51 protein-coding genes, 3 tRNA genes and 1 other RNA gene (1 of these 55 running past the window's edge) are annotated in these 57,671 nt (G+C 51.5%); 21 read left to right on the top strand and 34 right to left on the bottom strand.

Annotated features, from left to right (window positions below; translation table 11 throughout):
• Positions 1-1,034, bottom strand: a 1,034-nt coding sequence (locus BUA24_RS05625) for an IS1634 family transposase (protein ID WP_143146414.1), incomplete at its 3' end; no start/stop codon positions are given.
• A gap of 1,150 nt (positions 1,035-2,184) precedes the next feature.
• Here BUA24_RS05625 and ccrA point away from each other — a divergent pair.
• Together ccrA and mce are read left to right on the top strand one after the other, a co-directional pair.
• Positions 2,185-3,561: a crotonyl-CoA carboxylase/reductase gene (gene ccrA, locus BUA24_RS05635; RefSeq protein WP_072789801.1), complete on the top strand. Its 1,377-nt coding sequence runs from the start codon at positions 2,185-2,187 to the stop codon at positions 3,559-3,561.
• A 12-nt stretch (positions 3,562-3,573) separates the two neighbouring features.
• Entirely contained in the window at positions 3,574-3,999 is a 426-nt protein-coding gene (gene mce, locus BUA24_RS05640) for a methylmalonyl-CoA epimerase (RefSeq protein ID WP_072789804.1), read from the top strand.
• A 244-nt stretch (positions 4,000-4,243) separates the two neighbouring features.
• Here the strand turns inward: mce and recR are convergent, their stop codons facing one another.
• From recR to BUA24_RS05680, 8 genes are all read right to left on the bottom strand, one after another.
• Positions 4,244-4,855 carry a recombination mediator RecR gene (gene recR, locus BUA24_RS05645; RefSeq protein ID WP_072789807.1) on the bottom strand — a complete coding sequence of 204 codons (612 nt, stop codon included), beginning with the start codon at positions 4,853-4,855 and terminating at the stop codon, positions 4,244-4,246.
• Between the two features lie 9 nt (positions 4,856-4,864).
• Positions 4,865-6,766, bottom strand: a complete 1,902-nt coding sequence (dnaX, locus tag BUA24_RS05650) for a DNA polymerase III subunit gamma/tau (protein ID WP_072789810.1) — start codon at positions 6,764-6,766, stop codon at positions 4,865-4,867.
• Between the two features lie 76 nt (positions 6,767-6,842).
• The gene (locus BUA24_RS05655; RefSeq protein ID WP_072789814.1) at positions 6,843-8,000 is read right to left on the bottom strand and encodes an ABC transporter ATP-binding protein; all 1,158 of its coding nucleotides are present in this window, start codon (positions 7,998-8,000) and stop codon (positions 6,843-6,845) included.
• 56 nt (positions 8,001-8,056) lie between these two features.
• A complete protein-coding gene (locus BUA24_RS05660) occupies positions 8,057-9,685 on the bottom strand; it encodes an alpha-amylase family glycosyl hydrolase (RefSeq protein ID WP_143146415.1) in 1,629 nt (542 codons plus the stop codon).
• Positions 9,686-9,710: 25 nt separating this feature from the next.
• Positions 9,711-10,556 carry a carbohydrate ABC transporter permease gene (locus tag BUA24_RS05665; protein ID WP_084660234.1) on the bottom strand — a complete coding sequence of 282 codons (846 nt, stop codon included), beginning with the start codon at positions 10,554-10,556 and terminating at the stop codon, positions 9,711-9,713.
• Positions 10,553-11,506: a carbohydrate ABC transporter permease gene (locus BUA24_RS05670; RefSeq protein ID WP_245790315.1), complete on the bottom strand. Its 954-nt coding sequence runs from the start codon at positions 11,504-11,506 to the stop codon at positions 10,553-10,555. The genes BUA24_RS05665 and BUA24_RS05670 overlap by 4 nt, the downstream gene beginning before the upstream one ends.
• A gap of 129 nt (positions 11,507-11,635) precedes the next feature.
• Entirely contained in the window at positions 11,636-12,994 is a 1,359-nt protein-coding gene (locus BUA24_RS05675) for an ABC transporter substrate-binding protein (protein WP_072789819.1), read from the bottom strand.
• 43 nt (positions 12,995-13,037) lie between these two features.
• Positions 13,038-14,117, bottom strand: a complete 1,080-nt coding sequence (locus BUA24_RS05680) for a LacI family DNA-binding transcriptional regulator (protein WP_143146416.1) — start codon at positions 14,115-14,117, stop codon at positions 13,038-13,040.
• A 310-nt stretch (positions 14,118-14,427) separates the two neighbouring features.
• Here BUA24_RS05680 and BUA24_RS05685 point away from each other — a divergent pair, with 310 nt between their 5' ends.
• The 3 genes from BUA24_RS05685 to BUA24_RS05695 are packed head-to-tail and all read left to right on the top strand — an operon-like array spanning position 14,428 to position 15,629.
• A complete protein-coding gene (locus BUA24_RS05685) occupies positions 14,428-14,904 on the top strand; it encodes a fluoride efflux transporter FluC (protein WP_072789825.1) in 477 nt (158 codons plus the stop codon).
• The gene (locus BUA24_RS05690; RefSeq protein ID WP_072789827.1) at positions 14,905-15,243 is read left to right on the top strand and encodes a DUF190 domain-containing protein; all 339 of its coding nucleotides are present in this window, start codon (positions 14,905-14,907) and stop codon (positions 15,241-15,243) included. It abuts the gene before it with no gap.
• A 2-nt stretch (positions 15,244-15,245) separates the two neighbouring features.
• Positions 15,246-15,629: a fluoride efflux transporter FluC gene (locus BUA24_RS05695; protein ID WP_072789830.1), complete on the top strand. Its 384-nt coding sequence runs from the start codon at positions 15,246-15,248 to the stop codon at positions 15,627-15,629.
• A 34-nt stretch (positions 15,630-15,663) separates the two neighbouring features.
• Here BUA24_RS05695 and BUA24_RS05700 read toward each other — a convergent pair.
• Positions 15,664-15,748 (bottom strand) — tRNA-Ser (locus tag BUA24_RS05700).
• A 47-nt stretch (positions 15,749-15,795) separates the two neighbouring features.
• Here BUA24_RS05700 and ffs point away from each other — a divergent pair.
• The 4 genes from ffs (at position 15,796) to BUA24_RS12465 (ending at position 17,335) form a co-directional block, all read left to right on the top strand.
• Positions 15,796-15,894, top strand: an RNA gene (ffs, locus tag BUA24_RS05705) — signal recognition particle sRNA small type.
• Positions 15,895-16,036: 142 nt separating this feature from the next.
• A complete protein-coding gene (locus BUA24_RS05710; protein ID WP_072789833.1) occupies positions 16,037-16,675 on the top strand; it encodes a TetR/AcrR family transcriptional regulator in 639 nt (212 codons plus the stop codon).
• Positions 16,676-16,784: 109 nt separating this feature from the next.
• Positions 16,785-17,243, top strand: a complete 459-nt coding sequence (locus tag BUA24_RS05715; protein ID WP_143146417.1) for a nucleoside deaminase — start codon at positions 16,785-16,787, stop codon at positions 17,241-17,243.
• 5 nt (positions 17,244-17,248) lie between these two features.
• Positions 17,249-17,335: transfer RNA gene (locus BUA24_RS12465), tRNA-Ser, on the top strand.
• 126 nt (positions 17,336-17,461) lie between these two features.
• Here the strand turns inward: BUA24_RS12465 and BUA24_RS05720 are convergent.
• Positions 17,462-18,412 carry an MBL fold metallo-hydrolase gene (locus BUA24_RS05720; protein WP_072789836.1) on the bottom strand — a complete coding sequence of 317 codons (951 nt, stop codon included), beginning with the start codon at positions 18,410-18,412 and terminating at the stop codon, positions 17,462-17,464.
• 440 nt (positions 18,413-18,852) lie between these two features.
• Entirely contained in the window at positions 18,853-20,052 is a 1,200-nt protein-coding gene (locus BUA24_RS05725) for a MarP family serine protease (RefSeq protein WP_072789838.1), read from the bottom strand.
• A 262-nt stretch (positions 20,053-20,314) separates the two neighbouring features.
• Between BUA24_RS05725 and BUA24_RS05730 the strand changes: the two genes are divergently transcribed.
• From BUA24_RS05730 to BUA24_RS05775, 10 genes are all read left to right on the top strand, one after another.
• The gene (locus tag BUA24_RS05730; RefSeq protein ID WP_178138721.1) at positions 20,315-21,103 is read left to right on the top strand and encodes an SCO4651 family lipoprotein; all 789 of its coding nucleotides are present in this window, start codon (positions 20,315-20,317) and stop codon (positions 21,101-21,103) included.
• Positions 21,104-21,322: 219 nt separating this feature from the next.
• On the top strand, positions 21,323-22,618 hold the full coding sequence (locus tag BUA24_RS05735; protein WP_072789844.1) for a metallophosphoesterase family protein: 1,296 nt from the start codon (positions 21,323-21,325) through the stop codon (positions 22,616-22,618).
• Complete coding sequence (locus tag BUA24_RS05740) at positions 22,615-25,548, top strand: AAA family ATPase (protein WP_072789847.1); 2,934 nt, start codon at positions 22,615-22,617, stop codon at positions 25,546-25,548. The genes BUA24_RS05735 and BUA24_RS05740 overlap by 4 nt, the downstream gene beginning before the upstream one ends.
• A gap of 94 nt (positions 25,549-25,642) precedes the next feature.
• The gene (locus BUA24_RS05745) at positions 25,643-26,602 is read left to right on the top strand and encodes a pirin family protein (RefSeq protein ID WP_072789850.1); all 960 of its coding nucleotides are present in this window, start codon (positions 25,643-25,645) and stop codon (positions 26,600-26,602) included.
• A 230-nt stretch (positions 26,603-26,832) separates the two neighbouring features.
• Positions 26,833-27,237 carry a hypothetical protein gene (locus BUA24_RS05750; RefSeq protein ID WP_072789853.1) on the top strand — a complete coding sequence of 135 codons (405 nt, stop codon included), beginning with the start codon at positions 26,833-26,835 and terminating at the stop codon, positions 27,235-27,237.
• A 146-nt stretch (positions 27,238-27,383) separates the two neighbouring features.
• Complete coding sequence (gltB, locus tag BUA24_RS05755) at positions 27,384-31,877, top strand: glutamate synthase large subunit (RefSeq protein WP_072789856.1); 4,494 nt, start codon at positions 27,384-27,386, stop codon at positions 31,875-31,877.
• Positions 31,877-33,334 (top strand): glutamate synthase subunit beta, encoded by a 1,458-nt coding sequence (locus BUA24_RS05760; RefSeq protein WP_072789859.1) that lies wholly within the window; start codon positions 31,877-31,879, stop codon positions 33,332-33,334. The genes gltB and BUA24_RS05760 overlap by 1 nt, the downstream gene beginning before the upstream one ends.
• 29 nt (positions 33,335-33,363) lie before the next feature.
• Positions 33,364-34,800 (top strand): GuaB1 family IMP dehydrogenase-related protein, encoded by a 1,437-nt coding sequence (locus tag BUA24_RS05765; protein WP_072789862.1) that lies wholly within the window; start codon positions 33,364-33,366, stop codon positions 34,798-34,800.
• Positions 34,801-34,847: 47 nt separating this feature from the next.
• Positions 34,848-34,920 (top strand) — tRNA-Arg (locus tag BUA24_RS05770).
• Between the two features lie 659 nt (positions 34,921-35,579).
• Positions 35,580-35,828: a DUF2892 domain-containing protein gene (locus BUA24_RS05775; protein WP_084660237.1), complete on the top strand. Its 249-nt coding sequence runs from the start codon at positions 35,580-35,582 to the stop codon at positions 35,826-35,828.
• A 79-nt stretch (positions 35,829-35,907) separates the two neighbouring features.
• Here the strand turns inward: BUA24_RS05775 and BUA24_RS05780 are convergent, their stop codons facing one another.
• Genes BUA24_RS05780 through BUA24_RS05790 form a run of 3 tightly spaced genes read right to left on the bottom strand, consistent with a single transcriptional unit; the run spans position 35,908 to position 39,672 of the window.
• Positions 35,908-37,521 carry an FAD-dependent monooxygenase gene (locus tag BUA24_RS05780; RefSeq protein WP_084660238.1) on the bottom strand — a complete coding sequence of 538 codons (1,614 nt, stop codon included), beginning with the start codon at positions 37,519-37,521 and terminating at the stop codon, positions 35,908-35,910.
• Entirely contained in the window at positions 37,500-38,462 is a 963-nt protein-coding gene (locus BUA24_RS05785; protein ID WP_072789865.1) for an MBL fold metallo-hydrolase, read from the bottom strand. Before BUA24_RS05785 ends, BUA24_RS05780 begins: the two co-directional genes overlap by 22 nt.
• Positions 38,463-38,487: 25 nt before the next feature.
• Positions 38,488-39,672: a homogentisate 1,2-dioxygenase gene (locus BUA24_RS05790; RefSeq protein ID WP_072789868.1), complete on the bottom strand. Its 1,185-nt coding sequence runs from the start codon at positions 39,670-39,672 to the stop codon at positions 38,488-38,490.
• A 139-nt stretch (positions 39,673-39,811) separates the two neighbouring features.
• Between BUA24_RS05790 and BUA24_RS05795 the strand changes: the two genes are divergently transcribed.
• Positions 39,812-40,999, top strand: a complete 1,188-nt coding sequence (locus BUA24_RS05795; RefSeq protein WP_072789870.1) for a fumarylacetoacetate hydrolase family protein — start codon at positions 39,812-39,814, stop codon at positions 40,997-40,999.
• 162 nt (positions 41,000-41,161) lie between these two features.
• Here BUA24_RS05795 and BUA24_RS05800 read toward each other — a convergent pair whose 3' ends face one another.
• The 18 genes from BUA24_RS05800 to BUA24_RS05880 form a co-directional block, all read right to left on the bottom strand.
• Positions 41,162-41,683, bottom strand: coding sequence for an alpha/beta fold hydrolase (locus BUA24_RS05800; protein WP_084660239.1), 522 nt, complete (start codon positions 41,681-41,683; stop codon positions 41,162-41,164).
• Between the two features lie 9 nt (positions 41,684-41,692).
• Positions 41,693-41,824 carry a hypothetical protein gene (locus BUA24_RS13160; protein ID WP_272867289.1) on the bottom strand — a complete coding sequence of 44 codons (132 nt, stop codon included), beginning with the start codon at positions 41,822-41,824 and terminating at the stop codon, positions 41,693-41,695.
• A 33-nt stretch (positions 41,825-41,857) separates the two neighbouring features.
• Positions 41,858-42,304, bottom strand: a complete 447-nt coding sequence (locus BUA24_RS05805) for a GlcG/HbpS family heme-binding protein (RefSeq protein WP_072789876.1) — start codon at positions 42,302-42,304, stop codon at positions 41,858-41,860.
• A complete protein-coding gene (locus tag BUA24_RS05810) occupies positions 42,305-42,475 on the bottom strand; it encodes a tautomerase family protein (protein ID WP_218587415.1) in 171 nt (56 codons plus the stop codon).
• Between the two features lies 1 nt (position 42,476).
• Positions 42,477-43,514: a 4-hydroxy-2-oxovalerate aldolase gene (gene dmpG / locus BUA24_RS05815; protein WP_072789882.1), complete on the bottom strand. Its 1,038-nt coding sequence runs from the start codon at positions 43,512-43,514 to the stop codon at positions 42,477-42,479.
• An 8-nt stretch (positions 43,515-43,522) separates the two neighbouring features.
• Positions 43,523-44,383 (bottom strand): acetaldehyde dehydrogenase (acetylating), encoded by an 861-nt coding sequence (locus tag BUA24_RS05820; protein WP_072789885.1) that lies wholly within the window; start codon positions 44,381-44,383, stop codon positions 43,523-43,525.
• 1 nt (position 44,384) lies between these two features.
• Complete coding sequence (locus BUA24_RS05825; RefSeq protein WP_072789888.1) at positions 44,385-45,143, bottom strand: 2-keto-4-pentenoate hydratase; 759 nt, start codon at positions 45,141-45,143, stop codon at positions 44,385-44,387.
• The gene (locus tag BUA24_RS05830; protein ID WP_072789891.1) at positions 45,140-45,925 is read right to left on the bottom strand and encodes a 2-keto-4-pentenoate hydratase; all 786 of its coding nucleotides are present in this window, start codon (positions 45,923-45,925) and stop codon (positions 45,140-45,142) included. Before BUA24_RS05830 ends, BUA24_RS05825 begins: the two co-directional genes overlap by 4 nt.
• A 9-nt stretch (positions 45,926-45,934) precedes the next feature.
• Positions 45,935-47,374, bottom strand: coding sequence for an aldehyde dehydrogenase (locus BUA24_RS05835; protein WP_218587416.1), 1,440 nt, complete (start codon positions 47,372-47,374; stop codon positions 45,935-45,937).
• A gap of 41 nt (positions 47,375-47,415) precedes the next feature.
• Positions 47,416-48,474 carry a 2Fe-2S iron-sulfur cluster binding domain-containing protein gene (locus tag BUA24_RS05840; RefSeq protein ID WP_072789894.1) on the bottom strand — a complete coding sequence of 353 codons (1,059 nt, stop codon included), beginning with the start codon at positions 48,472-48,474 and terminating at the stop codon, positions 47,416-47,418.
• A gap of 33 nt (positions 48,475-48,507) precedes the next feature.
• Positions 48,508-49,419: a catechol 2,3-dioxygenase gene (locus BUA24_RS05845; protein ID WP_072789896.1), complete on the bottom strand. Its 912-nt coding sequence runs from the start codon at positions 49,417-49,419 to the stop codon at positions 48,508-48,510.
• Positions 49,420-49,466: 47 nt separating this feature from the next.
• On the bottom strand, positions 49,467-49,796 hold the full coding sequence (locus tag BUA24_RS05850; RefSeq protein ID WP_072789899.1) for a 2Fe-2S iron-sulfur cluster-binding protein: 330 nt from the start codon (positions 49,794-49,796) through the stop codon (positions 49,467-49,469).
• A gap of 1 nt (position 49,797) precedes the next feature.
• On the bottom strand, positions 49,798-50,130 hold the full coding sequence (locus BUA24_RS05855; RefSeq protein ID WP_072789902.1) for a phenol hydroxylase subunit P4: 333 nt from the start codon (positions 50,128-50,130) through the stop codon (positions 49,798-49,800).
• The gene (locus tag BUA24_RS05860) at positions 50,127-51,635 is read right to left on the bottom strand and encodes a YHS domain-containing protein (RefSeq protein WP_072789905.1); all 1,509 of its coding nucleotides are present in this window, start codon (positions 51,633-51,635) and stop codon (positions 50,127-50,129) included. The genes BUA24_RS05855 and BUA24_RS05860 overlap by 4 nt, the downstream gene beginning before the upstream one ends.
• 15 nt (positions 51,636-51,650) lie before the next feature.
• Positions 51,651-51,938 carry an MmoB/DmpM family protein gene (locus BUA24_RS05865; protein WP_072789906.1) on the bottom strand — a complete coding sequence of 96 codons (288 nt, stop codon included), beginning with the start codon at positions 51,936-51,938 and terminating at the stop codon, positions 51,651-51,653.
• A 2-nt stretch (positions 51,939-51,940) separates the two neighbouring features.
• The gene (locus BUA24_RS05870; protein ID WP_072789908.1) at positions 51,941-52,936 is read right to left on the bottom strand and encodes a ferritin family protein; all 996 of its coding nucleotides are present in this window, start codon (positions 52,934-52,936) and stop codon (positions 51,941-51,943) included.
• Between the two features lie 100 nt (positions 52,937-53,036).
• Positions 53,037-53,717: a response regulator transcription factor gene (locus BUA24_RS05875; protein WP_072789910.1), complete on the bottom strand. Its 681-nt coding sequence runs from the start codon at positions 53,715-53,717 to the stop codon at positions 53,037-53,039.
• A gap of 3 nt (positions 53,718-53,720) precedes the next feature.
• Positions 53,721-55,169 (bottom strand): sensor histidine kinase, encoded by a 1,449-nt coding sequence (locus tag BUA24_RS05880; protein ID WP_072789913.1) that lies wholly within the window; start codon positions 55,167-55,169, stop codon positions 53,721-53,723.
• A 668-nt stretch (positions 55,170-55,837) separates the two neighbouring features.
• Between BUA24_RS05880 and BUA24_RS05885 the strand changes: the two genes are divergently transcribed.
• Positions 55,838-57,286 (top strand): amino acid permease, encoded by a 1,449-nt coding sequence (locus BUA24_RS05885; RefSeq protein WP_084660242.1) that lies wholly within the window; start codon positions 55,838-55,840, stop codon positions 57,284-57,286.
• 152 nt (positions 57,287-57,438) lie between these two features.
• Here the strand turns inward: BUA24_RS05885 and katG are convergent, their stop codons facing one another.
• Positions 57,439-57,671: the final stretch of a catalase/peroxidase HPI gene (gene katG / locus BUA24_RS05890; protein WP_072789915.1), read on the bottom strand. Its footprint extends 1,954 nt past the window's final position; only the last 233 of its 2,187 coding nucleotides appear in the window; its start codon lies off the right edge, out of view — the gene reads right to left on this strand; it ends in the stop codon at positions 57,439-57,441.

Below are 57,671 nucleotides of genomic sequence, written 5' to 3' on the forward strand. Positions count from 1 at the left end.
CGTTGTTTGTCAAAGAAGGTCTCAGAGTGGGTGAGGATCACTCGGTACTCACCTCCAAGGGCAGTAGTCCTGCTTTCATACGCAGTGATTCCCAAGAAGCGCTCTTCGTCAACGCTTATGTAGTCGCTTCTTGGTATGGCGAGAAGGTCTTTGTGCTGTGTTGGGGGAAGAGAGCCCACAAAGTGCAGTGGACTCTCGTGGATGAGGGACTGATTTGACAATGAGTCCTGACCAGCGTCATAGACCATAGTGAGATCATGAGAGTTGCCAGCCACCTTCCCAAAGCCCACAAGGAGGTCTTTCACCATGATGGGGAACTGACTCACGTCAGAAGGGTTGCCGGGATAGGCATGACAGAGCAGCGGGATCCCTCCGTCGGTACTCACAATGAGCCCAAGTCCAATCAACCTCAGGTCGACACGCTTTTGCTTGGCGTGTCCACGTTGAGCAATGGGTGCTTTGGTGTTGGCGGAATCAATGTACGTAGCGAAGTTCGTCATATCTAACACGAGACCCAAGAGATCGACCCCAAAACTCTCAATGATGACTCCGGTGACCCGCTCTTCAATCTCTTTCATCTGCTTCGGTGTGAGCTGATCCATTGCATCCCAGAACCGACGGTGATCAAGGGCCTTCGCCTTGACAGTACAGAGTCGATCAACAACCGTTCGCTCTGCCCACTGTGCAAAGCCCAACTTCGACGTTGGAGCTACAACACGATTGAGCACTGCCAGGGAAATATAGGTACCCACCGATGCACCAGCATCGCTTCGTCGAGCACCGACGACCTCATCGACAATGTCAGCAATACCGAGTTTCTCAATCACACTGCAGGTAGTGGCAACATCTCCAAAGCCAAGGTGACGAGAGTGCTTGGGATCTCCAGCTGATCCACCTTCAACTAAAGCTGTAACCTCGTCGGCACTACCGAGATAGCGTTGTGAAACAATACGGGGTTTTTCATCGACACGGGCTGACTCGGTGAGGTAGTAATAGGTCTTTTTGCCTTGCTTCTTGCCAACCAAAGATGCCATATATAGGTACCACCACAGATGGACAAACTTCGCGAATCTGTGACCAGCACAAACGCGCTGGTCACAGCGTTATTTAGAAATACTTTTGTAACACTGCAGATTTCCAAAATGTAGCTAGCCAGGAAACTCCCGCTAGACGGCAGCGCGTGCGCTCCGGTGCCCGGCGAATGTTCTACCGTGAACCAGAGTGATATCGTTCTTCCTATATCAGGTGAACTCTTCAAATGATCCCGTACTCAAAGAGGTGGTCCACGAAGGCAACTTAGGCTATCAAAAGCTTACGTCTGCAGTACCGACTGCATCAATGGCAGAGAGTAAGCTGCAGCCTTGGGTTGGACTATTCACTTGGCACGGACTCACCACCAAGACGCCTTAATCGCGGGCAGTCAGTGGTCTAAGCCTGAGTGGAAACGTACTGACCATCTACGGGAAAACGGTCCCACGCAACGCCAGTTCCCCTCTCCCTTACGCAAGCGGTAAAGGACTCGTAACCACGCAATATGTCTTTCGATGGGACAGCAACGTCTTTCGTTTCGTAAAAAGTACCGCTGGACTTACAACCACTAGCCTTTATCCCTAGCTCCTTAGAAGTATCCTCAACACTCCGTACCCTTGCAGTCGGAGTTGTTGCTCGCCGAACCGCTTCTCCCTATCCTGACACCTCGGTCAAACACCAAGGTAGGGAGAAAGGTTCAACGGACGGTGCCAGCACTCAACTGAACCTCTCCAAGACTACAGTCTAACACTTTACATAAATAAGTGAAAGAGAACCCTGATAGGCTACCTCATCGACTGCACTAAAAGGGAGCGCCGTGGTTTTTACGTAAAGACGCTCCCCAACATGGGACGTGACTACGACCTTCTCTTTGGAGCTGTCAACCTTGGCTATTGTACAAAGATCGCTAGTGATCCATCAATACCTACCAACGAAGTATCCTCGGGATCATCCCTGGTCGATGGGGATAGCTCGAGGGACCGATTTGAGTCTTTTGACAGTAAGGTCGTGGTCAGAGCGACTAAAGGAGACGATGGTTTCCCTTATCAGAGCTTGAAGTAGAACTCACACATCTGCTCCTCGTGAGATCGACACTTTGACATCCAATAGTCGGCGTCAAAACATACAGCCTTGATTGGTATATCCTATACTCATATGATCACCTTCCGAGAAGCGATTGAGTCCGGCGCATCACCCGATGAGCTTAGGTCGATACCCGTTCCTGAGACCTATAGAGCCGCCTTTGTGCGCAAGGACGAGGTGCACATGTTTGACGGTCTTTCGACATACGAGAAAGACCCGACCAAGTCGCTGCACGTGGAGGAGGTTCCCGTACCCGAGATGGCGCCTGATGAGGTCCTCGTAGCGGTCATGGCATCGTCCATCAACTACAACACGGTCTGGACCTCTATCTTTGAGCCACTCCCCACGTTTTCGTTCCTAGAGAGACTCGGTAAGAGCAGTTCCTATTGGAATCGTCGTCACGATCTGCCATATCACGTGCTCGGATCTGATGGTTCTGGTGTAATCGTGAGAGTAGGTTCCGCTGTTCGCAACTGGAAGATCGGAGATAAGGTCGTCATTCACTGCAACTACGTTGACGATCAAGATCCAACGGGTCACGACGACTCGATGCTCTCTTACGACCAAAAGATTTGGGGATTCGAGTCCAACTTTGGAGGGTTGGCAGACCTTACGTTGGTAAAAGCAAACCAGCTGATGCCTAAACCGGCTCACCTCAGCTGGGAGGAGGCTGCATGTAACGCTTTGTGCAACTCGACCTCCTACCGCATGCTGGTATCAAAAAATGGTGCCGCTATGAAACAAGGGCAAAGGGTACTGATCTGGGGAGCAACTGGGGGTATCGGCGGTTACGCCGTCCAGTACGCTCTAAATGGCGGCGCAATCCCCGTGGGTGTCGTTTCGTCTGAGGACAAGGTAGAACTGCTTCACGAGCTGGGATGTCAAGCAGTGATCAACCGACGCGAAAAGAACTACCGTTTCTGGAAGGATGAGCACACCCAAGACGAGGCCGAGTGGAGGCGACTCGGCAAGGACATACGCTCTCTAATCGGCGATGATCCAGACATCGTCTTTGAACATCCCGGGCGCCAGACCTTTGGTGCGTCAGTCTTTGTGGCCAAGAGAGGGGGACTCATCATGACCTGTGCAGCCACGACCGGGTACATGATCGAGTACGACAATCGACACCTTTGGATGAAACTCAAGACAATCAAGTCCTCGCATTTTGCAAACTACCGAGAAGCCTGGGACGCCAACAAGCTCATATGCGAGGGCAAGATCCAGCCAATACTTTCGGCTACATACACCTTAGAACAGGTCGGAGAAGCTACCAAGCTCGTCCATCAGAACAAACATGAAGGAAAAGTGGGCATACTCTGTTTAGCTTCTGCTCCCAACTTAGGCATCGACGATCCAGAGTTCCGGGAGAAGATCGGCGAAGATAAGGTAACTCTTTTTGCTCGCCATGGTCAAAAGATCGCCTCACCGAGTGTGAATAAAACTAAGTAGGAGAAACGAGTTATGAAACCACAAGAGATCGATCATATCGCAATTGCGGTGAGGGATCTAGACTCCGCCCTAGAGCTCTACACCAAGATCCTTGGTGGCGAGATTGAACACAGAGAGTTTGTGCAGTCAGACGGCATCGAAGAGGTGCTGTTAAGGGTCTCCGACACCTACATACAGCTTCTCTGCCCTACCACCACCACATCGCCGGTAGCGAAATACATCGATAAGCACGGAGAAGGTCTACACCATATAGGTCTGCGAGTCGATGACTGCGCTCAGGCTCTCGCAGATTCCCTTGAGGCTGGCGCAACGGGCATCGACGCAAAGCCTCGGCCAGGGTCACGCAACACGCTGGTGGCCTTCTTACATCCAAAGTCAACCCATGGAGTGCTCATCGAGCTTGTACAGCCTCCCAACTCTGACATCGCCTCAGATTAACACTTAGACGGCGTCTCCAATAAGGTCGGTTCGATCTTCTTTTCGCCAAGACCCAGTCAAGGATGAGATTTATGGGAGAGCATATATCGGTCACTTGGAGGCTTGAGAGATGACGGTGACTACCCATGCCCTTTCTCTAGATAATCAGCCGGTCTTGACTAAACAGCCACCAAGCAAAGTGGGGCACAACTTAGGAGTCGTGAAGCTGGACGTAAGAGATAGCTAACCGATGGACGGATAAAACTTATCTCTCGCCACCAATAAGTACCCGCCTTCCTACTAAAGCCCTTCCCAAGGTGAGTTCATCGGCGTACTCGAGATCGCCCCCGACGGGTAGACCGCTGGCCAGACGTGACACAGTGATTCCGCTATCCGCTAGGAGTCTTGCAAGGTACAAAGCAGTCGCTTCACCTTCTAAGTTAGGGTTAGTGCACACTATCACTTCGTTAATCCCAGAGTTCCCTGAAAGCCTTTTCAGGAGTTCCCTAACCCTAATCTTGTCAGGACCAATGCCGTCGATAGGGTTCAACACGCCTCCAAGTACGTGGTAAAGTCCTCTATACTCCTTGGTCTTTTCAATCGCAATAACATCTCTGGGTTCCTCTACTAAACAGATCACCGAACGGTCTCGATCTTTATCACTACAGATGCCGCACAGTCGGCTTTCCGAGAGGTTGAAGCAGCTCTCACAGAAGCTAACCTTCTCCTTGCACTCAACAATTGCGTCTGCGAGTCGCAGCGCACGTTCTTTATCGGACTTCAATATATAAAAGGCTATTCTTTGGGCTGACTTAGGACCTATGCCAGGCAGTCGTGCTAACTCATCGATTAGCGTCTGCACAGAGGGGGTATACATCTATATCGGTTACTCCTGCTCTGATCTCGTTTCAAGATGTGAATTGGGAAACACCTTCAAGACGTTGGCTACGGCGGGATCGGTTATCTCAGCCTCCCTTGCGGAACGGAACTCCTCGTACATCTCTGAATCCTCAGGAACCGACTCCAAGTCTTCATCATCTACCCCTTTGGATCCGCTTTGGTCTATCGCCATAGAGAGTTCCAACGTTTTGAGTCCATAGAAGTCAGCGATCACTGTTTGAATCTCTGCTTTTACCTCTAGCGCCCTTTTGAGATACATGTCATTGGGAAACAGAACCCTAACCTTCCCGTCGATGACGTCCGCAAAACGTGCAGTTTGAAATCGAGTCTTCAGTCGGGCAGGGAGCTTATCGTTTATCGAGTTGCCCCAGTCAAATACAAGGCGATCTTTGGACGGGAAATTTGGAGACTTAGAAGCTTCGTCCGAGTTCGGCTCTGTCTTGTCAACACCGTCTTTCGATGAAGATCCAGCTGCGGCAACTATCTCTACTGACCTACCACCACCTTCGATCTCAGGATCTCTCTTGGATGCTCCGGTAAGACCCTTTTTGACCCCGGCGATGGAGTCGCTGCGAGAGGGAACCTTAGGTCCAGCCCATGATGTATCGGTCGTTACAGACGATGGCCTCTCTGTCTTTGAGGACTCTATCTGTACACGCACATCTCTTTCAACGGATCTAGCGTTGGAGGGATCTTTGGAGGCCGATACCGCCCCAGAGACAAGGCCCCTAAGGCTCGCAACCTCTCGTTCAAGGTCAGCTACCTTGTTGGCCAGATCCGTTAGAGTCCTCTTCAGATCTGGGTCGTTAGATCTTTGTGCATTTGAACCATCTCCAACAGAAGCTAACGAAGGGTCTGCAACGCTTAGCACGGCAACCTCTAACACAGCCAAAGGGTCGATACCGTCTTTCATCGTGAGCATTGTTCTGCCTAAGTGTTCCATCACCTTTGTGATAAGAGACATCGGAGGCGGTTCCCCATCTAACTCAGCAAGAAGTTTGGACCCTCCCAGAGCTCCCAGACGATCTAAGAAGGCTTCTCGAAACAGCGACACGACCCCCTGCGCGATCTCTATGGGCTCCATTCCTCCTTGAGATAAACGCTCTACACCTAGAACAGCCGCTTGGCTATCTGCTACACAGATGCGCTTAGACAGCTCAACTAGCTCTTCTTCCTCGTTATCTCTGGGTACTCCGCCAAGAGCTAGAGCTTGGTCAAGGTAGGAGAGAGTATCGCGAGCCGACCCCCGACCTTTTTTCCTTGCCCATTCGAGCATCTCAGGTGTTGCCGCCAACTCCCCTTTGGAAGCGATCTCGTTTAGGAGTCTCTCAGTGTTGTCAGTCTCAAGGAGGTGAAACTCAAAGTGCTGAGTTCGGGATCTAATAGTCTGAAGAACCTTGTTTGCCGAGGTCGTGGCCAATACAAACACCACATGGAAAGGGGGTTCCTCCAGTGTCTTCAAAAGAGCGTTGGAGGCTGCGGTGGAGAGCATGTGGACCTCGTCGATTATATAGACCTTCCAGTTCCCATAGCTTGCTGTAGCTACCGTACCTATCAGAGACCTAATAGCATCAACACCAGAGTTGGATGCGGCGTCAAGCTCTTCGACGTCATAAGATCTCCCCTCTCGAATGAGAACGCACGACTGACACTCATCGCATGGTTCGCCATCTAGGGGACTTGAACAGTTGAGAGCTTTTGCCAAGATACGTGCCGTAGACGTCTTACCTGTTCCCCTGGGTCCGGAGAACAGATAGGCATGCGCCACCTTCTGCGTGGCAACCGCATTTCTTAGGGCCTTGGTGATGTGATCTTGCCCTAACACCTCCGCAAAACGTTGCGGACGATACTTTCTATAAAGAGACTGATACTCGTCGAGGGAGGTCACATATAAAGGATAGTTTGTAGCGGTCAGCCCTCTATCGGAGAAACAGGTTGATCATTTAGGCATGATTTCTACAAGATCAGTAGATTCCTACGCCGGTTGTGGGGTCGAAAAAGTGGAGATGCTCGAGATCCACCTCAAGTCTTAGCCTGTCGCCTGTCTTTACCGACACCGACGGCTCGATTCGCGCAACCCCTTCTCCACCTTGGGTCAAGATCTCCTCCTCGTCGTCCTGAACGTCTTCAAGCCTTACTACGGTGGCGTCCAATCCAAAGTGAACCATAAGCTCTGACCCTAGGGCCTCCACAAGGCTAACCTGTACGTCCAGAGCACGAGAACGGGGTACGTCTGATGACACCGCCTTTAGTCCCTCTGGGCGAATACCAACGGTCACCTCTTTGTTGGCGTAGCTAGCAAGCGAGGGGTGGGCGATGTGGACGTTGTCACTAAGTTCTAGAGTCTGAGATCCTATCTTTAGATTCCGCCCTCCCTCCATGAGTTGGCCCTTGTAAAGGTTCATCGCCGGAGAACCTATGAAAGCTCCCACAAACTGATTGACCGGAAAGTCGTATAGGTTTTGAGGAGTATCGCACTGCTGCAGACGTCCGTCTTTTAGAACTGCAACTCTATCCCCCATCGTCATGGCCTCGATCTGATCGTGAGTAACGTAGATCGTCGCAACTCCAAGGCGTTGCTGGATGCGCCGCACCTCAGCGCGCATCTTCACACGTAGCTTTGCGTCTAAGTTGGACAACGGCTCATCCATTAAAAACACCGAGGGCTCTCGCACAATCGCTCTTCCCATCGCCACCCGCTGTCTTTGTCCACCTGAGAGCTGCTTGGGCTTTCGATCAAGCCACTCTGTTAGGCCGAGGATCTCCGCAGCCTCTTCAACCTTTTTTCGTATCTCCGCCTTGGGCATCTTGCGTAGCTTAAGTGCAAATCCAATGTTTTCCGCAACGGTCATATGGGGGTATAGCGCATAGTTCTGAAAGACCATCGCAATGTCTCGGTCCTTGGGCTCAACATCGTTGACGACGCGCTCTCCTATACGAAGCTCTCCGTCGGATATGTCCTCCAAACCCGCCACCATCCTAAGCACTGTCGTCTTACCGCATCCCGACGGACCCACCAGAACCATAAACTCACCCTCTTGAATATTGAGAGTGAGGTCGTGGACGGCGTGGTAGCCGTTCGGATATACCTTGTTTATGCCATTGAGCCCTACAGTAGCCATGTCCCTTGACCTTTCACCTTTACCCCCCAACTCTCACAAGCAACCACTCATCGCCATCACCGGCGAAAGACAACGGCCTCCTTCGGCCCCACCTCAAAGAGGTCTGAATCGCCTAAGGACCCAACGGCGCCATACCTTGAGGAGACTGCCTCCTTGTACGGTGGTAGCGGAGCTTCATAGGATTCGTCCTCAGCAAAGTTAGCCACAACGTAGAGATCGCCACATCTGTATCTCCAGAGCTTTTCGGTAACCTCAAGGCTCTCGAACCTCGAAAGAGTATCTCTAACTGAACATCTCAGACGAATCAGCCGCTTAGTAAGGGTCAGGGCTGAAGATTCATCGAGACTTTGAGACTGAACGTCCCTTCCGTCATCTGGACCAAAAGGAAGCCAAGGTGTCGTCCCGGGATCACAAAATCCCCTACCGTCCCCAGATCTCCAGGGCATTGGAGTCCTGGCTCGGTCTCGCTGGAATCGTGCCATAGGTATGAGCTTTGTCATTGGATCTCGTTGCAGCTCAATTGGAACGTCTACGTCTCTCATCCCTATCTCGTCTCCATAGTACAAAAACACCGTTCCTGGAAGCGTCAATAGGATTGTCAGTGCAACCTTGGTCTTATCGTCATCGTCATGAGCCCATCTAGTTGGAAAACGAGAGATATCGTGGTTTGAACCTGTCCACACCGGGCTTGCAGTATCGGGAAGCACCGACAAGGTACTTTGAACGATCTCCGACAGCGACTTGGGATCAAACTCCGTAAATACAAACATGAAGTTAAAGGCAAGATTCAGTTCGTCACCGTCCCCATAAAACCTTGCTAACCTGCCGATATCACCGACCCAGGTCTCTCCCACAAGTAGACGATTTGGTCGATACGCATCGGCTATCTTTCGCCATCTCTTGTAGAGGGGATGAACCTCATCTCGATTCTTGGAGTAAGTCTCGACAAGTCCAAAGTGAGAAAACTGCCTTGACATCTCCGGGGCAGGTGGGTCATCTCTTAGCAGTTTGTCTTTAAATATCCCATGAGCCACATCAATTCGAAATCCAGCCACCCCCCGGTCGAACCAAAAGCGTAAGATGTGCTCAAACTCCCGTTGAACATCCTCATTCCACCAGTTCAAATCGGGTTGAGAGGGAAGAAAGTTATGGAGGTAGTACTCTCCAGATCGTTCATCCAAGGTCCAAGCCGACGCACCGGTAGCGTCTTTCCAGTTGTTTGGCGGCGACCCGTCTTGTTTGCCCTTGGCAAAGACGTAGTACCTGCGAAACGGGGACTCCGGCTTCTCGATAGCCTTGATAAACCATGGATGGCTAGAGGAGGTGTGGTTTGGAACGAGATCGAGGAGCACTCTAACTCCTTTTTCTGAGCATCGCTCGATGAACTCATCTAGATCATCAATGGTTCCGTAGTCAGGATGGACACCGAGGTAGTCCGCTACGTCGTATCCCCAATCATCATTTGGGGAAGGCATGGTCGGAGACAACCATACTCCGTCGACTCCCAGATCTGAAAGGTAGTCGATCTTTCCCATCGCACCTTTGAGATCTCCAAAACCATCTCCGTTGCTATCCACAAATGACCTTAGATATATGTGGTATAGAACCCCATTTTCCCACCACGGCCTGATCCTATCGACGTCTTGCATCATTGTCCTAACTATCTCTTGTCTACTTCTTATCATGTTGCTCACCCACCCAAAACCTAGATCAGCCCTTGACAGCTCCGGAGGTGAGACCCGATACAACAAATCTTCTAAAGACAAACACGAGCACTCCAATTGGCACTACAGCTACCACGCTAGCGGCAAAGATGGTTCCGTAGGGGACGACATTGGGAGAGCCAAACAGCGCAATACCGACCGGAATCGTTCTGTAGCTATTCGAGTTATCCAGGGTTAGAGCCATAAGGAACTCGGTCCAACAAGCTGTGAAGGTAAACACACCAGCTGTAAAGATCCCCGGTAAGGCCTGAGGAAGAATGACCGACCAGAAGGTCCGGACAGGTGATGCACCATCTATCCGACTGGTCTCTTCCATCTCTTTTGGAATCCCAAGAAAGTAGTTGCGCATGATCCAAATTGCAAAGGGGAGATTAAAGGCTATATAGGGTACGATCAAAGCCTGATATGACCCAAGCCAGCCGATCTGATGCATAAGCAGATAGAGCGGAGAGACTACTGCGATCTCCGGGAACACTGAGATTATAAGAAGGGTCACCAAAAGTGGTGACTTCCCTCTCATTGGAAGCCGACCCAAGGCGTATCCTGCAAGAGAACCAATCGCCAACACCAGCATCGTGGACACCACGGTAACGATGACTGAGTTGAGAAAGTACCTGCCGAACCCGTAATGTACAAAGGCCGAGTGGTAGTTCGCAAAACTTATCGGGTTTGGGAAGTACTGAGGTGGCTGTGCTCCCACGTTTACAGGTGTCTTAAAGCTCGATGCGATGAGCCAGTAGATCGGAAGAAGAACAAACAACACGATCACCACTACCGCCACATTGAGCCCATTGACCCACTTCCGCCAGCCAACTCTTCGTTGGTATCTCACTGCACCTCCTCCCTTCCAACTTGAGTTTTGAACACTCTAAGGAACAAGAGACACCCCAAAATCACAAGAAGGGTTGCACTAACGGCAACTGCGGCTCCAGGACCGTAGTCGATATTTTGAAACATCACCTTGTAACTCAAGATGGCGAGGGACGTGGTGGCCGTTCCTGGACCGCCTCCAGTCAGCACAAAGGGAAGGTCGAAAACCCCAAATGCCTGCAGAACACGAAAGAGAACCGCTATAGCAATGGTTGGTCTTAGAAGTGGAAGGGTTATCTTCCAAAATATCGTCCAGTTCGACGCTCCGTCGCAAGAAGCAGCCTCATATACGTCAGATGGAAGCATGACCAGACCTGCTATGACGATAACAGCAACAAAGGGAGTGGTCTTCCAGATATCGGCCACCATCATCGAGATAATCGCAGAGGTTGGACTACCCAAAAAGACCGGTGCACCAAGACCAATGGATTGAAAGATCGCCTGGAGAACACCGTAGGTCCCTTCGTAGATATATTGCCAAAGCTCTGCCGAGATCACCGTAATTATCGACCACGGAAGAAGCAGAAGCGCCATCATCATTCCTCTAGCCTTGGTAAGCCTCTCGAGAACCAGGGCTATCATCGTGCCTAACACCACCTCGACAGCCACGGTTACAACCGTGTAAAAGACAGTAAAGACTAGAGCATACCTCCACGTTGAGGAGTGAATTAATTGGCTGTAGTTCGAGAAGGTGAATCCCTGAAGTGCAAAGCCGTTTCCGGTAACGTTTACGTTCGAGAGGCTAAGAGCCACAGAGAAACCGATCGGAAATATAGTTACAAGTCCGATAAATACAAGTGCCGGAGTGGAAAACATCCACCCGATTCGAGCTTGCCGAAGAGAGTGCACATCTCGATGCCCTCTTTTATCCATGACTTTAACCACAGAGTCAACACCTGTTACCGCCGCCACTTACCCCTCCAACATCAACGGGTCGATCGAATCACCTCTAGAAGTCTCGCACAGATTCAAAGTGGGCGTTTCGCGACGACCGTCCATCGCAAGAGCCGTCGCGAAACAAAACCACTTTAGGAGATGCCCTTACAGTCCGCCAGAAAGCGCTGTCTGAGCCTGGCTCTGTGCTGCCTTTAGAGCTGCACTTACCGACATCGATCCGCTTAGGGCAGCGTTGACGTTTGTGTATATGGCATTACTTAGCTGCGGATAATTTGGCGTTCCAGCAGGACGGGGGACCAGGTTCGTCTCTGCGGCTACTTTGAGAGGCGGCGGCGTTGACGACGAAGACGCCAATTCCTGACGTACCGATTCCACAGTTGGGATCTCCGAGTAGGTCTTACCAAGGATCATCTGAGCCTCGGTCGAAGACATCCACTTAATAAAGGTCAGGTCCGCTGCGATGTTCTTTGAGTGTGGGTTTATGTAAAGGTTCCACCCTCCGATGTTTGAGTAGCCCGGATAGCTCTGTCCTGCAAAGGTTGGCAGCGGAGCCACGCCCACATCGCCAACCACCTTTGAGTTCGCTGGCGTCTGTGAGTTTGCCCAAGCGTAGTCCCAGTTGCGCAGAAATGCAGCGTTGCCTGCGTCAAAGACAGCCATCGCTTGGGGCTCTTGGAACGTGGTGACGGCCTGGGGTGATGCTCCTGAAGTGATCAAGGATCTCATGAAAGAAACCGCTTTGATAGCTTGGGGCGAGTCTAACTCTGCCTTGGTGTAGCCAGAGTTCACAACCTTGCCTCCAGCAGAGGTCAGATACTCCATAAAGTCACATGTAAGACCTTCGTAGGAGTCTCCTTCCCAGACAAAGCCGTATTTGACGTATCCGTCTTTCTCTAAGGTCAGTGACTCACTTTCCAGCTGCTGCCAGGTCTTGGGCACAGGTAGATGCGCCTTTGCTAACAGATCTTTACGATAGTACAAAAAGCCCTGGTCCTCAAAGAGTGGCGATCCATATACCTGACCCTTATAACTTGCACCAGAGACAAGACCAGGAGCGAACTTGGCAAAGTAACTAGAGGGTAGGTACTTAGACAAAGGAACCGCTAGACTATGCGCTCCAAACTGGGCTGGCCATATCACATCACCCATAAAGACATCAGGTGTCGTCGATCCACCCGAGATCTCCGTAACGAGCTGCGATCGGTTCGTATCTGTATTGGTTGGCGCACTCTCCAAGGTGACATGAATCTTGGGGTAAGCCTTCTCGAAGTGGCTTATCAGGTTGGCTCTAATGCCAACCTGTGCGATCGGGCTAGCCCACCACGTAATGTTTCCTGACGTAGCAGAACCCGCAGGCTGGGACGAACCTTGCGACGACGTTCCCTGCGACGATGAAGTAGACCCACAGGCCGCCAGCACCAACGCTGAAGTGGCCACGGCCAAAGTCACAGTTCTCGTTCTTCTCAATGAGAACCTCTTCTTGGATGAATCTATCTTTTTCATTTTTCACTTTCCTTCCTAGCTAACTACCTATCCACGAAACGATCTACACATACGCTGACAGTTGACGCTGCAACCCCGTACCCATCGGCCCAACGGCCGACCGAATCGTCGTAGCACGAGCATGAAGCTCCAATCTGAGCACCTTTTTTACTTGCTCCACCTCCCGTCCCTCTAACTGACACAAAAGACGCTGCGCACCCTCCACTCCGCTTTCAAAAAGGGGTTGTGCGATGGTCGAGAGGTTGAAAATTGACGCAACCTCTAAATTGTCAAAACCAATGACTGCAAGATCATCTGGAACCTTCAGACCATTCGCCTGAGCGGATCTAAGGACCCCTAGGGCCTGAGTATCGGAAGCAGCAAATATAGCCGTTGGAGGGTTTCCAAGACGAAGAAGGTCATCAGCCATCTCTTTAGCGGTAGTTGCGCCGTGTGGCCCAAGACGGATTAGTTCCCTATCAAGCGATCGCCCAAAGCTAACCAGCGCGTCCTCTAGCCCGGTGAGCCGTTTGTAGCTCGAGGCAAAGCCAAGGCCACTTAGATCCTCATCTCCGATGAATCCAATACGTCGATGCCCTAGACCAATTAGGTGCATACCAGCTAATGCACCTCCCACTCGGTCGTCCACGACAACATGCGGTACGTCTTCACCTGCTGTATCAATCAAAGAGAGCTGAACGCCGTTGGCCCTAAAGCTTGCGATGTGCTCACGGGAGAGAGGTATCGAGATCACGATAACGCCGACCGAGGCGTGTCTGTCCATAAGATACTCAAGGTGCCTGTCTCTTTGAGAGAGAGAGGCAACGCTGTATAGGGTGGTTCCATAACCACTTTTATCCAGAACTTCGATGACTCCCTCAAGACGGGACACAACCGACGGCCTAGTGATAAAGGGCACGAGAACTGCGATCATATCCTGTCGACCTTTTGATAGACCACTCGCTAGGCGACTCGGATGGTATCCCAACTCTTCGATTGCAGCCTCTACACGAGCACGCGTAGTCGGGCTGACTCGGGGACTGGAGTTTAGAACCCTTGAAACCGTCGCCACCCCGACGCCGGCAGCCCTTGCGACATCGAAGATGCTAACTCGCTGACGCTCCATCTCCGCCCCTCTTGCCAAACTCGCAAACTAGATGAGTGAGCTGTGGAAGCGCTTCCACAGCTTGAACACAATGTTACAGATGGATGAACTTTCAGTCAAGTACATCTTTTGAAAACTTCATCGAAGTCTAAGTAAAGTCTCAGATTCCAGATCGTTGTCGGTTGGATCACATTCCCTCACCGGCTACGACGAAATCTAGACGCAACTGACCCATCACTATCTATAGTTCGCGCCACTTGGCTGGCGGTTGAAGGGCCGCTTGGAATGATCGAACTAAGAGATACGGAAGATCTTTGATAAGCCGAGACGAACTTCCAGTTCCAAAGGTTTGTTTCTAGAGCCGCTAGTCACAGGTGATAGAGGTTGCCGACATCACCTTGGTGCCGCTAACATTACAGATGTGTGGCGGTCGTTCAACAAGACTTACTCCTTGATCTTCGCTGGTGGAGCTATCGGAACCGTAATCAGATACCTACTTAGCGGGATGCACCCAATAGCTTCCTTGCCGATCGGCATATTATTGGCCAACATGATAGGATCACTGATCCTAGGCGGCGTGGTCACTTACATCGAGGAGTTTAGTCCTTTAGGCGCTCAAAGGATTAGGGCAACACTTGGCACAGGACTCTGCGGCGGACTCACCACCTTCTCTTCACTATGTGCTGGGACTATCGCCTTGGCGCAGAGCCACAGCGACTTTCTGGCACTACTTTATGCAACACTGACCTTGTTTTTTGGTCTGGCTGCCTTTACCTCAAGTGTTGTATCTGTTCGCCTAATAAGCTCGCAGAGGAAAGGATCCTAGGTGCTAGAAGCTTTCAATCTAACCAAAGGGCTCCAATTGGTGATCTATCTCAATCAGTCCGACACCATAAGGAAAAGACCCGCCGCTGAAGCTATCGTCAAGAAGGCTATGGAGCTCTCTTTCATGGGCGCATCTGTCTTCAGGGCTGTTGAAGGATACGGATCTTCCCATCGGCTAGAGATAGGGCATCTTCTGTCGCTCGAGGACGACAGAGGCGAGATGGTCGTCTTGGTAGATGGCGAGCAGTCGAAAACAGATGAGTTTCTAACATGGCTAAGAGACGAACTACCAGGAACTTTCCTAACGATCTCCGAGATCCACCACACAAGACTTTCATAGTGATGACAGACGTGCTACGGGCAGTACTTATCGGAGCCTTCGGTGGCACAGGAGCAGTATCGAGGTACATGCTGGACCGTTTCGTTCAGACGAGAACCTCCTCCTACTTCCCCTTTGGCACCTTGACCGTGAACCTAATTGGGGCAGCAGCCTTAGGAGCTGTGGATGCCTTGGGGTCGATCTCGGAGCTATCAAAACTCATCGCTTCAGTGCTTGGTGTAGGATTTCTCGGAGGATTTACGACCTTTTCGACTCTCATCTACGAGTCCTTTGCGATGCTTACCCAAAGAGGAACACGCCTGTCAGGTTTTGCAAATCTAGCAGGGAGCATAGCTCTAGGACTCACCGCCTACTTAGCCGTATTCGAGCTTGTTCGACGAGCCTAAGAGTCGATGACCCGGACTGTCGGGAATATAAATGCGGAGGAGGTGGGATTCGAACCCACGGTGAGTCTCCCCACACGCGATTTCCAATCGCGCCGATTCGGCCACTCTCGCACCCCTCCGGATTTGAATGACTATCATAGTAGGTAGAAAAGCGTTTTGGCGCAGCAGCTGGACCCTGCGCGGCGCAGCCTCGTGAACCGAGTCAGGGCCGGAAGGCAGCAGCTCTCAGCGAGAAGCTGTGGGTGCCGCAGTAAGTCTGGCTGTTGCGCCAAGACGCAGTGTTTGGTGCAATCTACCTAAGGATCACTTAGCTATGTGAGGTGAAGACGCTCCGTCGTCCTTGGGCAGATACTCCTGTGAGTTATATTACACTTAGTAGTCAATTTCCCTGAGAGAGGTTAGAGTAGGTGGCGAGACCGAAAACTCCCTTGTTGAACAAGGAGAAAATAGCGGAGGCTGCACTCAAGGTAATCGAGGAGCAAGGCGAGCAAGCCTACACCCTTGGGAACGTCGCTAGAGAGCTTAATGTCAAGACATCTTCTCTATACAACCATATTCGCTCAAAGGACGAGCTAACGGAGCTGGTCAGAGCGGTGGTAACAAAGCCGATCGACTCTAGCGTCTTTGACAGCCTCCCGTGGGATCAAGCCCTCATCGAGTGGGCTCGCTCATACATTCAAGCCTTTGCAGCCCATCCAAACACCATAAAGCTCTTAGCCACCAAGCCCGTGTCTGCACCCGTGGCTCTTTACATGTATGAAGGTGTAGTTCGAGGATTTTTAGAGGCAGGCTGGCCTTTAGAGCTTACAGCCACAAGAATAACCGCCGTTGAGTCTTTTCTTTTGGGATCTGCTATTGACATGGTGGCTCCAGAGATCATGATAGACACGAACGGACTAGACGACAACGTTCCGCTACTCAAAAAGTCGATCGAACTCAATCCGACCAAGAGCTTGCGCGCCAAGACGGCCTTTGAGATCGGAATCTCTGCTTTGGCTAACGGCCTGAAGAAGGAGCTGGAAGAGATAAGGGCGAGGTCTTGCTAAGTTCAAAGCACACATCCCACCTCGAGATCACATCCAATGTCAAAGATCTAACGGCTAAAGAACGCCACCATCTCACTGTTAGAAAAGTAAGTTGGTGCGGGGTGAGAATTTGACCGATAAAGACCGCCTCTTTATGGAGGTCGCCCTTGAAGAAGCTGACCTTGCTGTTATCCATGGAGACGTTCCAATCGGAGCGGTATGCGTGTACGAGAACGAAGTGATATCTCGACGCCACAACGAAAAGGAGTTACAAAGAGATCCGCTGGCGCATGCAGAGTATCTTGCTATCTCCGACGCCATAAAGGCTTTGGGTACCATGTATCTAAGTGAAGTGACTCTTTACAGTACTTTAGAGCCATGTCCAATGTGTGCTGGAGCCTTAGTTCTAGCTAGGTGCGATCGTTTAGTTTTTGGAGCATTTGATCCCAAAGCCGGTGCGGCTTCAACTTTGTATAACCTATGCTGTGACCCACGGCTAAACTTTGAAGTTGAGGTGACGTCAGGGGTTCTTGAGCAAAGCTGTGCTGAGAAGCTTTCGACTTTCTTCCTCAAACTCCGTTCGAGCTAGATACTGGAGGGATGCGAGAGTGGCCGAATCGGGCGGTCTCGAAAACCGCTGTACCCGCAAGGGTACCGTGGGTTCAAATCCCACTCCCTCCGCAACGTCCAGCTGTCTGATTCAGGCAGCTGGACACTGAGTCGCCTAGCTCCTTAGGAGAGGGCTAAGAGGTTCTGCTTAGTTGGCTAACCGGTTTTTCTGTACTTGATACCTCAACTAACCGTCAGTTAGGACAGTTCCGTCCTTGCTCCCCCGTCTCCAAGCTTACTGAGCCATCTCCGCAGCCCCTGGGCGTTGGAGTGTACGCCGCTCAGCGTCTCGGCTCTCTCTCTAGCTTTTTGGGGCACGTTAGACAGCATCGCATCAAACTCGATCTGTAACGCATCGTCGATAGACGCCCCTGAACGAAAGGCGGCAGTTGCAACCTCGGCCCACCTTGTGATGATGTCCCGAGACTCAGAGAGAGTCTCATCCGGAGACTCCACAACTCCATAGTGCGCAAATGCGAGACCTTTCGGTTTATAAGCCCTAAAGCGTTCAAGAGAGCCTAAGAAAAGCTCTAGATCGAAGTCAGGCGGAGGTGTTGCTGGCCACAGCACCCCGACGTCAGGCAATTTCACGCCAACCGCATCCCCACTAAAGAGAAGTCCCGACTCTTCGTGAAAGAAACCCAAATGATGTTTGGCGTGACCCGGTGAATCAATCGCCACTATCTTCTCTTCGTGATCCACCGATACCTTTTCCCCGTCGAGCAGAACCTTGATTCGCTCGGAGGGTGTTGGCATCATTCGCCCATATAAAGAGTCGAGCAACTCCCCATATACCATCGACGCGGATGCTACAAGTCGTTGTGGATCAGCCAGGTGCCTGGCGCCTTTTTCGTGAACGTACACCTTTGCGTTAGGAAAAGCTAAAGCTACGTCCCCAACACCGCCTGCGTGATCAAGATGGATATGGGTTACCGCAACCCCAGCTAGATCTGACGACGAAACGTTCAGAGTCTTGAGCGCCTCCAGTAAAACCGGCACAGAACTCTGACTCCCGGTCTCAATTAGCAATGGTTCTCTCTTGCCGATCAGGTACCCTGCGGTCACCTTGTTCCAGCCACCTAGCATCGTATCGATCTGATAGACCGACGGAGCGATCTCAGTTACAAGCGCCTTGTCTTTTGGGTTCATCTCACAATCTTAGAGACAAACTAACTGCAAAGAAAATCATCGATCTGTCAGATCTGAAAATGGACCCAGTTGAGATCTAACGCCTACTTCTTGGTATCAGACTTCATCCGAAGCGGAGATAGCTCCCTTATCCTGCCAAAAAGCCACACCTACGACACACCAACTACGGTTGTAGATACCTATACCACACCACTTCGACCAAGGATACACGCTTAGATGAGGTTCACTCGCTGTCGACACGACCTAGAGCTACTCTAGTTGCCACTAACCGGCGATACGACAAAAACACCAGGTAACGAAGACAAGGTCGACCCACCTAAAACCTATGATAGGTCGCAAGGCCAATGTAGCGTAGTTAAATCTCATTGCCAGAGTTGAAACTACGATGAAGAGACGTCCCTGGAGCTACTTGATCTCAGTCCCTCACAGATCACAGAGCTCTAGTCGACGCAGGCGCCGGTGGATACATAATGATGTGACGCCTCAGCTTGCCTGATCTGATTCAAGACGCCTGGGGACGCTAGAGCAAAGCCAACATGAGGGTTTGTAGTCGAACGAGAAAATACCACCCCGATGACCTCACCGTTTTGAGTGTCTATGAGTGGTCCTCCAGAGTTGCCGGGCCTTACGATCGCCTCCAACTGGTAGACGAGTCTGATGGTAAGGCCCTGATTGTAGATGTCTCGGCCCCTTGCCTCAAATACCGCCATTACTCCAGCAGACCCGATCGTAAGCGGACCGCCTTCTGGATATCCAAGTACAACCGCCTCTGTGCCCCGTGACACCTCTGAGGGGTCGATCTGCAGCGGAGGATCGCTAACGCCTGGGGTAGATAGAACAGCGATGTCGAACTTGGGGTTGAACCAGACAGCTCGAGCAGGATGATCACCCGTTGAATCGATTACAACCGGATTAGCGATCCCAGCCACCACGTGAGCGTTTGTGACCACCAAGCCAGGAGCTATCACAAATCCGGAGCCTTCTAAGATGTTGCCGCATCCCACACCTTCAATCTTGACCGTTGATGCCTCAACCTTCGCAGCAGTACTTTGCACAACCTGTGCTCCCGGCAACGTCACGGGTCCAGCCAGAGCCGGCGGAAGCGATGCAAACACAGAGGGGAAGCCCGCCGAACCAATTAGAGCGTCCAGTCTGGCAAATACAGAAGGAGCAGGGGGCATGACGTTATCGATTAAACCCACAACCCTGGAGTTAGCCACCTCCGAGGACAACGTCATAAAGGGCGAGTTGACCGCTACCGCAGCAAAGATCCAAACGCCTAACATGAGAGCAATAGCGGAGACACCTCCACCCACCGCAGAGTCCACCTTGCCAAGCTTTATGTGTCTAAGCGACCTAGACGCAGAGGTGCCGAGGTGACGCCCAAGTCCTGCAACAATGGAGGCTGTACCGAAGACAATAACCAACGATACAACGGTTCTTGCGAGTCCAGGCGCAAACAGACGCGCAAATACCGGGGCTCCGAAGGCCCCTAGAACTAATCCAACCCAAAAACCGCCGTAAGAACCGAGCTGGATCGCCGCTCCGGTCCTAATACCTCGGACCATGGCATAGGCTATCAGAGCCAGAAGTACCACGTCGACTAGGTCGAAACCAGCAACTTCGCCAAAGATACGCACTACCTAGCTCTTCACTACCACGTTGCGGGCCATTTGGACAGAAAACATCAGTGTCAAGAGTAGTTGGGATTTATTTAGATAAGCATAAAGAGCCCTGAGCAGACGCCGCTTTTCACGATACACTCATCTGAGTTCGACCCAAATCTTGAATTAATTTATTCCTTTACGCTAGCAACGTTCCGTCTAAGCTAAAACCATAACCTCTACCTATAAGATCGGAGTTTCCATGCGCTCATCCAACAGATCAGTGCCTTGGATCTTGGTGGCCGGAAGCTTGACCCTGGCTGCGTGCGGATCCGCGACCTCTGCGGCTCTTACGCCAGCTAACGCTCCCACTAGCGCTGCAACACTGCAAAGTTACGCCAACAAGACCGACAATCTAACCTCCTTTCACTTCTCGCTCTCCGAGGATGTCTCTGCTCAGGGTCAGAACTTGGACATCACTGCCAGGGGAGTAGAACAGATCGCATCATCAGGACCGAACATCGACGTGCAGATCAACTCACCGGCAGTCGGAGGTACCGAGACCACGATTATCTACAACGGCACGCTATATATACACGTACCGCCCACACAGCAAAGTGCGTCTGTATCTAGTGCCAAGTGGTATGCAGTGACCCTCCCAAAGTCCGGACTCTCTGGCGCATCGTCATTCTTAGCCGGACAGAGCGCAGATCCGCTACAGTTTGCTTCCTTGCTAAGGGAGACCTCTGGCAAGGTGACCAAGGTTGGAACAGCAACTGTGCTTGGCAAATCAACCCTTGAGTACAAGGGCCAAGTAAATCTGAAGAAGTCGGCTAACCAGCTTCCATCGAACCTAACCACGGCGATAAAAGGTGCCGGAGGAATCCTGCCATCTGTTTTGAACTTTACGGTTTGGATAAGCCCAAACGGGGTCATACGCCAACTTGCGGTGCCGATCGACACCAAGGTAGGAAACGTTGATTTGACAATGGACTTCTTCCACGACGGAGAGCCTGTATCGATCACCCCTCCCCCGTCTAACGAGACCGCCAAGATACCCTACTCACAGATCTCAGGGCAGGGGTAGAGGATCTTTTATAGAGAGATTGCTTAGGTATTCTTAGCGCAGGCATATAAGTTTTCTTGGGCTAAAGTCTCTCCAAGAGCTCAAAGTCAAAGAGGTCCTTCTTCGTCACCAAAGGCAGCAATGACAGTCGTCTTTGACCACCGAGCGGTTTTGTAACACAGTAACTTTACCTTTAAAGCTTGAAGCCTATTATCGACCAAGTGGAGTAGTCCAACGACAGTGAGTTTTAAATTTATCCACGCATCCGATCTTCACCTGGACACTCCCTTTCAGGGCGTGCAAGATGTAGATGACAAGTTATTTGAGGTCCTTAGAGACGCCTCTGTAACTGCATGGGAGCGCCTCGTAACGACCGCCTTGGATCACAAGGTCGACTTCGTTCTACTTGCAGGAGATATCTACGATGGAAGGGATCGAGGGCTTCGCGCCCGTAAGCGGCTGTTAGAAGGACTCAGACGGCTTAGTGACGCCGGCGTCTCTATCTACATAGTTCAGGGCAACCACGACCCTGTAGATCAGGGCGGACTCATCCCGTCCGATGTCTCACTGGAAAACGTACACGTCTTTGCGCCACGGCAAAGCAACATTTATACCCTTCGCACAGGCTCCGGAGAGGTCGTCGAGATTCAAGGCGTATCATTTGCATCAAGATCAGAGAGCGAAGATCTCTCAGGCTATCTGACTCCTCCTTCAAACGACCGTTACTCTATTGCTGTTCTGCATGCGTCTTTAGGGACCGACAAGAATCACGCTAACTATGCTCCCACCACCGTATCGACCCTTAGATCAAAGGGGTTCGACTACGTAGCACTGGGCCACATCCACAAACGGCAGATCGTAGAGGAGAGTCCTTACATCGTCTACAGCGGAAACACTCAGGGCCTGTCACTAAAACCCACGGAGCAAGGGCCGAAAGGGTGCTACCTGGTCGAGGTCGAAGGAGACTTTCGAACAAATCTCCGCTTCATCCAACTTGGACCGGTTGTCTTCGAACAGATCGAGGTTGAGATAAAAGAGCCTTGTGACACAGATACCATGACAGAGGCCATAGCTCTAAAGGTGGAGAGTCAACTAATACCTAGGTACCAAGGTGATAGCACTAAAGCGGTCGTGGTAAGGGCTACTGTGAGGGCACAATGGAACTTAGCGGTCTTTGACGAGGAAGCTGTTATCGAAGAGCTAAAGGAGTACTTCCTTGGGGCTTCTGTACCTACGGCTGTGTTCGTTACCTCCATCAAACGTAAAGAGAGCCAAGAAGACGACGTAGGATTCCCATCTCTTCGTGGCGCCTCTTTGGAGTCTTACTCCATACTTAGAGAGAGAGATCCTGAGCTTAACGCACGCGCTCTTCGGTCTGCCCTTTTAGAGCTGGAAAAACTTACCCTTCCACAGGTGCAAGAAGAGGTGAAGAGGATCCAAGGCGACGATGAGTTGCTTTTGGATCTGGAGCACTCAGTAACGCAGAATCTTAGAGATCTACTCCTAGCTGTTCGAGGCGACCAGGAGATACAGTGAAGATACTCCAGATTCAAACGACCACCTTTGATCAGCGATCGATCGACCTGTCGCTAACTGGGGGATTAGACCTTATCTATGGACCAAACGAAGCCGGGAAGTCCACCATAAGAGGCTTTTTGATCTCCTCTCTTTGTCAACCGGCTACCGGTGGTGGGCGCCGACGAGCTAAAACCACACAACGGCAGTCACAGGGGAAACTACGAATTGTATTCGCAGAGGGGGAGGTTGAGGTTGTATTTGGGGGACCTACCCCAACTTACGTCCCTTCGCCTGCAGCGCAGGCCTTTGAAAGCGCTCGATCAAGTCTTGATCCGCAACTTTATTCGATGGTCTACTGCATCGACTCCAAAGAGGCTGCAACTATAGCGGAGATGTCTGACGACAGGCTTCAGGAGTTCCTCGGCCAGTTAGCTATCTTTGGAAACTTCGAAGAAGGAGCTGCACTACGACGCTTGATCGATGAACTAAAAGACCGGCGCGAAAAGCTTTTTAGCCCTAAGGCTAATGCCCGGAATCCAGCGATCAACAGACTAGGTCTAGACCTACGATCTCTGGATAAGTCTCTCAGGGAGGACAGACGCAGTGTAGGCGAGTATGAAAAAAAGATCTCTCAACTAAATAGCGTCAAGGATGAAATTCAGCAAAAAAGTGAGCTGCTAAAGGAGGTGGAGGCAAGGATCTACCTCTGCAAAGCGATCACCGACCTCAAAGTCAACGCAATCGAGGCGGAGTCCAAACGTTCAAATATACCCCTCTTACATCTCCCTGAGTCGTTGCCTTCCCTAGACGCAGAGATCTCAAAGATAGAGGCTATATCTCAGTTACAGAGCCAAATGCATATCAAAATGACCAGGCGGCAAGAGTACGCAAAGGACCTTGAGCGCACAGATAGCGAGGTCATAGACGGTGATCGCCTCGAGCTATATAGTCTCTTAGATACGACGCCACTTTATCCATTGAGTCAGGAGATCGCTTCCCTAAAAGATCTCCAAAGTGACACAGTAAAAGAGATCCTCTCCATCTGCCAGCGCCTTGGAATAGATCGTGGTGAAGCATCTAACGTAGGCGATCTGATCCTTACAGCCTCTACAAACATAGAGGTTCAGGAGCTTTACTCCGAGGCCAAGGGTTGCATCGACCAGATCAGCATCCTTGAGAGAGAACTCACCAGCCTGGGCGACACGCAAAATAACTTGGATGCGTGCGCCTCTCTCTCCCAAGATATCGAGAAGGTACAAGAGTCGATAGTTGCACTTGAAACCCTATACACACTAAAGCAGCAGGAGATCGAAGCAGCAAAGGCCCTAAAGCTTCCAACGACTGTCGTGCTTGTTTTGATGGTTCTTCTCGTAGTCTCTCTTATAGTGCAGGTATCTCGACGGGTCATCTACGGCGCCTTGGCCACGATCCTCGAACTGCTACTATCTCTGTATCTCGCCTGGCTAGCGTTCCAAAAAACAAAGCGGGTCGAGTTCAAAGAGGAGCTAAAAGCAGTCCAGGTATACGCAGGTAAGCAGTTGTCTAAGAGTAAGCTCAGCTCCTTTGAGATAGAGAACGAAAGACGAATAAAAAAAGACCAGCTCCAAGAACTTACCGGCCAGCTCGCTAGAGTCTGTGAAAAGGTAAGGCGCCACGAAGAACTTGCGTCGAAGATTACCACCTATGAAGAGCGTTTAAATAAACTGCAGTCCCGCATCGACGAGGTATTTCGGCACTGCGGTTTCAACGCTAAGGTAAACGTCGAGCACGCTCCCCTTTATCTTCAGAACCTCGCAGAGCTGAAAACCTTGGAGGCTAGGTACAACCACAACGATGAACTTCGGGCAAAAAAGGAGGACGAGCTCACAAAGACACTGAGCCTCGCCAGCCAGCTAGGTTTCGATACGACATACCAAGATCCCTCTACATTGTTAGTGATCGATAAAAAGGTAGATGAGATACTCCTAAAACATCACAACGCCTTAGAGAAAAAAGCCGAATACCACAGCTTGATAGCCCAGCTAGATGCAGAGTTTTCTAAAGACCAAAACGAAGTAGCGACCCTGGCCGAACAGGCTGAATCATATTTCAAAGCTCTCGGCGTTGAAGTTCAACTCAACGATGAATACTCAAGCAAGGCCACGGTAGACAGACTGAAGGACATAGCAAGAAACATAGTGGCCTATCAAGAACTCCTAGCGAGATACAAGACAAGCCTAGAGAGACTTAGAAGTACCTACTTGAGCGAAGAGATAGATCTCCTAAACGCACTGACACCAGAGGAGTTAAGCCAAACTGTAAATGAGCTTGAAGGTCAAAGAGATGAGCTGTCATCACGTCTTCTTGAACTTCAGAACGAACAGGGGGGTCTAAACGCAGAGATCAGACTTGCAGAAGAGCTCTCACCTCTAACGAAGGAGATCGGGTACTTTTCGAAGAAAGAGCAGTTGAGCAACGCCGTTGAGGAGTACCTGGTGTTAGAAGCCACCATCAGAGTATTACAAGAGATAAAAGAGTATAGGGAGCGCTCAAGCAGGCCAGAGGTCCTAGACAAAGCCTCACAGATCTTCGAAACCATCACGCAAGGACGCTACCGCACCATTAGAACCGGCGACCCACAGGACGGAACCTTGTTCGTCGAAGCCTACCCTTCCAACAAAAGGCTTACCCTTCGACAGCTATCCACTGGGACCCTAGAAGAGCTTGCTCTAGCCATTCGTCTTGGCTACATTGAGACTCACGGACAGAACAAGTTTAGATACCCTATAGTCCTAGACGACGTCTTCGTAAACTTTGACTACTTGCGAACTCATGCGGCGATGGAAGCGCTCAAAGATATTGCAGCGCAGAACGACAGGCAGATCATCATGCTAAGTTGCCACGAACGAGAAAGAGAGCTCTTTCGCCAAATCACAAAGCGCGAGGCCGCAGTAATCCAGGCTGGCTAAAGTTGTTCAAAGTTGAATAAATTCACTTACAAAGATGTTCAAGATCTACAGCGAGACAAGTAAGTAACCAAAACAATTTAGAGGGAGGCCAAAGATGCCTTCGGTAAGCGTTGACAATCTCTTAGTTCTTCCAAGAGTGAAGGCACCAGATGCTACAAAAAGGTGGCGCAAGGTGTACAAGGTATCGACCGCCCCTCATGGCGTCGAAGGAGCTGGATTTGAGGTGTGGAGGGGGTTCTTTGGCTCTACCATGCAAAGAACCGATCCGTTCATATTTTTAGATCAGATGGGTCCTGTGGTCTATGAACCCAAAGAGGCAAAGGGCGCCCCATGGCATCCTCACAGAGGATTTGAAACCGTAACCTACCTAACCGATGGACAGATGGTACATCGTGACTCGCAAGGGGGAGGCGGCGTCATATCCGAGGGAGACACTCAGTGGATGACGGCAGGCTCAGGCATCCTTCACGACGAACTTCCGTCGGAAAAGATCATTGAAAAAGGCGGACTGTCTCACGGCGTCCAACTCTGGGTAAATCTACCCAGATCAAAGAAGTGGAGTCCTCCTCGATACCAAGCGATAGAGAAGTCCGACCTCGCTCTCCTTACCAACGAAGATGGAAGTTGCCTTATCCGGCTCATAGCCGGAGAGCTCGATGGCCATCGGGGAGCGGGCTCAACTCATACTCCAATCACCTACGCCCATGTGACGATGTACCCCGACTCACAGCTGCGTCTTGAGTGGAACCCCGCCTACAACGCCCTCGCTTATATCTTGGAGGGAGAGGGATGGGCGGGCCATGAGCGAGCACCATTTCGATCACATCAGCTGGTCGACTTCGGAGACGGCGACGCTATCTTGCTGCAAAGCAAGAAGGAACAGAGTTCTAGTACTAAAGCGGTGGAGATCTTGTTGCTCGGCGGTCAGCCGATAAGGGAACCGGTAGTTCACTACGGTCCGTTCGTAATGAACACCAAGGAAGAGATCGTCGAGGCTATTGAAGACTACCAGAGAGGGCGAATGGGCACCGTGCCAGCACAGTGGATAAACTAATGGACCGACAGACAAAAGACCAAGGCAAGTTCGGTCTGGTCTCTAGGTCTAAACTTACCGAAACATGAACTAGGGGAATTGTGCTGTTGGGCCGCTCCGAGACATGAAAGAAAGAACCTTGCCAAGGTCGAGAGTTCAACATAGTCACCTCGTCGTAGCAGGCTCGGAGGGTCTATAACTCGGCAAAAGACAGTAGAATTAGCCCGTCTTGTACAACTCGGAGGAAACCATTGCTGGCTTCATCACTTACCGCACTTAGGCTTACACTACATGTGCTTGCTGCTTCAATCTGGGTCGGCGACCAGTTTACGCTGCTGGGCATGGTCCCAACACTTAGAGGTGCTGGGGAGACGACCACTGCCGCCATCACTAAGGCCTTTAGTCGGCTTGCCTGGCCAGCGTACGTGGTTCTCATCGCCACCGGCCTATGGAACGTAGCAACTTTCAATATGAACACCGTCACCACCGCTTGGAAGATAGTTTTAGGGGTCAAGATAACCGTCGCGCTTTTGGCCGGTCTCGCCGCATATCTGCATCAACGTGCGAAGTCGAAATCGCAGATCGCCTTGTGGGGATCGCTCTCCGGCCTTACCGCCGTAGCCGCTCTGACGCTTGGTGTCTTCTTGGCGGGCTAAACTAACGCCACTTCTTTTTCTGGTGGTACGCGTCGTACTCCAACATTTAACGCTAAAGTAATACTTTCAAAGACGTTCACCGGGCCACCGTCGTCCCGAACCAAAGTCACCCATACACGGATAACTATGGCAAAGGATCAAAGACATTGGCTTTTCACATAGGTCTATACTCTCCCGAGTTCGAACACGACGCTTGCGGGGTAGCCTTCATAGTAAACATAAAAGGTCACAAGTCTCACAAAGTGATCGAGGACGGACTGGCAGCCCTATTAAATATGGAGCATCGAGGGGCAACTGGAAGTGAGCCTGACACAGGTGACGGTGCGGGCATCCTTATACAGATGCCAGATGAGTTTCTAAGGACGAGAGTATCCTTCGAGCTTCCCCCGTTAGGTTCATACCTCTCAGGGATAGCCTTTTGCACCGAAGACGTCACCTCTAGCCTTGAGACTCTGCAGAGGATCTGCAAAGAAGAGTCACTAGAGCTTCTCGGACTCAGAGAAGTGCCGAGGGATAACTCTACACTTGGAAAAACCGCTCTTACAAACGAGCCTGAGATGATTCAGGTCTTCATCTCCTCAGCTAAAGGAGCATCCGATCTAGCGCTAGAGCGCCAGGGCTTTGTCCTTAGAAAGCGGTCGGAGCACGAGATCAAGGGACTTTACTTCCCATCTCTTTCCACCAGAACGCTCATCTATAAAGGCATGCTCACCACGCCTCAAGTTAGGGAGTACTTCTTAGACCTAGACGACCCTGACCTCAAAAGCGCAATCGCCTTGGTACATTCAAGGTTCTCAACCAACACCTTTCCCGCATGGTCGCTGGCGCAACCCTTTCGCCTTAGCGCTCACAACGGCGAGATAAACACTATCAAGGGGAACCGCAACTGGATGAGAGCGCGCCAGAGTTTGCTGGAGAGCGCCGAGATCGGCGGTGATCTATCTCGAATCTTTCCTATCGTCACCCCTGGCGGCTCCGACTCCGCCTCTTTCGATGAAGTTCTTGAACTGCTTCATCTTGGCGGGCGCTCACTACCCCATGCAGTCATGATGATGATCCCCGAGGCTTGGGAGAACAACACCGATATGGATCCGGACAAGCGTGAGTTTTATCGCTTTCACGCATCGCTGATGGAGCCCTGGGACGGTCCCGCCTCCATCGCCTTTACCGATGGAACCCTTATCGGAGCGGTTCTGGACAGAAACGGACTCAGGCCGTCACGCTACTGGGTAACCAGCGATGACGAGGTGATTATGGCTTCTGAGGTCGGCGTTGTCGAAGTTGATCCAGCCAAGGTAATACGCAAAGGACGGTTGCAGCCCGGGCGGATGTTTCTGATCGATACAGCTAAAGGACAGATCGTATCGGATGAGGAGATCAAAAAGACTCTTGCAACACAGCATCCCTATGCCAGTTGGATCGAAGAGAATCTACTCGAGATCGACAAGTTGCCGCCCCGATCCATGCTTACTCCGCAGCACAGCTCCATCGTCACCCATCAGCGACTATTTGGATACAGCGAAGAAGACCTAAGGATACTGCTTGCACCCATGGCTACTACAGGTCAAGAACCAGTAGGTTCTATGGGATCTGACACTCCTCTTGCGGTGCTGTCCGAACGACCCCGGCTACTTTTTGATTACTTCACACAGCTGTTCGCCCAGGTCACCAATCCGCCTTTAGATGCTATAAGGGAAGAGATCGTAACCTCTACCGCTGCGACGATAGGGCCAGAGCGTAACTTGTTGAAGCCAGAGCCGCTATCGGTGCGCCAGATCCAGTTACCGTACCCGATCATCCCTAACGACGATCTAGCCAAGCTCATGTATATCAATGAGAGCGGTGAGACACCGGGATTCTCCTCCTACGTAGTGGACTGTCTCTACGAGGTGAACGGTGGCGGAGCCGCTTTGGAGAGTGCTCTTGAAGCCGTGATCGAATCTGTAATCGAAGCTATTTACGACGGCAAGAATACGATCATCCTCTCCGATCGTCACTCAAATAGGGAGCTAGCTCCGATACCGTCGCTTCTCTTTGTCTCTGCAGTACATCAAAGACTAGTTCAAGAACAGCTTCGCACCAAGATCGCTCTTGTTGCAGAGGTGGGCGACGCACGCGAGGTGCATCACATGGCACTTCTCTTGGCATATGGAGCCGGAGCGATCAACCCATATCTTGCCTTTGAGACGGTCGTTGACCTCATAAGGGATGGGAAGATTACGGGGATCACCCCTCAGAAGGCGATCAAGAACTACATCAAGGCCTGCGGTAAGGGCGTTACAAAGATCATGTCGAAGATGGGCATCTCAACTATCGCCTCTTATCGCGGATCCCAGGTATATGAAGCGATCGGACTGAGCAACGAGGTAGTGGAGCGATACTTTAGCGGAACATCCTCCAAGATTGGGGGTGTGACCCTGTCTGAGATATCAGATGAGGTTCTAAGGCGTCACAGGCTTGCACACCTTGAACGACCTGCGGAGTTTGCCTTTAGAGACCTAGAGGTCGGTGGCGAGTACCAGTGGCGAAGAGAGGGTGAGTATCACCTATTCAACCCTGAGACAGTCTTTAAACTACAGCACTCCACAAGAACCAAACGATTTGACGTCTTTAGGGACTACACACGCCTCGTTGACGACCAGTCGAAGCGGCTAGCCACACTGCGAGGGTTACTTACCTTCAAAGAAGGTGTGAGGGAGCCTGTCCCAATAGATGAGGTAGAGCCCGTTAGCGAGATAGTAAAGCGGTTCTCTACCGGAGCTATGTCGTATGGCTCTATATCGCAAGAAGCACACGAGACTCTGGCGATCGCTATGAATCGTCTGGGTGGCAAATCCAATACCGGTGAGGGTGGTGAGGATCCCGATCGATTCGTGCCTGATGCAAACGGCGACTCTCGACGATCAGCGATCAAGCAGGTCGCCTCGGGTCGTTTCGGAGTGACCTCAGAGTATTTGGTAAACGCCGATGACATCCAGATCAAGATGGCTCAAGGTGCCAAACCAGGAGAAGGCGGACAGCTTCCTGGAGAAAAGGTGTACCCCTGGATCGCTAAGACAAGGTACTCCACTCCCGGCGTTGGGCTCATATCTCCGCCGCCCCATCATGACATCTACTCAATAGAGGATCTTGCGCAACTGATATACGATCTCAAAGCAGCCAACCCCGAGGCAAGAGTGCATGTAAAGCTCGTAGCGGAGGCCGGCGTTGGTACTGTCGCTGCCGGGGTCGCCAAGGCGCACGCTGATGTGATCTTGATCTCGGGGTCCGACGGCGGCACGGGCGCAAGCCCGCTCAACTCGCTCAAGCACGCTGGAGCTCCCTGGGAACTTGGTCTGGCCGAGGTACAGCAGACTCTCTTGCTAAACGGCCTGCGCGACCGAGTCGTAGTACAGACCGACGGTCAACTCAAGACCGGACGGGATGTGGTTATCGCAGCCCTGCTTGGGGCAGAGGAGTTCGGCTTTGCAACCGCTCCGTTGGTGGTATCGGGTTGCATCATGATGAGAGTATGCCACCTAGACACCTGTCCCGTCGGCATCGCAACGCAAAACCCCGAACTCAGAAAGCGTTTCAGCGGAAAGCCTGAGTTCGTAGAGACCTTCTTTGAGTTCCTTGCGGAAGAGGTTCGACAGTACCTAGCCAAGCTCGGCTTTCGTTCCATCCAAGAAGCCGTCGGACACAGCGAGCTTCTGGACGTCTCGACGTTAGCTTCAAACCCCAAGGCTAAAACGCTTGACCTCGCCCCAATGCTCAAGACGATCGATCCATGGCCTGGTCAGGAGCGTAGCTATAAGCCTTCTTCCAGGGAGTTGCCTACGGACACCTTGGACTACAAGATCTTGGAGCTTTGTAGGACATCGATTCGCAAAGGTACGCCCTACAAAGGCAGCTTCAAGGTCAAGAACACCGACAGGACCGTAGGGACAACCATTGGTTACGAGCTAACCAAAACCCATGGAGGTAAAGGTCTGCCTGACGATACGATCTATCTACACCTAGAGGGATCTGCCGGGCAGTCTCTAGGAGCCTTTCTGCCTCGGGGCATCACCATAGATCTCGAAGGTGATGCCAACGACTACGTAGGAAAGGGGCTCTCAGGAGGAAAGATAGTTCTGAAACCCCATCGCAGCTCACCCTTCGTTGCCGAGGACAACATAATCGCAGGAAACGTCTTACTGTACGGTGCCACGAGCGGAGAACTCTATGTGCGCGGTATCGTCGGCGAACGCTTCGCTGTTCGCAACTCTGGAGCTACTGCCGTCGTCGAAGGAGTCGGGGATCATGGCTGTGAGTACATGACTGGAGGCCGGGTGATCGTCTTGGGACCAACAGGAAGGAACTTCGGTGCGGGAATGTCGGGCGGCGAGGCGTATCTGTACGACCCTGACGGTCTGGCCCCTAGAAACGTCAATCCAGAGATGGTGGACCTAGATCCTCTTTCAGAAGAAGATGTAGCGTTTATAAAAGATGCCCTCGAGATACATCACACTCTCACAGGGTCATCTGTTGCGAACGCAATTCTTCAAAACTTTGAAGACTCCCTAGCCAGTTTCGTAAAGGTATTTCCACGAGACTACAAAGCGGTGTTGGCACAGAAAGACCAGACTCTCGAGCTAACAGGGGTTGGAGGTAAGTAGTGGCAGATCCCAGAGGCTTCCTTAAGTTCACCAGAGGTCAAGCGCAGAGAAGGCCAGTTGAACTCCGTCTGAAGGACTGGCGGGAGGTGTATAACCCTATAGCTTCGGACTTTGTAACACAGCAGGCGTCTCGTTGCATGGACTGCGGTATTCCGTTTTGCCATCAAGGATGTCCACTAGGGAATCTCATCCCGGAGTGGAACGACTTGGTATATCGGGAGGAGTTCGACCGAGCGATCGATCGCCTTCATGCGACAAACAACTTTCCGGAGTTCACAGGACGACTTTGCCCTGCTCCCTGTGAGACCGCCTGTGTTCTTGGCATCAACAGCGACCCAGTCTCTATCGAGCTGGTCGAGAAGTCAATAGCTGAACACGCCTTCGAACACGGACTCATACAACCCATAGATCCAGTCGCAGAGACCGGGAGACGTGTTGCTGTCGTTGGATCTGGACCATCAGGACTCGCGGCAGCTCAACAGCTTCGGCGAGCCGGTCATAGTGTTGACGTATATGAACGCTCGGACAAGCCAGGTGGTCTCCTGCGCTACGGCATACCTGAGTTCAAGATGGAGAAGTGGGTACTCGAGCGCAGATTAACACAGCTTAGGGCCGAGGGGATCACCTTTATATGCAACACTGAGATCGGCATCGACATGACACTCTCTGAACTGAGAGGAAGATACGACGCCGTCGTACTCTGTATTGGCGCAGGTGTGCCGAGAGAGATCGAGGTCGAAGGCCGTGAGCTATCGGGGATCTACCAGGCCATGGAGTTTCTTCCGTTGGCAAACCGGGTCGCACTGAAAGAGCTTCCGTTTCATCCCATGAGTGCTAAAGACAAGGCCGTCGTGATAGTTGGAGGTGGAGACACAGGAGCTGACTGCCTCGGAACAGTACATCGTCAAGGCGCACGCTCAGTTGTACAACTTGAGATAATGCCCGAACCACCAAGAGAGAGACCGGCTTCCAACCCTTGGCCTACCTGGCCAACACTATATCGCATATCATCGGCGCATGAAGAGGGCGGAGACCGTATGTTTTCCCTCAGTACAAAGCGCTTCATAGGATCCGATGGAAAGGTACAAGCCCTCGAGGTGGTCGAGGTAGAGATGAAGATGACGGACTCTGGTCTTAGATTTGAAGAGATACCTGGCAGCCAAAGGAGAATCGAGGCTGACCTTGTGCTGATTGCAACAGGGTTTCTTGGTCCTGAAAAGACTGTGCAAAACGGCAGTCCTCTTCCCACGGACCCTCGCTCAAACATTCAGACAGATAGAGATTGGATGGTTGAGGAGGGACTCTTCGCCGCTGGTGACTGCAGACGTGGTCAGTCTCTGATCGTATGGGCTATCGCGGAAGGAAGATCTGTCGCCAAGGCCGTTGACCGTTACCTCATGGGCGAGAGCTTCCTTCCAGCCCCAATTCAGACAGATACTCGAGCCTTGGCTCTATAAGGTGGAACGTCAGCTAGTCTTGATCCTTTGTGAGATTCATTTCCGGTGACAGTCCTCCCTACGAGCTAACCTACGACGATGTCTTTTTGGTACCTTCGAAGTCGTCGATATCATCTCGCCACGACGTAGATCTATCCACCAAAGATGGAAGCGGAACAACCATTCCTTTGGTGATCGCTAACATGACAGCGGTAGCCGGTCGCCGAATGGCTGAGGTGGTGGCACGACGGGGAGGCCTGGTCGTGATTCCCCAAGACATTCCCGTTGATGTGGTTGGAGAGGTAGTGCGCTGGGTAAAGTCGAGACATCTCGTACACGACACCGCTCTAACGCTCTCACCAAGCTCAACGGTTGGGGAAGGTCTTTCACTCATCTCCAAGCGCGCACATGGAGCAGTGATCGTTGTAAGCGGCGGGACACCTGTTGGGATCGTAACCGAGAGCGACCTTGAAGGCGTCGATCGATTCACCCAGCTCAAAGATGTCATGTCAAGTGATCTTCTTACCTTCAAAGAAGACATCAACCCAAAGGAAGCCTTTGAGCGCCTGGAAGAGGATAGACACAAGCTTGCTCCTGTCACCGACTCGCAGAATCGGCTTGTAGGAGTGTTGACTAGGAAGGGAGCCTTACGGGCAACGCTTTACACACCGAACATCGACGCAAAAGGAAGGTTACGTATAGCCGCTGCTATCGGGATAAACGGTGACGTCGCCCGCCTTGCCACAGAACTCGCAGAACTGGAGATCGACACCTTAGTTATAGATACTGCACATGGACACCAGCAAAAGATGTTGGACGCTATTGAGACGGTCGCAGCTTTGGATCTGAAAGTAACCATTGTTGCTGGCAACGTGGTGACGGCGTCGGGCGTCAGAGACATTATAAATGCAGGTGCAAACGTAGTAAAGGTTGGGGTCGGTCCGGGCGCCATGTGTACCACAAGAATGATGACAGGAGTAGGTCGACCACAACTATCCGCCGTTATAGAGTGCGCCACAGAGGCCAAGAGACTCGGCGGGCATGTCTGGGCAGATGGCGGTGTTAAGTACCCAAGAGACGTTGCTCTTGCGCTAGCCGCTGGAGCGTCGAACGTGATGGTGGGGTCCTGGTTTGTCGGTACACTAGAGTCCCCTGGCGATCTCTATCGGGACAGCTCCGGTCGACTGTACAAGGAGAGCTTTGGAATGGCCTCTGCAAGAGCGGTAAAGAACCGCACCACCTCAGACTCTTCATTTGACCGAGCTCGAAAGTCTTTATTTGAAGAGGGGATATCGCAGGGACGTATCTACAACGATCCTGAAAGACCTGGAGCCGAGGATCTTATCGATCACATCGTCGCTGGAGTACGAAGTTCCTTTACATACACAGGAGCTAGGAACATCGCAGAGTTTCAAGAAAAGGCTCTATTGGGCATCCAAAGCCCAGCTGGATTCAAAGAGGGAAAACCTGTACAGCAGGGGTGGTAGGTAAAGCCCTAACTTGCAGTTGCATCAACTATGGTATAACACTAAAGGCGCTCGTAGCTCAACGGATAGAGCATCTGACTTCGGATCAGAGGGTTGGGGGTTCGAATCCCTCCGAGCGCGCTACGCTGATCCAATCCCAAGAAGTTTTTCAGTTATCTCGACCTCATAAGGGTCAGCCCCTCTGCAGCAAGTAGCTCTACTTTGTCAGAATGACCCATGTGTCAAGGTTCTAAGCACATGGGTGGTTTGGGGGCGTAGTAAAAGATGTGTCACATCCCTATCGCACGAATTGCTCTTTTTTCAAGACGGCTTTCATTGCGTTCGCCTCTGCGTATGATTCGTTCCGCCAGTACCCTCGAGCTTGAGGTGGCTTAGCTCAATACTCTAGTTCGGAAAACGTAACCTAACCATCACTGCACTGTGGTCAGTAGTTATAGTCTTTGGCTTCTACGTCCTCATCACTTTGTAGTTACACGGAACGGAACCAAACGACAGGCGTCTGACGGACTGCCTCAGAAGTGATCGTCGACCTACAGACGCGGTCTAAAACCGTAACCATATCGAAAGCTTCTCCAGATGGCGGTGAGGTCGGGAACGTAGAGAACCTAGCATGCACAAGCAAATACCGCTCTATCCCCAAAATGCAGTCATAGTCAGCGCTATGTCGCAGTGGCGTACCGATACGACGACGTCCACTTTTTGTCTGGCACTAAGTCAGGTTAGCAAAATACAAACCCCACTTGACTCCGAATAGATATCGAAGCTTTCAAGGACGAATCATGAAAAAGAATATGGCGGTAGCATGTACAATGACTAAGCCGGCAGGAAGAGTTGCACGGATCGTAATCGGAGCTGCGATTATCGCAGTAGGTCTAATGATGACCTCCACCACAGTACGAGACGTGTTGGTGATCGTAGATCTGGTTCCCATACTCGCTGGAGTCGTAAACATCTGCGCAGTCTCCGCCCTAATAGGCGCTCCTTTATCGGGTGGCAAAGCTCTAAAGATGAGTCAAGGGGTAAGGTAGGAGACATCTCACAGACCCCATCCAGGTTTCAACTAGAAACAGTGATACTGCTTCGGGGTCTGATTGCAGCTGATTGTCGCTACTGCAAAAGACCCATAGCTTGATCTAAAACATCGGAGATCTCGACGGTACTGTCACAGAATCCAGCAATGTGAGCATCGGGTCTCACGACTACTGCCTGGCTATCATCCACACGTAGTGCGTGTCTAAGAGTTTGCGTGGGGTCTACCTCGGACCACAGCAAAAGCTGTACATAAGGGCGATCACAGGCGCTCTTACACATAGAGTTTCCAAAGACGCTAAAGCCATCGTGCAGGAGTTCCCTTACACGTGTTTTGGGAAGAAACTCCTCCCCAAGCGCAACATCTGGGAAGCACACTCCAGGTACCGGTGGTGGAGCGGAACCTCTCCGTGGGCGACCCTTGAAGGTTCTATCCGGTCTCTTCGTCGTCAAAGGAGAGTCCACATACCAAAAGGGTTCATAAAGCCGACCCGAGTCGACCTGTTCTATCGCCTCATCGTCACCAGAGCGTGCTCTTTCTAGAAGTGACACCCGCCTTCTGCGCTCTTCTTCGCCATGGGGAACCAAGAACCGCATCGTCTCGCTCGTAACCTCCAAGTTCTCCAGAGCGGCCGCCCGCCGCTCTGCGTCATAGGAGTCGAGAAGCTTCTCTCCAGCTACCTTCGCCTTGAGGAGACCTAGCTTCCAAGCCAGATTCTCTGCATCGTGAACGCCGCTGTTGAGACCCCGAGCCCCAAAAGGAGCTACTACGTGGGCAGCATCTCCCGCCAGGAAGACCGCTCCGCTACGAAACCTAGAGGCTACTTTGCCGTGAAACCTGTATATAGATCTCCATAGCAGCTCGTAGGGTCGCTCCCCCACGATCTCACGTATACGTCTTTCAACCCCACCTGTCTCTTCCTCAGAGGTTAGATCAAATCCATCTGGGACTTGCCAGTCGATCCTCCAGATTCCGTTAGGTTGCTCATGAATCAACACTTGACGTCCCCTATTCCAGGGTGGATCGAAGTAAAACCGCCGTTCTCCTTTGAACTCATCGAGTTCACATCGGATGTCACATATCAAGAAGAGATCATCAAAGGTTCGTCCCTCAAACTCTACGCCCAACTGCGACCTGAGCCTGTCCGAGTGAACTCCACTGCATAGCACCACCCACCGCGACCGAAGGACCTGGTGGCCGAGGGAACCTTTTATCTCGACAAAGGCACCTTGCTCATCGGTCCCTACGCCAACGGCCTCTACAGCGTATCTAAGGTCGATCAATGGGTTTTTTGATATTAGGTCAAGGAGAACCGACTCGACCTCGGCCTGTGAGATATTTACAAATGGCGGAAGTATGGACCGGTCAGGGTCTTTAAGGTCGACTACAAATAGTTCATGGTCTTGATAGTAAGTCCGGCCCTTAGACCAAGTAAGCCCCATTTCAGCTATGACACCAGCCCCCAACGAAGCCCAGGTATCAAGTACCTCTCGTTGCTGGCAAAGTGACTTCGATCCAGGTGCGCTGCGTTGTTCTAGCTGTTCTAATACCAGCGTTCGAAGACCCCACTTCGCACAAGCTAAAGCGGTGCTCTGACCCACCGGACCCGCTCCTACAACCACTACGTCGAAGAGGGAGTTCGAGACCAGACGGTCTTGATGACCTGCTGTCACCTCTGCAGCTGGTTCCATATCTCCAAGTCACGCTCCTTGGTCCACACAATTGGATCGGCTATACCATTTAGTTCATCGAAAACCCTTGCCACATCGAAGGGAACAGTGTGCTCAAAGATCGGCCATGTTGCGTACTTTGGGGCAAGAGCTTTATAGACTGCGTCAAATGCATCTTTTAGAGTTCCCTTCGCCTCGATCGTCTTCGCAGTCTCACTTATAAGGGTGTTTAGAAAGTCTCTCGACTGTTCGATAGCGTTATCCACAGCTTTTTCGCCGTAGACGACCTTGCCCCTACCTCCAACAAGCACCTCGGCACCGAGGGACTTTACCTTGTCAAGAGTACTCGATGCCCACTCTAGGTGGTAGGCGTCGCCTGTGTATAAAGCCGCCTCAGCCTCCACTAGATCGCCGGCGAAGAGAACTTTCTCCCTTGGAAGCCAAACCACTATGTCACCTTTGGTGTGTCCCTTCCCTAGCCACGACAGGTGAATGGTTCCTCTGTCCCCTCCAAGATCTATCTCCATATGGTCTCTAAAGACCATGGTGGGATAGGTCAAACCAGGAATTGACTCAGGTTCTTTGAAGAGCCGAGGCATTCGTTGAAACTCCGAGTCCCAGTCTTCCTTGCCACGCTCAAGAATCAGGTCTCTAGTATTTGTATGAGCTACGATCTCCTCAGCACCAAAGGCCGATGCTCCCAGCACTCTTACTGCATGATAGTGAGAGAGCACAAGATATCTAATCGGCTTATCTGTCTCCTCTCTAAGCCTCCTAAGCCAGCTCTGCGCTGCCACTGGAGTTGCGCGTGCCTCGATGCATATCAGATAGTCTCTCGCCTCAATAGCTCCTACGTTGGGATCTCCTTCAGCACTCATCGCATATACCCCTGGAGCGATCACTTCAAAGGTCTCTACCTTCTCCGCAAGATCCTCAGAGGATGCAAAGGGTTTTTCACTCACCTATCTCTACCTTCGCTTTCTTTTCTCATCTATCCGATAGACCATGCCGCTTAGACCAACTCCAGGGGTACCCCGAGTCCTCTATGAGATAAGCGGCGTCCCCAATACGTAAGGGATTGAAGGTGTCTATCATGACTGCTACCTCTTCGGTCCCCTTAGCCTCGAGGGACGCTTCTACCGATCCCGGCTGAGGTCCATGAATAAAACCGGCTGGGTGGAGAGAGATCGACCCTTCTTCGATGCCAGACCCCCTCCGGGACATAAAGTCACCTTTATAGTAAAAAAGCACCTCATCTGAGTCTACGTTTGCATGACTATAAGGAGCCGGCACCGCCGTTGGATCAAAGTCATAAGGTCTAGGAAGAAATGAGCATACGACAAAGCCGTTACCCTCGAAAACCTGATGCACAGGTGGCGGAGCGTGAAATCTCTTCACTATGGGTTCAAAGTCATAGATGCTAAAGACGAAGGGGTAGAGACAACCGTCCCAGCCAACCACATCGAAGGGGTGTGAAGAGTAAAAGTAGCGTGTGATGCCTCCGCGATGTTTCACATAAACATCAACATCTTCTCCCTCTAAAACAAGTGGAAGCTCAGGTCCAACAAGGTCTCTCTCACAGAGAGGTGCCGACTCAAGAAACTGACCTCTAGCAGTCAAGTATCGCTTTGGAAACTCGATATGACCTTTCGCCTCAACCGTCAAAAGATCAAGGTACCCAGAACCGGTCGGAACAACCTTGAAGGTGGTTGAGGCTGGAATTAGAACGTAGTCCCCGCTTTTTATCTCCAAAGATCCAAAGACACTTTGAATCTGACCTTCACCCCGAACAACAAATAAACACTCGTCACCAAGCGCGTTCCGATACAATACCGAAGGAGTATCAGAGCTCACAAAGCCAACTTTTATCTCGTCATTACCGAGCAACACGCGTCTGTCCAGGTTCGCATCGCCGCCTTTTCCTGAGAGCAGACCGGTCTTAAAGTGCCTCGGTAGAAGCGGAGCGTTAGTGTGCAGCTGTTCCTCTAGATCTCCAGTTACCGACTCGACCTCCACGATCGCCGTTGGCGGGCGCATGTGGTAGAGAAGCGAAGACTCTGCAGCGAAACCTTCCTTTCCCATTAGCTCTTCAAAGATGAGGTTCCCCTGCTCATCACGGAAAATCTGATGACGTTTTCTTGGAATCTCGCCAACGCGTCTGTAGTAAGGCAAGACACACCCCCTAAGAAGTCTACAACGCCGAAGTCTAGCAAATACGAGCACAAAACTAAAGGTCTAAAGAGTTCAAAGGCTCAGAGATGGCTGCTCTTTGGTAGATACCTGCAGATATCTGCGAGTACAATCCTAAGCAATGAAGGAACACGAGTGGCTTGAGATCGACCAAGACAACGGATACTCTATCGACCATCTTCCCCTTGGCATAGACTTTAGCGGCGTCGTGACCCGGGTAGGAGATACCATCATCCAGCTATCGAAACTGACCGACTCGATAAAAAGCGTAGATCAAAAGGCTCTATCTAGCAACAGCCTAAACCACCTCTTTAGCCTCGGACATAAAGCTATGGAGAACCTACGAGAAGAGATAGTAGAGATAACCAGGGAGGCTACTAAAGAACTTCTATCTGCCAGCTATTCATTTGACCATGCACGCCTGAAGCTACCGGTTCAAGTAGGAAACTTCGTTGACTTCTACTCCTCTTTGCACCACGCAACTAACGTTGGACGGCTCTTTAGACCTAACGCCGACCCCTTGCCAAAGGCTTGGCGTCATCTACCGATCGCCTACCACGGACGAAGCTCGACGGTTCTACCCTCGGGGACGAAAATCGTAAGACCTAAAGGTCTCTTTCAAAAAGGGGGCGATGTTGTCTTCTCTGAGACAGGAGCCCTCGACTTTGAGGCCGAAGTCGGCTTTATAGTAGCCAAGGAGTCCGAGGTTGGAACCCCTCTTTCACCATCGGAGTTCTATGACTACGTTGCCGGCGTGGTACTGGTAAACGACTGGTCGGCGAGGGATATTCAAGCCTTTGAGTACGTTCCACTTGGACCGTTCTTAGGAAAGTCCTTTGCCACCTCGATGTCGTGTCTCGTGACTCCGATCGAAGCCCTTCTTGGGGCTCGGGTACAACCGGTCCGCCAGGACCCCACCCCAAGTTCCTACCTGTTTGATCCTGATCCGTGGGCTTTGGATATCGGGCTTTCGATTAAGATAAATCAAACGACCGTCTCCTCTCCTCCTTTTCGATCAATGTACTGGACTCCTGGACAGCAGCTGGCTCACATGACGATCAACGGCGCGAATGTTACCTGCGGGGATGTATTTGCATCGGGAACGGTTTCAGGGGAAAATGAAGATCAGGTAGGATCCCTTATCGAACTTACCCAAGATGGAAGACGGCCGATAACCTTAGTGGACGGTACTAGCCGCTCGTACCTTGACGACGGAGACGTAGTAACTATATCGGCAACTACCAGGTCTCTAAGCGGCGGGCGACTCTCCTTCGGTGAGGTGATCGGTGAGGTTCTTCCGTCTCTGTAAAGACTTCTTGGATCACTATCGAGACCACCCAGACCAAAAGTTCGACCTTAGAAAGGTGGAGGTTTGCATTGGACAAGACTTCACAGTCGCCTCGAATTACTGCACTTGTATCGTCAAGTCTTGAATCTCAACGCTAGAGAATTCACGCCATCTAAGGCTCCGTCACCAAAGCGACCGCTCTAACATCTCCAACGGCTCGATCATATACGTCGCAGAAACTCGATAGTCAAGTCTCTGCTGATAAGGAGGGAGGAACATCTCTTTAAAGCTGCGGCTGGTCTCTGGACGCCTAGCGGCTTGATCTCTAGATGCGATCAAGTCTTCCGTGACAATCGATCTGTCGTAGACGAAGAGATCAAGCAGGTCTTTCATGTCGGAAACGTCAGGATCAAATCCCCAAACCGTCTCCAGTTCTCTAGTAATAAGGAAGCTGAGGCCAACTGCACCCATAAGTATCAGATGAGATATCAGACGGGGATTCGCTATGGCAGACGCAATTGCAAGAGCGCCGCCAAATGAGTTTCCCACAAGGGCGAAGTTCTCCAGTTCGAGCGCCTTCGCAAAGCCAAAGAGGTGCCTCACCCATTTATCTAGAGAAAACACAAATCCATCTGGGACCGTTGTATAGCCAAATCCGGGAAGGTCAGGCGCAACGACGCGAAACTCTTGACTAAGGCGGGGCATCACCAACCTCTAGTTTGCATATGCCGTTACACCCGGACCAGAGCCATGTAGCAATATCACATTGGGACCATCACCTACATCTAGGTAGTTGGTGTTGACACCCTCTATGTCTACTCTGCGACCTATCTCACCCAGCTCCAAAACATTTCCTTTCAAAGGCCTTCAGGGAGATCTCTAGGCTTTCAGCGACACAGCAAGTGAGGAGTTGAACGCCGATACTGCAGCCCTTGCACATTGAGTATCTTGGTCCGAGGAGCCTCCAGATACCCCCACTCCACCGATGGTCCGCCCTTCAACCACAAGCGGAAGCCCTCCACCGAAGATGATCAGCCTCTCGGTATGGGTAAGTCCATGCAAAAGTGCAGGCTCTTTCTCGATAAGTGGGTACCACTCATGGGTACCCTTGCCGAACGCCGCCGCACTGTAGGCTTTATTATGGGCGATGTCGATAGATAGGAGAGGCGCGTCGTCCATTCGCATAAACGATAGCAAGTTAGCACCAACGTCTACGACGGCAACACATACTCCGACTCCAAGTCGCAACGCCTCTTCCACTGCTGCATCCATCATCACCTTCGCTGCCTCCAGCGAAAGAGAAAATGTTGAACGAATCATCGCCATCTAACGACCCAATTCCTTAGCTGTGACCCCGCCTATACCCCAGTGGCTCTTGGGGACGTCGACTAATACGACTCGAACAGACTCCCTGTTTACACCCAGAACCGAGACCGTTGTATCTGTAAGTTCCGCTATCAGCTGCTCTTTTATCTCCTCCGAGCGACCTTCTAACATCTCAACGTGAATTAGTGGCACCTTGATCGGCCCTTCCCTGGCTCAGCTCGATAGCGACATCAACGATCATATCCTCTTGTCCCCCAACCATCTTGCGTTGTCCAAGCTCAAGGAGGATCTCAGCTGGATCTACTCCGAATCGCTCCGAGGCTCTATATGCATGGAGCAAGAAACTTGAGTATACGCCTGCGTATCCTAACATCAACGCGCTTCTTGAGATGGTGGTAGAAGAAGGTAAGAGAGGGCGTGCCTTCTCTTCGGCAACTCTCATAAGTTCGAAGATATCCACACCAACTACCTCATGCCCTGCCTTATCGAGCGCCGCAGCAACCACCTCGGTTGCAGTATTTCCAGCTCCAGCACCAAAGCCAGCCATTGCCCCATCGATCCAGGTAGCACCGCTCTCCACCGCAACCAGGCTGTTGCCCACCGCCAGACCTAGGTTGTTGTGACCGTGAAATCCAATTTCGACCGCATCATCGAGTGCGGACCGTAGCGCCCTTACTCTTGCACCAACCATGTCAGGCAACAAAGCTCCAGCAGAATCTGTGACATAGACGACATCTGCCCCATAAGAGGCCATCAGTTGTGCCTGCTTGGCTAGATCATCGGGCTCCAACATGTGAGCCATCATCAAAAACCCCACCGCCAAGGCACCGCGACTTTTTGTCATCTCGATGTGCTGAGCCGAGATATCCGCCTCTGTGCAATGCGTTGCGACACGCACCACCTTAGCACCTAGGTCCAAGGCTCTCTCGAGCTCCACGTGAGTGCCGATCCCTGGGAGAAGAAGCACCGCAACCTTTGAGTCCTGAACCGTGTCTACCCCTATAGAGATCATCTCTTCGTCGCTAAGAAGAGATCTTCCATACTGAAGCGACGACCCACCAAGACCATCACCGTGTGTAATCTCGATAACAGGTATCCCCGCACGATCGAGTCCCGAGGCTAAATCTGCTACGTTTTGTTCGTTGAACTGATGCCTCACTGCGTGACTTCCGTCTCGGAGGGTAGTATCCACTAGAGTGATTTGAGCCATAGCTTCTCCTATCTTTTTGCTGCATAGACTTGAGCCACCCTGGTGGCCGCGGCGGTCATGATATCAAGATTTCCTGCGAATGGAGGTAGATAATCGCCTGATCCTTCCACCTCCAAAAACACGGTAACCTTGTTGCCTTCGAACACTGGATCGGTCTTTAGTCGATATCCAGGTACGTAGCTTCGGACGTCTGCCTCCATCTCTTTCAATGACTCCAAGATCTCGGTCTCTTTCACCTCTTCAACCTCGACGTAGACGGTGTCCCTCATGATGAGATAGGGTTTGGCCGGGTTGAGAACGATGATCGCCTTACCCTTTAGCGCACCACCCACCTTTTCAATACCTTGAGCTGTAGTGTGGGTAAACTCGTCGATATTTGCTCTGGTACCCGGACCGGCCGACCTTGAAGAGATCGTTGCAACGATCTCTGCGTAGTTCACAGTGGTCACCCTTGAGATTGCAGCCACGATGGGGATAGTGGCCTGACCTCCACAGGTTATCATGTTGACGTTGTCTTCATCGACCAGCTGGTCAAGATTGACTACCGGTACAACGTACGGTCCAATCGCAGCGGGCGTAAGGTCGATGGCGGTCTTGCCCCACTGTCGATAAAGCACGGAGTTCTTCAGATGAGCTCCTGCCGAGGTCGCCTCCATAACGAGGTCAAAGTCGTCCAAGAAAGGTTCAAGACCCTCCACACCGGTGTCAAGCACTCGATATCCCTTTGACCGCGCTCGAGCCAGACCGTCTGACTGAGGATCAATCCCAACCATTGCCGCCAAAGAGAGCTCGGGGGTTCGCTCGATCTTGTACATGAGATCTGTTCCTATGTTCCCAGACCCTACAATTGCAACCCGATAGTCTTTCAAATTACTCTCCTTTGAAACAAAGCTCAATAGATGAAAGCTGTTCCACCTTCACCGTCACCACATCACCAAGACTGACCGGCACGGCATCGGTTATCCCGCCGGTCATAACGACATCTCCCTTACGAAGTCGCTCATTGAATGCGGCCAAGAGACCGATCAACTCCATAAGAGAGTCCACAGGAGATCCCATCACAGCTGAAGTAGAGGCAAAGTGGATGCCCTCTCCATTTAGAGATATTTCGACGGCTAGTCTGTCGATCTCCGGTGGCACAGGAACAAATCCTGGGTAGATGCAGTACCCAGCAGCGGAGGTATTATCTGCCACCACCTCCTCGACGTTGAACCGGTAACCTTTGAACCTCGAGTCGAGGATCTCAACGGCTACAGTCGCCCCATATAGCTTGGCAATAACCTCATCTTTTGAGTCCGAGGGGTCGATGTCTTCTCGCACCAAAAGCGCAACCTCGGGTTCACAACGTGGCTGCACAAAGGCAGAGTGTGGCACTGCGCCACTTTGATACATGTCCGCTTCATACAGTCGACCGAATATCGGCTTCGAGATACCCATAGTCACCTGCTTGGGTTTCGAAGTGAGACCCATCTTGTAACCAAGCAGCCGCTGATCTGGGTAGATCGCCTCGCAGTAGGCGTCCTGAAGCTTATATGCCTCTTTTAGAGTCAGATCGTTGTGTATCTTTCCCTCTAAAAGAACGCCTTTCCTTCTGGCCTTGATCAGCTCCGCTAAAAAATCGTTGTTCACGCGACGACCTCCAGCTTCAACGTTCCCAGTCCAAGTAGATCGGCTTCGTAAGAGCAACCACCCTCTAACGGGACCGCTGCCGCCATTGCACCAGAAAGCACTACCTCTCCGGGAATCATCTCTTCACCGAATCGTCCCAAGGCTCGAGCGAGCCAGGCAACTGACTCAAAGGGGTGACCCTGAACAGCTCTGGCCGCTCCGGTGGAGACAATCTCTCCGTTCTTTTTGAGCGACATAGAGATCTTGCCAGCCTCAAGATCCAGTGGGGATCTCTTTAGGTCCCCGAGAACAAAACATCCTCCCGAAGCTCCGTCAGCGACGGTATCGAATATGGTAATTTTCCAGTCCGTGATACGAGAGTCGACGATCTCGTACGCACCGACGAGGTACTCTGTTGCCAGCGCCACGTCCATAGCCGTCACAGACGCACCAGAGAGAGGATACTTTAGAACAAGTGCCACCTCTACCTCCAGACGAGGCGCAATAAAGTCTATAAGAGAGACCGTTGAACCGTTAGGTTTTTGCCATGACCTCCAAAGCGGACCGAAGTCAGGCTCCATAACATTGAACATCGACTGCATAGCTTTAGAGGTGAGTCCGATCTTGTGACCTACAACTTCATCTCCACGCCCCATACGCTCCTTGGACACTAGCCGCTGGATCGCATAGGCTTCATGCATAGACATCTTGATCTCATCGCTCAGAGGGGCGATAGGCTGACGACCGTCATCGGCGTCGATTAGCCTCTTAGCCAAAAGCTGTAAAACAGTTTCCTCTACCATCTCATCTTTCTAGAGTTTGATACAAACATTTGAGAGCTCCGTGTAAAACTCGAAAGAGTGCACCCCACCCTCGCGACCTATCCCGCTTTGCTTCATCCCTCCAAAGGGCGTACGAAGATCCCTGTAGAACCAGGTGTTTATCCAGATGACGCCCGCTTCCAGCTGAGCCGCCATGCGATGAGCTCGTCTGAGATTAGATGTCCAAAAGGTCGCTGCCAAACCGTAACGCGTATCGTTGGCCTTTGCTATGACCTCTTCCTCAGATCTAAAGGGTTCTACCGTAATAACGGGGCCAAAGACCTCTTCCGTTACTATCTCGCAACCACTTTTCACATCGACGATAATCGTTGGCTCAAAGAAGTTTCCTTTGGTAAGGGTCCTTGGGGTACCCCCTCCTGTGACGACCTTAGCTCCGTCTACAACTGCTCTTTCGACAAAGCCTGCCACCCTCTCTTTGTGCTCCTTGGAGATAAGTGCTCCCATCTGAGTCTTTGGATCGAAGGGGTCTCCAACGACCAAAGCTTCGGCTCTCGCCTTAATCGCATCTACAAATTTGTCGAAGATGGGCTCTTCCACGTAGACCCTAGAGCCACAGAGACATACCTCTCCTTGATTGACAAAACTGGAGCGCACCGTCGTCTCGATCATCTCATCAAAGTCACAGTCGGCAAACACTATCAGAGGATTCTTTCCTCCAAGCTCAAATGAGACCCTCTTCAGAGTCGACGCTGCGTTAGCCATCACAGCCTTTCCGGTCGAGGTCTCACCGGTGAGAGAGATGAGATCGACGTTAGGGTGAGCCACTAGAAACTCACCGGCGCTCTGCGGTCCGAATCCATTTACGACATTGATTACGCCCTCCGGCAACCCAACCTCCTGGGCCGCTCTCGCCAGTTCATAGGCGGTGAGGGGTGTGAGCTCCGCCGGCTTTATCACACAGCTATTTCCTGCGGCAATCGCAGGAGCTACCTTCCAGGTGAGAAGCAGGAGGGGGAGATTCCAAGGTGATATCAGGCCCGCTACCCCCACGGGACGTCTAAGTGCGTAGTTGATAGCCTGATCATCGCTTTGAAACGCCTCCGTGCCAAGGGTCTTGGCGTAGTCGGCAAAAAACCTAAAGTTGAAGATCGACCTAGGAATGTCTAAGGACTTCGAAAGCGTAAGAGGTTTCCCAGTATCCCTGGTCTCCATCTCCGCCAACTCCTCTGACCTGGACTCAAGGTAGTCGGCGAGTCTATGGATCAGAGCCGAACGCTGGGCGACCGGGATCTTTGACCACCTCTTAAAACCCCCTTGAGCTATCTTGACAACCCGGTCAACGTCTTCCTTGGTTGCTTCTTCAACCTCTGCTAGGACCTCGCCTGTGGCGGGATTGAGATCGGAAAAGCTCTTGCGTTCTTCCGAAAGGACCTCCCGTCCTCCTTCAAAACTCCCAAGCCTTATGACCACCTCTGGAACTCACTTTCTGTGTTAAGTTGACGAACAACCAATTACCTTGATGCAAACGGTGACAGCGGGCTTCTTAGCCCTCGGGCATGCTCCTCCAAGGAGAAGAAATCCTCCCTGAATATGTCTCGCTTGAATAGTCTTCTCGCATACAGCGCCGCTATCACGGACTCGACCATAAGGGGTGGTCCTGATACATAGGCGGTATGACCGGTCGCCGTTGCAAAACGTTCCTTGAGCACATCTGCAACAGTCCCGCTGTAGACGTCGTCTTCGCCTTTGAGCCCCGACTCGTCTGAGACTGCAAAGTAGACCTTTAGCCCTGTAACTCTCTTGGCAAGTTCAGATAGCTCGTCTTTGCAGTAAAGAGAGGACCTGTCTTTAGCCCCAAAGATCACCGCCCCCTCTGTATCGGGGTATCTCTTCGCTATCTCATTCAGCATCGCCGCTATGGGAGCATATCCAGTTCCGCCGGCCAGAAATAAGAGGGGTCGAGCGGGTTCACGAAGGAAAAACCGTCCATAGGGACCACTAAGAAGAACCTCGTCGCCAAGGGCGATCTCTTCAAAGATCCATTTAGATGCGGCTCCCCCTGGAAGGTACCTTATATGAAAAGTCAAGAGATCGCCATCTAGCTTCGCTACTGAGAAAGAACGGGTCTCAGCACTCCCCGGGAGGTGCCACTGAAAGTACTGCCCTGGCAAGATCACGGGTTCGCGATCTGCTCGAAGAGTAACCAAAACGACGTCTCTTGTCACCTTGTCCATTGCCACAACTGAAGTCACAAGGTCGGAGACTAAAGGGTAGTCGACTCCCTCCTCCTCTTCGATCTCGGCTTCAACCACAACATCGCCTTTGGGGAAGCCTTGACACAGGAGGATCTTCCCTTCCTCGCGCTCAAAGTCCATAAGCGCAAAGCCCGAGACGTCTCTAAGGTCAACTTCCCCATCGACTAGGGTCGCTTTACACGTCCCACACGTTCCATGCGTGCAAGCATGAGGAAGCCACACTCCACTTCGCATGCAGGACTCAAGGATCGACTGCGACCTAGACCCTTTCACCACCTTACCTACCGGATCGATGGTAATTTTTACTTCGTCCATACTCCCTCACGCTCTAACTCAAACAAAGCCTTATCAGCTCACTACGGATGTAAAGGCCTCATTTAGCTCCCGGTTGTGGTAAAAGATGCCGGTACCCAGTTGCTCAACGGTCCACTCAATGCAGGGAAAGTCGGGGTATGTAATGTACCCGCCTGCAAACACCTCGTTACGGTTCCCTGAAGGATCAAAGAAGTAGATAGTCTCCCCCCGGGTGATACCGTGGCGGGTCGGTCCTATGTCGATCGAGGTTCTCGTCTTTGACATAACGTCTGCTGCCCTAAGGAGCTCTTTCCAGTCATCAAGTGCAAAGGCAAAGTGGTGAAGCTTTGCGTCGGGACCCCCTATTATCGCGATATCGTGCGGAGTGTTCGTCCTAAATAACCACGACGCTAAGATCTGATTACTCCCCGCCTCAGGCACAACCTTCTCTGAGATGTTAAACTCCAGCACCTCGGTGAAAAACCTTGTAAGAAGCGCAGGATCTTCGGCTGTAATGAGCAGGTGATCGAGCCTAGGAGCGCCGATGCCCAGCAATCCGTCTGGCCACGGATCAGGGTTGACCGTGCCGACGCTCGTTCCCAATACCTCTATCTCCCGATAGAGCTGCATCACATGCCCCGAAGGCAGTATCGCCTCAACGGCTTCACCTACGGCATGCTCTTCTTTTCGATGAACCCTTCGAACGGTAAGACCAAATGCAGCCATTTGGTTCTCCAGGTGGTCTAGGTCTTCGTCCGAGGAGACCTTGAAGCCCATCTTTACCAGACCAGAGCCGCCTTCTTCGAGAACCACTGAGTGATGATCCCACTCGTCCCAGCCCTTGAAGTAGCTCTTCCCATCGACGCTGTCAGTTAACTGAAGCCCTAAAGTCTCACCGTAGTGCCTCGTAGCCTCTGAAAGATCGTTCACCTTGGCATGAACATATCCCAATCGAATAACACCCATGTTCTTCTATCCCCCTTACATAACTAGACCATGTCCAACAGACACATCTACACCTGCGTACCAGCCTTGCCAGCACGCTCTAGCCACCGGTAAAGTCCGGAGCGCTTGAATTTATTGTCTTCACACAACATCACGACGGCGTCGCTTTGAGGCATCGCCCTACAAGCAAGGGTTTGAGATCTCTGAGTTATCAGTTCCTTTGCATGGGGCCTTAACTCAAACTCGCCGCTTTTGACCTCGACCAGACATATGCCGCATCCGCCCCTACGGCATCCGACACACATCTGGTACCCTTTTTCAACTAGCGACTCAAGCAACGTCTTTTCAGAAGAGCACTCGAGTTCGATCCCATTTGGTTCGAAACGAACCCTCGCCATATCAGATCGGTACTCTGAGACTCAACAAAGTCTTATGCGTGACTCCTTGAGCCGCTAGGGCAACGTCCATCTGAGGCACAAAAGCCTCGTGCATCAACTCCCACGTCGCTCTTTGAAGTGCACCTTGATCGAGGGAGGGATCCGAGGAGAGCCAAGGCACGACTAAGTTCCCCAGAAAATCTCCGAAGGTCATACTCTTTGGCGCTCTAAAGGCAGCAGGCGAGCAGAACATGTATGAGTCGACAAAGTGCACGTATACCAGCTGGTCAGGCTCGAAAACCTCCGCTCTGTCTCTAGCTTCAAAGTCGTAGTCTGCATACTTGGTAACGCTCATAACTCCACTCCTTCGCTGTGCCATCTCTTCCAGTTCTTGTCGTCGTTCGATCCCTTGAACTCCCCTGAGTCCCCCTTGTCGTTGTACCAAGTCAAGACCTCTGGTACGCTTGGCCCACCACAGTTGCCTTTATAGATCTCGTGCACCGGTAGCCACGCCTGCACGTACTTCTCGGGCTCTCGATCAAAGATCCATTTGCAACCGTCCGAACAGGTCCAGTAGATCTCATCTTTATAAGACGAACTTTTCTGTACATGTTTCGTTGGATCTCCCGCCTCGGTAAAGGCCATGGGAATCTGGCACACCTGACAGAGTTGGGGAAGTCCTTGGAAGTAGAACCGACCACCAGACTCTGCGATCGAGGAAGCCTTCTCCCAGAGCGGACGAAACGCCTTGTCAAAGGTCTCCGGGTACTTCTCACTAAACCACTCAAGTTCTTGAGGTTCTGGAGTCGTTGTATGAAACATTGCAGCGTAGCTAAATGAGTAGAGAACCCAATAGACCTGGTGTGACAGGTACTCCTTCTCCTTCACAGCCTGCTCCACGTGCATAGGAGGACGAATACCATAGAATGCCAAGTCAGGGAAGAGGCCATTTAGCATCTGCTCTTCGAAGTACAGCTCAAAGGCTTCCTTCCACGACATGAACTTCCGCGGAAGAAGGTAATCCATCATGGCAGCTACAAGCGCAGCCACCCTGTAAGAGCGCCAAAACCACTTGTCGATCCATGCTTGGACGATCGGAACGTTATCTTCGTCCTGCTCCAGCATAAAGCGTACGGCTTCAAGACCAAGGGTCATGTGTCGTGACTCGTCAGACTGAGCAGAGAACCCAAAAGTCATCGTCGTAAGATCGCCGTTGAAGGATGCTCCAGACATGAACGGCACAAACAGTAGGTTTGTCAAGAGATACTCAAAACCAAATGAGATTGCAGTTAAGAACTCAAATGGACCCGAGGACACTGCGTCATCGAAGAACGACTTTGGCACCGATAGGTACCAGACCCGATCATGCCATAGACGCATGGAGTGAAATCCCTCGTAGTACCGGTTGTAGGGAGACAGAGCATGGATCTCTGTCTGCGCATGGCGCAACTCGTCCATAGATTGAGCCAGCGCTGCAAAACGGGGCGCTGAACCAGGCATAAAGCGAGCCAGCCTAGAGAATCCCCGATGCGCCATGTACTCAAGAGGGGTAACGCCTTGGATGAAGAGTTTCAGAGCGTTTAGATATCTAGCGTCAGAGATATTGAGATGCCCCTGACTCTGGGTAAATCCGTCTAGCACTGCGTAAAAACGCCTGTCTTTTTCCGCTTGGTACTTCCAGTAAGTCTCGATCGTCATACGGAAGGGATCTTCCCATGCGTCCCAGTCATGTATCTTGATACCTTCAAATGTGTGGAAAGGATATATGTCAGAGTGTTTTTGGTAGGTTGGTTCCCAGTCCAACCCTCTGACCATCGCCCGATAGTTCTCTTTCGTTGAAAGTTTTTTCTTGGTTGTCATCTTCTCAATTCCCCCCTAGTGAGACCAGCCGATTATGATCTCGTCATCATCCCATTCTTTTACTTCCCCAAAAAACGATACGATCGACAGATTCATATCGTCGGGATGCCACTCGCGACCAAGCAACCGACTGACCACCGACGCATCGATCACGATGTCTGTGGACGACTCAATCCTTAGTATCCCGGGCATCCGACGAACCTGAATGTCATCATTTAGCTCTGAAACTGCATGAACTATCGCCTCAGACTCCTCGCTCTGCGCCATGTCGATGCCGGTTAGCTTCGAAATCGATATAACCATCTTTAGACCCTGCCTCCTATCAACTCCTCTACTACTTGCAGCTCTGAGATCCCTTGTGCCATCATCTCCGAACTGTCAAGAGAGTCAGGCAGATCGTCCAGCAACGTCCTGAGCGCCAACTCAGCACCGGGAGACCACTTTTCAAACGCTGTTCGCAGGAACTCCTGGTTGGAGGAGTTCTCAACCGACAAAAGATGAGAGATGAAGGATCTAACCCATTTTTGATCGTCTAGGTACCAGTCGTAGAAGTATCTAAGAGTCGACATAGATAGCCCTTCACCAAGCCCTACGCCTTGCGTCTCAAGACCCCTATAGAGGCTTGGATACATAAGTGGTGACAAGACCGCCGACACAGCCACGAACTGCTCGCCCCAATCAGAGAGAACCAGTACGTCCTCTATGTATCTGCGAAGCGGTTGCAGAGCCTCTCGCTCCATCCACTGCGTCTTCGCCTCATCTAGGATCTCCACCCCGTTCTCGAACTGCAACGCAAGTTTCGATAGCTGCTGTGCGTTTCCCAGGTGATCAAACCCTGAGTAGATCGCCGCCTGCTCGATCGTAGTGCCCCAGGCAAATGCACTCATCTGGACCATAACCATCTGCATGCCGTACTCAAGGTGCCTCAGGGGCGTCAGTGTCTCTGCAAAGACCTTTATGAGATCTTCAGGCAGAGAAGCAAACGCGTTGAACTCTTCTGCATAACTGAGTGTGGACTGCTGATGTTCCGCCGCTTTGTTCCTAGCCTGATTGTACGTGTAGTAGTAGTACTGCCTAGGGTCCAAAAAGTTGTAAGGATCTCCTACGTCTAAAGCCGTATAGGAGCGATCAAATATCTCATGTTCCGGATCCCAGAGAGGACGGTAGTGAAAGTTTTCCTCCTGCTGGACCTCGATCGAACCCTCCTCGTATCGATTTGCAGGTCGTCCCAGACGACGCTCTACCCAGTCAAAGCCGACGCGAACTGGATCAACAACATTTTGCTTGATCTCATAGGCCATTTTTCCCCCTTGACTCGATGATCTCCCAAATCTAGGGCAGCCTCATTACGAAGGTCTTACAAGGCATTCTTGATTCTTGCAAAATCCTTACAGTTTGTTGTCACACGTCACTTTTCATCATGTACCCGATTCCGCTTTTGGTAACTATGTACTCCTTGCCACAGTGTCCCAGTTTCTTGCGCAACCTCGAAACCGTCACATGCAACGTAGATACGTACCCTCGGTACTCAGATCCCCAAACCTTGTCCAATAAGGTGTCTGCCACCACAACACGACCTCTGTTTTGCGCAAGCACCGTGAGAACCTGATACTCGTTTTTACTCAGATCAACCTCGACACCTTCGACTAGAACTCTGGGTGTATCAAGCTCTATGACGATGGGGCCGACGGCGATGGGCTGCATTTTGGTCACTTCATGACTTCCTCGTCTCAGCACAGCCTTGATACGAGCGAGGAGTTCGTCTGAGGCATAAGGCTTGACGACATAGTCGTCGGCACCAAGACCGAGTGTTTCAACCTTGTCGGTGAGGGCATCCCTGGCTGTTACGACGATAACGGGTACACTCGAGAAGTCCCTCAAAGCTCTAAGCACATCGAGACCGTCAGAGCCCGCAAGCATCAGGTCTAAGAGCACAAGGTCCACGTCACCGTCTACAACCATCGACTTCACCTTTGAGGGATCCTGGGTCGCTCGAACCTCATAACCAAGCGGTTCAAGGAAACGGCGAAGCAGTGCCACTCCACGCTCTTCGTCTTCGACTATTAGAATCCTCGCCCGCATCGTCTACCAGCGCATTGTCTTGACAGACATCGAAAACCTTGCCAACGTCTCCCGACCTTTGGATCGTACTCTCAGGTCGCCTCCATGTGCGAGTGCGATACCTTTTGCTATCGCCAGACCGAGACCGAGACCAGACACACCTTTATCGTTTCTGACAAAGGGCTCAAGGACCCTTTCACACAGATATTCAGGTATAGGATCTCCCTCGTTTGCTACCTCTACGAACAGTTCGCCGTCCTGCACGCCCATAGATACCCGAATTGGACCTGAACCGTACTTTCGAGCGTTGTCAATGAGGTTTTCGAAAAGCTGTCTCAGGCGTCTTGGATCACCGGTTACGATGGGCACTTCGGTAACGTCTTGGGGCACCACTAAAGAAACTCTGTCGTCCGAGAAGCACCTAACACTACAGGTTAGGATCTCAATTATGTCTACAGGTTCAAAGTCAAAGGTCAACACGTTCGCCCGCAGCTGCGCTAACGTCAGAAGATCTCCTATCCTGTGATTGAGCTGCGCAGACGCGTCTAAGACTATGGCTAGATCTTCGTCTGCTTCTTTATCGAAGGAGGTGTTCTTAGCGAGAAGTTCAAGGCCGTTTACGATTATGTTGAGCGGATTGCGTAGTTCGTGAGTGACCATCGAGAGAAACTCGGCTTCCGCATCACGGGCTTGGCGGAGGTGCGCGTTCAACTCCATAAGTTCAGAGGTCTTTGTCTCAAGTTCTAATAGAAGCGCTCGTGTCTGCGTTACGTCACGAAGACTCACACAGAACCAAAGTGAAGACGCCACAGCGACCTTACGCAAATTAACGTCCAAAATCAAGCTACAGTCCGTTCGTCGCAACGCAACTGTAACGTTGCTACCTAACAAGAGCTCGTCGATCTGTCTCTTGGTTATCGGAATCAGATCTTCCAGTACTCGTCCAAAACAGTTTGTCTTTCGAAGAGTTCTCGAGAAGCAGTCGTTTGCCATTACAACCGAGAAGCTCTGATCCAAGAGCGCAACGCCTTCTATCGTGCTGTTTAGCATCGCCTCTAACTGCTGATTTCCTTCGACAGCCTCGATATAGCTGAGACTTTTCCCAAGTGCATCTATGAGCTCTTCAACTACGAAGAGTCCATCGGTCCAGCTATGGGGCGTATCATAGAGCAGGGCAAGGAGCCCCAGCAGTCTCTCTTCCCGAACGAGCCTAAACACTCTTTGGTTTGCGGGGTTGTTCTGCCAGAGTTCGACGATATGAGTTGAGTTCCCCCTCAAAGGTACCCTGGTGGCGCTCACATTTACAGAACGAAGATACTCATCAACCAGATCCTGACTACCCACTGTTACATAAGGTTCAAGGACGTTTCCAGCTGCCCTATTGGTCTTTAGAACCAGTGCACCACAGGAGGCTGTTGCTCGCTCGATCCTGTGCAACAAGACCTTAAGCTCACCCTCCGTGGTACCGTACAAGGTTCCCCCTAAACAGATCTACAACAAGACAGCCAGATACGCACCAAGCAGAGCTATCGTGCTAGATGCACTGACTCAACCCGTATCGACTCTCTGAATAGCACAAAGCGTCACGGTACAGCTTATGTTACACAGACACGGTCTCTTAGGCAAGGGTTAGATCGGCCGAAATTACTTTATCTCTTTCGTAGTCAAAGGTTCTGGCTTATAAAGAACGTGTCTGAGGCGAAACCTCTGCGAAGGTCCGAAGAACCGACGCTGTAGGGAGTACAAGGTTGAGAAATGTACTAAGTCTCACTATTGCGGTTGCTAGATATGTAGTAATTGGTTGACCGAGTCTGAGTGTTCCAGAATGACTTCAAGATGTCTGTACATCATTTTTTAGGCTTCATAGTGCATCTATAACTACTCTAATATAAGCTTCGTCTTGTTCGATAATAATTATTAGAATTGAGCTGAATTTGTGGTTGCAAGATGTCATACTAAAAGTCAATTGAGGGGAAGAACTGAGGCGAGCCATAGACCACCTTCTCCGTCGTAAGCAAATCAACAACGTAGGAGTCAAATTGTCTAAAGAAGATATATCCGTAACTCCTCATCCAGAGCTCCTGGACGAGGAGACAAGACGTTTACATGCGCTCGGGTATGCGCAAGAACTCAAGCGAGTGATGAGCGGGTTCTCAAACTTTGCGGTCTCCTTTACCATCATCTCCATTCTCTCGGGTTGTCTAACCCTTTACTACTACGGGATGACAACTGGCGGACCAGCTGAGATGGTATGGGGGTGGATAGTAGTTGGAGCAATGACGACGATCGTTGGTCTGGGTATGGCAGAGATTGCATCAGCATATCCAACCGCAGGAGGGCTCTACTACTGGTCAGCCAAACTAGCCAAGAGCAAAGGGGCTGCCTGGTCATGGTTTACAGGCTGGTTCAACCTTATCGGACAGATCGCCGTAACCGCAGGCATCGACTTTGGTTTCGCAACGTTTCTTTCTGCTTTCTTAAATCTCACAACTGGCATATCCGCTACTAAAGGGACGGTCTTGTTTGTCTACGGACTTACCCTGTTGGCACACGGCCTGATCAACTCCTTTGGCGTTCGGCTCGTCGCCCTGCTCTCCAACGTATCTGCGTGGTGGCACATCTTGGGGGTCATCGTCATCGTGGGTGCTTTGGCTCTTATTCCTACACATCATGCATCCGCTGCCTTTGTATTCACCAAGTTCGTAAACGAAACGGGCTTTCATAACACCTTCTACGTAGTTATGATAGGACTGCTTATGGCCCAGTACACCTTTACAGGTTACGACGCATCGGCGCACATGTCTGAGGAGACCAAAGGTGCCAGCCTCACGGTACCAAAGGGAATAGTCAACTCCATTTTGGTATCGCTCGCAGCCGGACTAGTGCTCATCATCGGAATCACCTTCGCAATCACGAACGATTATCAAAAAGCGATCAACTCAGCGACCGGAGTTCCTCCCGTACAGATATGGATCGATTCGATCGGACGCACAGGGGGAGAGTTCCTCCTGATCATAGCTATGGTCGCGCAGTTCTTCTGCGGAATGGCATCGGTAACCGCAAACTCGAGGATGATCTACGCGTTCTCTAGAGACGGTGCGGTACCTGGGTCAAAGCTATGGCACCACATAAATCCTAGAACAAGGACACCAACGAGATCGATCTGGTTCTCAGTCATAGGAGCCTTCATCCTTGGAGTACCCTCGTACTGGAGCACCACAGCCTACGGCGCCGTCACGTCCATTGCAACTATAGGTCTCTATCTAGCCTATGTGACTCCTACTCTACTAAGACGCCTGCCTGGAACCCGGTTCGAGCCTGGTCCCTGGAACCTTGGTAGATGGTCCCCGATAGTCGGTTGGATAGGCGTCGTCTGGGTAGGTATCATAACGGTCCTTTTCATGTTGCCTGAGGTTACACCGATAACGAGAGATACCTTTAACTATGCCCCGGTTGCCCTAGTAGTCGTTCTTGGATACGCAGGGATCTACTGGGTTCTAAGTGCCCGCAAGTGGTTTACCGGTCCAAAGATGCAAGGTGATGAGGCTGAACTCGAACGTCTTGAGATAGGGTTAGGCGAGCCTATCTAGGAGACTTCGTACCCGCACTACAAAGTCAAGCTTTCGACGAAGCGCCTTATAAGCCCAAAGACCATAGAACATAAAGCCAAGAAGCCGGGTACGAGCACCCGGCTTCTTGGTCGAATCTACAGCTCCTATCTCTACATCTAACGACGGCTGCGTCAGTCGAGGTCGAATCTGTCGAGATTCATCACCTTGTCCCAGACCTCGATGAAGTCGTGTGCAAAGCGACCCTCGCTATCGTAGGAGGCGTAGATCTCAGTGATCGCCCTCAGCTGTGCGTTTGACCCAAAGACAAGATCCACCGCACTAGCCTTCCATTTAGGAGAGCCATCAGATCTGCTTAGACCATAGTAGATCCCGTCCTCTTCAGAGATCTTCCAGTAGGTGCCCA

The organism is Ferrithrix thermotolerans DSM 19514, from assembly GCF_900128965.1.
GTDB lineage: Bacteria > Actinomycetota > Acidimicrobiia > Acidimicrobiales > Acidimicrobiaceae > Ferrithrix > Ferrithrix thermotolerans.

Bases quoted from the DNA above. Each gene is read 5' to 3' on its own strand.
- BUA24_RS05655 (WP_072789814.1), bottom strand. From the start codon at position 8,000: ATGGCTACTGTAGGGCTCAATGGCATAAACAAGGTATATCCGAACGGC.
- BUA24_RS05745 (WP_072789850.1), top strand. From the start codon at position 25,643: ATGCCTTCGGTAAGCGTTGACAATCTCTTAGTTCTTCCAAGAGTGAAG.
- dmpG (WP_072789882.1), bottom strand. From the start codon at position 43,514: ATGGCTCAAATCACTCTAGTGGATACTACCCTCCGAGACGGAAGTCAC.
- BUA24_RS05865 (WP_072789906.1), bottom strand. From the start codon at position 51,938: ATGGTTATATCGATTTCGAAGCTAACCGGCATCGACATGGCGCAGAGC.
- BUA24_RS05810 (WP_218587415.1), bottom strand. From the start codon at position 42,475: ATGTTAGAAGGTCGCTCGGAGGAGATAAAAGAGCAGCTGATAGCGGAA.
- BUA24_RS05845 (WP_072789896.1), bottom strand. From the start codon at position 49,419: ATGGGTGTTATTCGATTGGGATATGTTCATGCCAAGGTGAACGATCTT.
- BUA24_RS05870 (WP_072789908.1), bottom strand. From the start codon at position 52,936: ATGGCCTATGAGATCAAGCAAAATGTTGTTGATCCAGTTCGCGTCGGC.
- BUA24_RS05860 (WP_072789905.1), bottom strand. From the start codon at position 51,635: ATGACAACCAAGAAAAAACTTTCAACGAAAGAGAACTATCGGGCGATG.
- BUA24_RS05660 (WP_143146415.1), bottom strand. From the start codon at position 9,685: ATGATAAGAAGTAGACAAGAGATAGTTAGGACAATGATGCAAGACGTC.
- ccrA (WP_072789801.1), top strand. From the start codon at position 2,185: ATGATCACCTTCCGAGAAGCGATTGAGTCCGGCGCATCACCCGATGAG.
- BUA24_RS05720 (WP_072789836.1), bottom strand. From the start codon at position 18,412: ATGAACCCAAAAGACAAGGCGCTTGTAACTGAGATCGCTCCGTCGGTC.
- BUA24_RS05805 (WP_072789876.1), bottom strand. From the start codon at position 42,304: ATGGCGATGATTCGTTCAACATTTTCTCTTTCGCTGGAGGCAGCGAAG.
- BUA24_RS05855 (WP_072789902.1), bottom strand. From the start codon at position 50,130: ATGAGCGTTACCAAGTATGCAGACTACGACTTTGAAGCTAGAGACAGA.
- BUA24_RS05830 (WP_072789891.1), bottom strand. From the start codon at position 45,925: ATGGTAGAGGAAACTGTTTTACAGCTTTTGGCTAAGAGGCTAATCGAC.
- mce (WP_072789804.1), top strand. From the start codon at position 3,574: ATGAAACCACAAGAGATCGATCATATCGCAATTGCGGTGAGGGATCTA.
- BUA24_RS05885 (WP_084660242.1), top strand. From the start codon at position 55,838: ATGAGCGGGTTCTCAAACTTTGCGGTCTCCTTTACCATCATCTCCATT.
- BUA24_RS05800 (WP_084660239.1), bottom strand. From the start codon at position 41,683: ATGCCCCGCCTTAGTCAAGAGTTTCGCGTCGTTGCGCCTGACCTTCCC.
- BUA24_RS05780 (WP_084660238.1), bottom strand. From the start codon at position 37,521: ATGGAACCAGCTGCAGAGGTGACAGCAGGTCATCAAGACCGTCTGGTC.
- BUA24_RS05675 (WP_072789819.1), bottom strand. From the start codon at position 12,994: ATGAAAAAGATAGATTCATCCAAGAAGAGGTTCTCATTGAGAAGAACG.
- BUA24_RS05775 (WP_084660237.1), top strand. From the start codon at position 35,580: ATGAAAAAGAATATGGCGGTAGCATGTACAATGACTAAGCCGGCAGGA.
- recR (WP_072789807.1), bottom strand. From the start codon at position 4,855: ATGTATACCCCCTCTGTGCAGACGCTAATCGATGAGTTAGCACGACTG.
- BUA24_RS05875 (WP_072789910.1), bottom strand. From the start codon at position 53,717: ATGCGGGCGAGGATTCTAATAGTCGAAGACGAAGAGCGTGGAGTGGCA.
- BUA24_RS05695 (WP_072789830.1), top strand. From the start codon at position 15,246: ATGACAGACGTGCTACGGGCAGTACTTATCGGAGCCTTCGGTGGCACA.
- BUA24_RS05850 (WP_072789899.1), bottom strand. From the start codon at position 49,796: ATGGCGAGGGTTCGTTTCGAACCAAATGGGATCGAACTCGAGTGCTCT.
- BUA24_RS05795 (WP_072789870.1), top strand. From the start codon at position 39,812: ATGAAGGAACACGAGTGGCTTGAGATCGACCAAGACAACGGATACTCT.
- BUA24_RS05840 (WP_072789894.1), bottom strand. From the start codon at position 48,474: ATGGACGAAGTAAAAATTACCATCGATCCGGTAGGTAAGGTGGTGAAA.